Below are 57180 nucleotides of genomic sequence, written 5' to 3' on the forward strand. Positions count from 1 at the left end.
TACGAGCAATTTTTTAGCTATGACTTAGACTTTGTCGTCGATGCCTCGGACACGATTTCCTATAAAATTCACTTAATGAAAGAGTGTTTAAGCCGAAACATTCCAATCATCTCGAGTATGGGAGCGGCGAATAAACTAGATCCGACGCGTTTCCAAATTACCGATATTTCCAAAACGCATACGGATCCAATTGCGAAAGTGGTTCGTACACGTTTGCGTAAAGAAGGCATTAGAAAGGGCATTCCAGTTGTCTTTTCTGATGAAAGTCCGATTGTCATTCGTGAAGATGTACGTAAAGTTGTTGGGAAAGAAGATGCGGATATTCGTAAAGCGAAAATGCCGCCTGCCTCTAATGCCTTTGTGCCATCGACTTGCGGTTTGATTATGGCAAGCTATGTTGTGCGTGAGCAATTGAAAGATATTCCAATCACTCGTGTGAACGATTAATAAGAGTCATCCTGCATGTTGTAGGATGGCTTTTTTTATTGATTAATTCCAGTTTGATGAACTTTTTGGAAAAAAAGGTTGACGATTGATTTTGTTCTAGTGTACTATGTAACTAGTACAGTAATACACGGAGGGATCAAAATGCTGTTTGGATTATTAAAGAAAGATTTTTTATTAGTGAAAGATCTTTTGCTTATCGGGTTAGTAACAGAAATGGTTCTTTTTATTGGAGGAGCGACGTTTTTTGCTTCTCAAGGTCTTTTCGATTACATTTATGTGTTCCTATTTTTTGCGTATATGCTTCATGTACCAATGTTACCAGTTGTGATCATGATGGCTCTTAGGCAAGAAGAGAAGGGACAGTATTGGCTGCATGGAACGGCTAGTGCCTCTAAATTAATGTTTTCTAAATTAATCATTTCATTGTTAGTGACGGTCGCTTCATTAGTTTTAATCGATGTTGTGACGCTAGTTTCATTTTTTATTGAATTTCCAGTGGAATTCATTGGTGTATCTAATCAGGAAATTCCTTATTTAAATGGATTTATATTCAATGGAATCATTTTATTGGCGGCTCTTTATTTCACTTTCTTGGGATTGTTTTTTTGGTCGCTCTATCATTCGCTCAATGGGTTTCCAGCATTAAAGAAAATTCGCTGGCTTCTCATCATTGCTCTTTACTTTGTGATGCAAGCAGTGATCTCTTGGTTTATTGATCAACCAATCATTCAAAAGTTGCTTAATAGCTGGGTCATTTCAGTGGAAGACTGGCTAGAGCCTGCTTTAATGGGAGCTGGGTTCCAAATATCTGTATCTGCAGGTGGCATTCAAGTATGGTCGATTCTCCTTACTCTCTTGTATATAGCTGGTTTATACATTGTATCTTGCTGGCTGCTCGATCGGAAAGTTGAGGTGTAAGCAATGATTGAAGAATTTAAAACATCGAAACCGATTTATAGTCAAATCGCCGATCGAATTATTCAACAGTTTGTCCGTGGAGAAATACAGACAGGTGAAAAGCTCCCTTCTGTTCGAGAAATGGCGATTCAGTCGGGAGTGAATCCAAATACCATTCAAAGAACATATGGGGAGTTGGAGCGCATGGGCGTCGTGGAAACGAAAAGAGGGCAGGGAACGTTTATGACGGAACAGGCAGAGATGAAGCAAAAGTTAAGAGTTAACATTCAGCAAGAAATGGTTCAGCAGTTTATTCAAAATATGCGTGGGATTGGTGTAACGGATAGCGAAATCACTGAAGCCATTGAACAATTTTTAAATGGAGAGGAGGGAGACAATGATTGAGTTTCATCATGTATCCAAGCATTATGGTAGAAGAAAAGCATTGGATGACATCACTTTCACCTTTGACAAAGGCAAAGTGTACGGCATCCTTGGGCCAAACGGTAGCGGGAAGTCCACGATGATGAAAATGGCAGCAGGACTTGTGTTCCCAACAACAGGAGACGTGTTAATCAACGGCCGTCGGGTCGATCGAAGCATTGCCTCAGAAGTGGCCTTTCTTGCCAGTGAAGGAATGATTTATCCTACCTTAAAAGTAAGGCAAATGATAGACTATTTCTCCTCGCAGTATCCGGATTTTTCAATCGAAAAGTCGCAGGAGTTGCTAGCGTTTTTAGAACTAGATCTCGATCAAAAAATTGCTAAGTTATCTAAAGGGCAACAAGGTCGCCTCAAACTTTTGCTCGTTCTCTCTCGGCAAGCGCCTGTTTTATTACTAGATGAACCATTTATCGGTCTCGATCCGATGGTGCGCGACACCATTGTGAAAGGGCTTGTTTCGTTTATCGATTTCGGTAAGCAAACGGTGATTATCACCACTCATGAAATCACTGAGATTGAACCGATTTTAGATGAAGCGATCGTGATTGAAGAAGGAACGATCAAGGCTCAGTGCCATGTGGAAAGTCTTCGCGAAGAACAAGGAATCTCCGTTTTACAATGGTTGAAAAATAATTTTGTGAAGGAGGGGCAATCATGACTGCAGTAGTGGAATTGAAGAATGTCTCAAAAACGATCAAAGGGAAAACAATTATTGATTCGCTTAGCTTTACTATTCAAAAAGGAGAAGTGTTTGGGTTTCTTGGACCGAATGGAGCGGGGAAAACGACAACGATCCGCATGATTGTTGGCTTAATGAAATTATCAGCAGGTGATATCGTCATTTGCGGACATAGCGTTCAAAAAGATTTTGAGAAAGCCATTCAGCATATTGGAGCGATTGTGGAAAATCCGGAAATGTATAAATTTTTATCGGGGTATGAAAATTTGCAGCAATACGCTCGCATGCATAAAGGGATCACGAAGGAAAAGATTGATGAAGTGGTGCAGTTTGTCGGGCTAACGGATCGCATTCACGACAAAGTAAAAACGTATTCGCTTGGTATGCGCCAGCGATTAGGTATTGCTCAATCGCTTCTTCATGATCCGAAAGTATTAATTTTGGATGAACCAACGAATGGGTTAGATCCAGCAGGGATTAAAGAAATTCGTCAACATGTGAGAGAGCTAGCAGAAAAGAGGGGCTTAGCTGTCATTGTATCGAGTCACTTATTAGCCGAGATGGAAATGATGTGTGATCGAATCGCCATCATTCAAAAAGGAAAACTCATTGATGTACAGTCGGTCCACAATTGGATGGAAGACGACAGGGAGATGTACTCCTTTGAAGTGAATCATGTCGAGGATGCCGTGAAATATGTGAAGCAATTTTTCCCAGGTGGGCACACAAAAATTGTGGAAGGTTGTCTTGTGATAGAAAGTGACAAAGAGCAAATTCCAGATATTGTGATCCTTCTAGCTGAAAGAGGCATTCGCATTTATGAAGTGAAAGCAGTATCGAAGTCACTAGAAGAACGATTCTTAGAAATGACAGAGAAACAGGAGGTAGTCGTCTAATGTTTCGGTTAATACAAAATGAATGGATCAAAGTGTTCAAACGACCTGGCACATATGTGATGATCGGATTATTATTTTTAATGGTCAGCGCGTTTGCCGCTTATTTGAAATATGATGAAAGCAAACAAAAAGGAAAGCAGCCAACGTGGGAAGAAACGGTTCAAGCAGATACAGCCGCTTTGCAAAAACAATTGCAAGAAATGCCGGATATGTCGAAAGATCGAAAAGAACAAATCCAAGAGGAAATCAAAATTAATGACTACCGTTTAGCTGAAAATGTTCCATTGGATACGAAAACAACGATGTGGTCCTTTGTGTACAATAGCACTACTTTTCTCGCGTTTGCCGGCTTATTTATGATTATTATTGCCGCTGGAATCGTCGCTAGTGAATACACTTGGGGGACGATTAAATTGCTGTTAATCCGCCCGCTTAGCCGTTCGAAAATTCTGTTTTCGAAATATGTAACTGTTCTTTTATTCGGGTTATTAATGATCAGCATTTTATTCTTATTTTCTTCTTTAGTCGGAGCCATCTTATTCGGAACCGATGGCGAAAAAGTCCACCTTGCTTATGAAGGAGGCAAAGTGGTGGAACAAAGTCTTTTCTTTCATTTATGCAAAGTGTATTTATTGAGATCAGTCGATATTTTTATGATTGCTACGATGGCCTTTATGATCTCGGCGGCGTTCCGTAACAGTTCATTAGCGATTGGGATTTCGCTCTTCCTTCTATTTATGGGCGGAAATGTTACGATGATGATCGCAATGAAATACGATTGGGCCAAGTATTCCTTATTTGCTAATACAGATTTAATGCAATATGAAACAGGAAGAGTGATAGTAGAAGGGATGACATTAGGCTTTTCTATTACAGTTCTCGCTGTATACTTTATTATTTTTCATGCGCTGGCCTTCTTCATTTTCTCGAAAAGAGATGTCGCTGCTTAATGTTTGGCACCTCCATTTACTGGGGGTGTTTTTTTGTTGAAATTCAGTAAATCAGTGTCTTTAATCATTAAAAAGCCTGCTTCGTTTAGCAGGCTTTACTGATTAATATAATCCTTTTTTTACGATGACTTTTCCGCTTTCCGCTTCAATAAACGCTAATTCACTTTTAAGATTTGGATACACAGGCTTGTAAACAAGCTGATAATAATCTTCGGAGTCCTCTGTGTATTCCTTCTGCCATTGCAGTTTTACGTCAAAGAAGTGCGTGAATAATTCTTTTGCCTTTTCCTCAGTCACTGTGGGTTTGAGAGGGAGAACAGCGATTAATGTAGGGTGAATATCAGGTCCGTGATAATGATCGATCTGTCCAGTGGTTCGATTGACCGTGATGCTGATAAAACCAAACTGGATGTGAATGCCTCCATGGTACAATTCAAAGTGAAACCAGGCATTTGTTTCGTCATTCTCTAGTTCAGAATTCATCCGGAAATATTTATCAGCCTGTGGGTAAAGATGATATAAAAATTGCAAGGCAATTTCTTCACATTCAGCAAGGGTTAATTGTAGCGATCCTTGTCGCTCTAAAAAAGAACATACACTTTTTAGCTGTCCGCTATTTTTATGTGTCAGGAGTTTAAGTGTATTTTCATTTCTTTGTTTGAAAAATCCGTCCAGACTACGATCGGGTCGTTCAGGTTCCTCATCGCTAATTCGCCACACCGTACCAATCATATCCCCCATATCTTGCTCGCGAATTTGTTGAAACTTAGATCGATCTAATCCGATAAAAGCATGGATATCTTTTGTTGCTGGTGTCGTTAGTTTTGGCAACGGGACAAATTTTCTGGAATCCTCTTCTTCTACTCGTTCAAATTCTGGGGCTGTGCCATCAGCTAATAGTTGATGGAATCGCAAGCTCGGTTCAAATACGAGATGGGGCAAATCATCGCCATCTTCATACAATTCCTCATTAAGAATCGTGATCATCGTTTCCATTTTCAGTTTATCTAATAACGTCTTTTTTGCTTCGTCTTTATGTACGATCTTTTTAGGACGCACTATTTTCTCTGCGATTCCATAGTAACGAAAGGACACAATTTCACCGTTTTTTGTAATAGTAATAGAGAACCCTGTGTGGGGAAGTGGTAACTCTAATTCATATTGACTATATGTAAATTGCCATCTTTCACCCTTTTTTTCTTGAACTTTTTCTAAGGTAAATGGCTCAAGTGCATTTGGGTAATGATCAAGTACAAATTGCAAGGCAAGCTTCTGTAATTGTTCATTTGGTAAGGATTTTCCAGTATTTTTCGAGGAAGCCTCCTTTGTTAAATCGATTAATTGCCCCTTACCGTCTAATTCAATCCAAATGCCCCTGTCATCATCATTCGGGTCTTTCCATAAAAATATAGCACGACGATCCGCTTCTTCATCTCGGTAATCTTCAATTTCAAGCTCATAGTCAGTTGGAATGATGCCAATGGCTTGCGCTTTTTGTTTTAATTGATCTTTTAGCATGTACATTTTCCTTTCGATTGCATGTTCTTCTGCAATTCCAAAATAATTTTTAAGTCTACTTAAACCTTGGTAAACATGAGTTTTCACTGTGCCGATGGGGCAACCTAGAATGTCGGAAATCTCTTGAAGGGTGTAGTCATGGAAATACTTCAGCACTAGTGCTCGCCGATATTTTTCATCTAAGTATTCAAGTGCTTCTTTTAAGTAAAGTGATTCATCATAACTTGCCGTATATGAATCTAAATGGTGTTGGACAATAGCATCATTCACCACAAGTTTTTTTTGCTTACTCGTCAGTGACATGGCGTAGCGCAGCATGATGGTCTTCATCCAACTGACACAACGTTCCGGATGCCTTAACTGTGGAAGAGCTACATAAGCTCGAAAAATTGTTTCTTGAACAAGCTCTTCTGCGTCATATGCGTTTATTGAATAATATCGGGCATAGCGATATAAAGTTGAGCGGTGGTCTTCAATTAGCTTTTGGAAGGCTTGGTGATCTCCAGCTTGCGCTTTTATCACTAAATCATCATCATTCATTGGTTTATTCCTCGCTTTCAATAAATAAGAGCAAGAATGGCTTCATTTAGTTTTATTTTTTTGGAAAAAATTTAGAAAAATTGATTTGAACTTTTAAAAACAATTGTATATAATATCAAAAAATAATGAAAATTTCTATGATGAAGAGAGTAATTTAGATGAAGTCTGAAAGCGAGTCGGGGATGGTGGAAGCCTGATAGTCGAATCTAAATGAAACGCACTTCTGAGGAGCCGCCTGAAGTGAAGTAGGGTGGGCCGGGGGATTGCCCCGTTATAAAGCAAAGCTGGTTCGTAGTGAACAATCAGAGTGGTACCGCGGGTTATGACAATCTCGTCTCTATTTTTAGAGGCGGGATTTTTTATTTTTGAAAAAGGACGTGATGAGGTGGAAGTGGTGAAAACATTTGCGGAAGAAATCGCCGTTAAATTAGACCATGTTGTAGCATTAGAAGAAATTCTGTCGATGATCGAAAAGCCGAAATACAAAGAGCAGGGGGATGTGGCTTTCCCTTGTTTTTCATTAGCGAAAATGATGAAAAAGTCGCCGCAGTCGATTGCCATTGATTTAGCCAGAAAGATTGATCATCCATTGTTTGAGACTGTTGTCGCAAATGGAGCGTACGTGAACGGATTTTTAAATAAAAAAATTGTTAGCGAGCATGTGCTCACCGATATTTTACATCAAGGAACGAGTTACGGTCAGTCAACACGTGGTCTAGGAAAAGTGATTACGATTGATTTTTCCTCACCGAATATTGCTAAGCCGTTTTCAATGGGGCATTTACGGTCTACTGTTATTGGCAATGCGATTGCTAATATCGCTGAAAAAGCAGGGTTTAAAACTATTCGGATTAATCACCTTGGTGACTGGGGAACACAATTTGGAAAATTAATCACCGCTTATAAATACTGGGGTAGCGAGGAGCAAGTCAAACAACAGCCCATTCCAGAATTATTACGTCTATATGTGAAGTTTCACGACGAAGCGAAATATCAGCCTCATTTAGAAGTAGAAGCAAGAATATGGTTTAAAAAGCTTGAAGATGGAGACGACGAAGCGAAGCAGTTGTGGAAATGGTTTAAAGATGAATCTCTTGTTGAGTTTTCGAAAATTTATGACTTAATGGATATTCACTTTGATTCGTTTAACGGTGAAGCATTTTACAATGAAAGTATGGATGAAACGGTTCAGTTATTGCAAGATAAGGGCTTGCTTCAAGAGTCGGATGGAGCCGAAGTTGTTGATTTGCAACAATATGAGTTGCCGCCGTGCCTAATTAAAAAGTCAGATGGGGCGACTTTGTATGCGACGCGCGATTTAACTGCTGCGATCTATAGACAAACTCATTATCAGTTTGATAAGGCTTTATATGTGGTAGGACACGAACAAAGGCTGCATTTCAAGCAGGTCTTTCTCACACTTGAAAAAATGGGTTATGAATGGGCGAAGGGTATGGTGCATATTCCATTCGGTTTTATTTTGAAAGATGGGAAAAAGATGTCGACGAGAAAAGGGAAAGTGGTGCTGCTTGAGCAAGTGATGGAAGAAGCGATTGAATTAGCGAAGCAAAGTATTGAAGAGAAAAATCCACAGCTTGCCGAGAAAGAAGAAGTAGCAAAAGCTGTCGGTGTCGGAGCGATTATTTTTCACGATTTAAAACATGAGCGGCAAGGAAATATTGAGTTCTCGCTTGAAGATATGCTGAAGTTTGAAGGGACGACTGGCCCATACGTGCAATACACACATGCGAGAGCTTGCTCGATCATGAGAAAATCGGAGTGCGAAATCGATTCTCCAGCTGGCGTGAATGATGTTTATAGTTGGTCCGTGATCAAATTATTAATGGAATTTCCTGCTGTGATTGAAAGAAGCCTTCAACATTACGAACCATCTCAAATCGCTAAATATGTGATTGACTTATCTCAAGAATTCAATAAATACTATAGCCACGTCAAAATTTTAGTAGATGATGTGGAAAAAGAAAGCCGGCTTGCTTTAGTGAAAGCGGTGACGATTGTGTTACAGGAAGGATTGAGATTGTTAGGGATAAAGGCACCTGTGGAGATGTAATTAATAAAGAAATCCCTCGTTGATTATCGAGGGGTTTCTTTTCATCTCTTTCTAATTAATAAAAAGTATATTTTACTCAATTAGCAAAATAAAGGAATGTTTATTTGATTTTCTGTACTTGTACAATTTGGAAAATGATAAGTCATTCTATTTTGTTATGTTTCATGATTTTGGAGGGAAGCTACGAAAAAGCATGAAAAAAGGCAGGTGTTTTTTGTGTATCGGTTCTCTTTGTTTGGAACCTTATTACTCCTAGTTCTTACCCTGAATGCATGTAATCTTAATCCTGACCAACCACCAGTCGAACCGTTATCAACAGATCAACCTTCTAAAGAGGGACAGTATCTTCCACTCTCCACTAAAGACAATGGAGAACAAAATACAGAAGAACCGCTAGTAAACTTAGAGGAAGCAGCACCAGAACCAGGATATGCTGTGCCGCAAGAACGGCCCTCAGAACAAGCTGATTTATTAAAATCAACCGAACAGTATGCTCAGCAAATAGCGCAAACCGAGCCTCTCCCTTTTGAAGGTTTTAAAGAAAGGTGGAATGCTGTTTCTAAACAACAAGGTACTGATTTGATAATTTCCCATTTAGACAAGTCGACAAATGAGAAAGAAGATGTTTATCAAGCTTCTTTAACCAATCATTTAACGTTGCGTGTTTTTGTTGCTGGGCAACATATTCAAAAGATTCAAATGAGCAATGAAGGGAAAACGACTTCTGAACGATATACGATGTTAATGGGATGGAGTCAAGTTTTCTTTCTTTTCCATCCTAATGCAGAGCCTCATCATGTAGATAATTTATTTACAGAATTAGGGGTTGGTCCGAACGCTAATTTGAGTCAAGTAGAGAAAAAAACAGTACTGTATCAAGGAGTTCAATATACCGTTTCCCCAACGGAAATTGGCTATGAATTGGAGGTAGCTTATCCACTGTCATAACACATTTCTCAACGTGAAAGGATTTCAGCAATGAAAAGCATAAAAATGATTTCGCTCATCCTATTCATTCTAGCTCTGTTGACGGTTCCTTCTAGTCAGTCTTTATTCAGTGCCCAATCTAGTCTATTCAATATGTCTTACGTCTTTTTCGGCAGCCCTAACAGCTATGTTAATCAAGTGGATGCGACAAAAGGCGGCGTGAACGTGGTGAGTCCTAATTATTTTAATTTGACGGACGCGGGAGAGCTGCAAATTACATGGAGATTGCAAACCTCCTTTATTTCGGAAATGCATAAACGGGGAGTTAAAGTGGTTCCGTTTTTGTCTAATCATTGGAATAAGACACAGGGAATTAACGGTTTAAATAATCGCGACAAGCTGGCTCGTGATGTAGCAACTGCCATTGAACAATATAACTTAGATGGAATTAACGTGGATATCGAAGGACTAGGAAGTACCTATAAAGACGTTCATACAGATTTCATTAAACTTCTCCGGCAATACATACCGGCGGACAAAGAGATTTCAGTAGCTGTAGCGGCTAATCCAAATGGTTGGAAAACAGGCTGGCATGGTTTTTATGATTATAAAGGCATTTCAGATCATGCTAGTTATCTGATGATCATGGCGTATGATGAGACGTGGGAAGGACCAGAAAGTCCGATAGGAGCGGTTTCTAGCCTTTCTTTTGCCGAACGTTCGATTCAATATGCGATTAATCAAGGCGTTCCGAAAGAAAAAATTGTCCACGGTCTTCCTTTTTATGGTCGGATGTGGAAGTTGGACGGTCCAACCTTAGAGAATCGAGCGATTACCGGTATGGGTGTTTTTAGTAGAGCTGTTGAACCGTTAGTAAATAAATTTGGAGGAAAGTTCCAATTTGATGAACGCTCTCAAGCTCCTTATGCAACTTTCACCATTCCAACTGGCCAATCCTTTTTATTAGGGAGCACAAATTTAACAGAAGGCGAGTACGTGATTTGGTATGAAAACGAGCGGTCCATCAAAGAAAAGCTGCGTCTCTCCACTAAATACGGGATCAAGGGAACAGGGTCATGGGCACTTTCTCAGGAAACCCCTGAGACTTGGAACTACTATTCTCTTTGGTTGAATGGTCGTCATTTTACTGATGTACCCAGCAATTTTTGGGCTCGAGATCCAATCGTTTTCGTGTCAAGTAAAGGCTGGATGAGAGGGAATACGAGTACGACGTTTTCGCCGAATACAAATCTTAATCGAGCGCAAGGAGCTACCATTCTGGTGAGGGCCTTGGGAAACACTAATTTAGAGCCGAAAGAATATCAATTCAAAGATACGATTGGTCATTGGGCTCAAAAAGAAATTGAAATTGCCCGAGAACTTGGCTACTTACAAGGAAAAAGTCCAGAACGTTTTGATCCCAATGCTCCTTTAACACGAGAACAATTGGCCCAAATTTTATACAATATTTTCACTTACCCATCCGCAAACATGTTAGAAAGTCCATTCACAGATGTGCCAACTGAACTTTGGTCATATAACGCGATTACAGCGATTTATCAAAAAGGATATATTGGAGGCTATCCAGATCAAACGTTCCGACCTGGAGCCTACTCCACAAGAGCCCAAATGGCGGCTTTAATGGAACGGATGGCAGCTGATATTGAAGCAAAACGACAACCATCATAGGCTAGAGTGAATGCAACTTTCTTACTAGAAGCAGACATGATAAGGAGATGAACAACATGGATTACTACCAGAGACACGACATAAGAAAATTAAATGAACACACCGATGAATTCGCTTTAATGATTTATCTCGATCATGGCCTTACTGAGCTTATGGATGAACTTGGAATTAAACCACGCGAGGACAGTGACATAATATCCAAGGCAAGAGAGTTAATGAAAGAACAATATCCACATTTGAAGATCACTATGATTAAAGTTATGGTAGGTGGAATGGTCATCGTCTCCATTCCTTTAAGTGCGAACATCACTTCGGCGCAAGCGGCAGAACCAAGCACGAGCACTATACAACAAGTACAATCAAGTGCAATCTATTATAAAGTTTCATCAGGTGATACACTTTGGATTATATCGAAAAAATTTAATACATCAGTCGATTTTATTAAGCGGGCTAATCGTCTTACAACTGATACGTTACAGGTCAATCAACGATTAATTATTCCGAAAACCTTTCATACAGTGGCTGTAGGAGATTATTTAACGGTCTTAGCTAAGAGATACGGGACAACCGTTGAGGCGATTAGAGAAGCTAATCATTTATCAGGTGATGCGACTCGTTTAGGACAAACATTAATCATTCCTCTTTTAATAGGAGGAACCCAAACGACGAGTTCTTATACAGTCGTAGCGGGAGATAGTTTATCTGTGATTGCTAAACGCTTCGGGATAACCGTTGATGCTCTTCGTAAGGTTAACAACCTTTCTACTGATACCTTAAAAGTAGGCCAAATATTAAGGATCCCATCTGCACAGGCGGGGAGTATACCACCCGCTCCAGAACTAGGTGTTCAAGAAAAACGAACAACATTCACTTACCGTGTTGCATCCGGAGACAGTTTATCTGTGATTGCCAAACGTTTCGGAATCACAGTTGAAGCGATCCGCGCAGCCAATAATTTAGCCTCCGACACCTTAAAAATAGGGCAGACATTAACGATTCCAAATGGCCTGAATGCACCTGTACAAACAGGTACTGCCAATACTATTTCTTATATCACCCATACGGTCGTTTCAGGTGATAACATTTGGAACTTAAGTGTACGATACGGTATCCCTCAATCGGAACTACTAAAAGCCAACAATTTAACAACGAGCAGTGGACTTTCAGTTGGCCAAAAACTGACTATTCCTGTTCATAACATTGCTGTTAAACCGGTTGTCGGAGAGAGATATGGCGAGTTTGTAGACTGGTGGACGGAAGCGCAGTATCTTTTCCCCATTGGAAAAACGGCTAAAGTCACAGATTTGGCAACAGGCAAGAGTTTCTATATTAAACGGACGATTGGCGCCAATCACGCAGACTGTGAAACGGTTACGACGAGCGATTCCACTATTGCTACATCTGTTTGGGGAGGATTCTCTTGGACGCCGAGAGCTGTCACGTTAACAGTAGATGGCAGAAAACTTGCGGCAAGTATGAGTTTTATGCCTCATGAACAGGACTATATTAAGGATAACGGTATTACCGGCCACTTTGATGTGTATTTTGACAATAGCACTAGACATAAAGATGGACAGCCTGATGCTACTCATCAAGCTCAAGTAGAAAAAGCGGCAGGTATGATTCGATAAACAACTAATGGATCACTCCTATGATGAGGAAAAGTGATAAGCAAGTCCCTCATCATAGGAGTGGTTCTTTCTCACTTCCCTCTTTCAATCTTCTCGTAAATCCCCGAAAGCGCTTGCTCAAATTTTCCTGTTTTCTTCGGTTCATAATAGCGTTTGTTTTTTATTGTATTCGGCAAATATTGCTGTTTGACCCAGCCGCTTTCAAAGTCGTGTGGATATTGATAGTCAAGTCCGCGTCCCATTTCTTTCGCCCCTTGATAATGGGCATCCTTCAAATGATTAGGTACTTCGCCGCTTTTGCCAGCGCGAACATCAGCGATAGCCGCATCAATAGCTGAAATCGCTGAGTTTGATTTTGGTGACAAGCACAGCTCGATCACAGCGGAAGCGAGCGGAATTCGTGCTTCTGGGAATCCAATTTTCTCGGCTGTTTGAATAGCAGCGAGCGTCCGTGGTCCCGCTTGTGGGCTTGCAAGGCCAATATCTTCATAGGCGATGACGAGCAATCTTCTTGAAATGCTCGGCAAGTCGCCAGCTTCGATTAATCGAGCTAAATAATGAAGGGCAGCATTGGCATCACTACCTCGAATCGACTTTTGGAAGGCGCTTAACACATCGTAATGAGCATCGCCATCTTTATCATGAGAGAAGCTTTTCTTTTGCAGACACTCCTCGGCGATTGTTCGATCAATGTGAATCTGTCCGTCGTCATTGCGTGGAGTGGATAAAACGGCCAACTCGAGTGCGTTTAATGAGCTGCGAACATCGCCGCCACTGGCTTGTGCAAAGTGATCTAGCGCTGACTCTTCTATTTCTACTTGATACTTGCCGAGACCTCGTTCTTCATCTTTCAATGCTCGTAACAACGTTTCTTTAATTTGTTCAGGTGTAAGCGGTTTAAGCTCAAATATTTGACAACGGCTGCGAATGGCTGGGTTAATGGCATGGTAAGGATTGCTCGTTGTCGCCCCAATTAACGTAATCATACCGTTTTCTAAAAAAGGTAATAAAAAGTCTTGCTTCCCTTTATCGAGACGATGGACTTCATCAAGGAGTAGAATGACTTTTCCTGACATTTTCGCTTCGGCTACGACAATCTCCATATCCTTTTTATTGCTGGTGACTGCGTTTAACGTGCGAAAGGCATATTTCGTGCTGCCTGCGATGGCGCTAGCAATCGACGTTTTTCCGATGCCGGGGGGACCATATAAAATCATCGAAGAGAGCTGCTTGGCTGTGACCATACGATGAATGATTTTTCCTTCGCCCACTAAGTGATCTTGCCCTACGACTTCTTCAATCGTTCGCGGGCGCATACGAAACGCTAATGGTTTCATGTTCATTCCTCATTTCTTTTTTCCGACTCTTTTTCTCCACTTTACCATATTGAATTGGAAGCGATCATGTTATTTGTCTTATGTTCTATGCTATAATAGCGAAAGTGACTGATTTGAACTAGTGCAATGTAGATGGGTATAATAAGATATGGATGAACAGGGGATTCAGAAGATGAAACAGCAAGGGAATATGGTGGTCAGGCTAATGATCTTTGTAGTTGGCCTTTTATTTATGTCTCTTGGTATTGTGTTGTTAATCCGTGCTGATCTTGGAGCAACGCCTTGGGATGCGCTTCACGTCGGATTGTATGAGCGTATCGGATTAACGGTAGGTACATGGTCTGTGCTCGTTGGTTTTTTGATTTTGGGCATTGCTTCTGTGTATTTGCGTGAATGGCCGCAATTTGGAGCCTATTTAAACATGGTGCTCGTTGGGATTTTTATCGATCTATTTTTAAATATGCCTGCGATCGTCACGCCGTCTACTTTTATTGGCAAGCTATGTATGTTTGTAGCAGGAACGGTAGTGATGGCCTATGGGATGTCTTTTTATCTTGCTGCACAGCTTGGAGCTGGTCCGCGTGACAGTTTTATGCTCGCTGTGATGAAGAAGACGGGCTGGAAGGTGTCTCATATTCGCCGTGGCATGGAGTTTATTGTATTAGCTATTGCTTGGGCGATTGGTGGACCGGTCAGTTTTGGTACATTTTTATTTAGTTTTATTATGGGAACAGCTGTTGGTATTTCATTGCCACAATGCCAGCGGTTTTCAGATAGAATCATCAAAAAAGTGAATCATTGGAAACAAGAAACTAATCGAGGTGTGAATATATGAGAATTTCAACTAAAGGCCGATATGGACTGACAATTATGATTGAATTAGCGAAACGACATGGGGAAGGACCGACCTCTTTGCGTGTGATTGCTGGGGCTCATAACTTATCTGAACACTATTTAGAGCAGTTGATTGCACCGTTGCGCAATTCTGGGCTTGTCCGCAGCATCCGCGGAGCATATGGCGGGTATGTCCTTGGTAGAGAACCGGAAAACATTACAGCGGGTGATGTCATTCGCGTGCTAGAAGGGCCTATCAGTTTAGTAGAAGGCATTGAAGATGAAGAGCCGGCAAAACGCGAGCTATGGATTCGCATTAGCGATGCCATTAAAAATGTACTAGAAAACACAACATTAGATGATTTAGCGAAACATACCGATCACGTTGAATCGGATGGCTATATGTTCTACATTTAAGGGGTGATCGATATGGAACGGATCTATTTAGACCATGCAGCCACTTCGCCAGTTCATCCTGAAGTGATTGAAACGATGAGTGTTCAAATGGCTGAAGTCTTCGGCAATCCCTCTAGTATTCATTCGTTTGGACGAGCCGCTCGCCATGTTGTTGATACAGCTAGAACGACGATTGCTTCAAGTATCGGTGCTCATTTTAATGAGATTATTTTTACGAGTGGCGGAACAGAAGCGGACAACTTGGCGATTGTGGGAACCGCTCAGGCGCTGAAAGAGAAGGGGCGGCATATTATTACAACATCAATTGAGCATCATGCTGTTTTACATACATGCGCCCAGCTCGAGAAGGAAGGCTTTGAAGTGACGTACTTGCCGGTCAATGAACAAGGCTATGTTCGAGTGGAAGAGGTGAAGACCGCTCTCCGGGAAGATACGATTTTAGTGTCGATTATGTACGGAAACAATGAAGTGGGATCCATTCAGCCGATTCAAGAGATTGGCGAACTGCTGAAAGACCATCAAGCGTCTTTTCATACAGATGCTGTGCAAGCGTACGGAGTGCAGGCCATTGATGTAAAAACAGAGCATATTGATTTATTAACCGCCTCTGGACATAAAATTAATGGGCCTAAAGGGATCGGTTTTCTCTATGCGAGAGAGGGAATGGCTTTATCTCCCACTTTATTTGGTGGAGAGCAAGAAAGAAAACGGAGAGCGGGGACAGAAAATGTTCCGGCTATTGCTGGATTAGCTAAAGCGGTAGAGCTAGCCGAGATAAGTAGAGAAGAAAAAAGGCAGCAGTATATCGGTTTTAAACAGCAACTGCTTGATAATTTATCCGCTCATCAAGTCGATTTCCGTCTAAACGGATCACTTGAGCAAGCCTTACCTCACGTGATAAACTTAAGCTTTCCTGGAACGGATGTTGAAGCGATGCTTGTGAATCTTGACCTTGCTGGTGTGGCGGCTTCAAGCGGCTCCGCTTGCACAGCGGGATCTATTGAACCGTCCCACGTGCTAGTGGCGATGTTTGGCAAAGAATCTGAGCGCCTTCGCAACTCGATTCGTTTCAGCTTTGGATTAGGAAATTCAGAAGAACAAATCGACCAAGCAGGAAAAGTCATTGCCCAAATTACTGCCCGCTTAACGAAAGCGTAAGCAAAAAGAAAGAGAGTGGACTGAATGAACAAAGCACCGAAAGATACTCGTGTCGTAGTCGGTATGTCCGGCGGAGTAGATTCTTCGGTTGCCGCCCTTTTATTAAAGGAGCAGGGCTATGATGTCATCGGCATCTTTATGAAAAACTGGGATGACACAGATGAAAACGGCGTCTGCACAGCAACAGAGGATTACAACGACGTCATACGGGTATGCAATCAAATCGGCATTCCTTATTATGCTGTCAATTTTGAGAAGCAATATTGGGAGAAAGTTTTTACTTACTTCCTTGATGAATATAAAGCGGGGCGCACTCCGAACCCGGATGTCATGTGCAATAAAGAGATTAAGTTTAAAGCCTTTTTAGAGCATGCGATCAGCCTTGGCGCTGATTATTTGGCAACGGGCCACTACGCGCGAGTGGATCGCAACGGGGATGAAGTGAAGATGCTGCGTGGTCTAGATGAAAATAAAGACCAAACGTACTTTTTAAATCAATTGCAGCAAGCACAGCTAGAAAAAGTGATGTTTCCCATTGGTGAAATTGATAAAAAACGTGTGCGTGAGATTGCGACAGAAGCTGGCTTAGCTACAGCTTCGAAAAAAGATAGCACTGGCATTTGTTTTATCGGTGAGCGTAATTTCAAAGAATTCCTTAGCGGGTATTTACCAGCGCAGCCTGGCAATATGACGACGATGGACGGCGAAGTGAAAGGGCGTCACGACGGACTGATGTATTATACGATCGGTCAACGTCATGGTCTTGGTATCGGCGGCTCCGGTGATCCATGGTTTGTTGTCGGCAAGAATTTAGAGAAGAATGTTTTATATGTTGAACAAGGCTTCCATAATGAATTGCTTTATTCGACTTCATTAATAGCTGATCATATTAGCTGGGTATCCAATAAGCCAAAGCCAGCATCTTTTGAGTGTACAGCGAAATTCCGCTACCGTCAGCAAGACAATAAAGTGACGGTTCATTTATTGGAAGACGGCAAAGTAAAAGTAGATTTTCACGAGCCGATCCGCGCTATCACTCCAGGACAAGCAGCTGTCTTTTACGATGGTGAAGAGTGCCTTGGCGGAGGAACGATTGATCAAGTATTTAAAGATGGAAAACGTCTGACGTATGTCGGGTAAATAAGTGAAAAAGCCTTTAAAGCAGAGAAATGCTTTAAAGGCTATTTTCTGTGTATATGTTATAATTTTTTTATCAAATAGTTAGAGGTGGATTATGGATAAAAATTTACAAGGGATTGAATGTTTGCAGCAAGGTAAAATTGAAGAGGCGTTGAAATTGTTTACTGAACGAATTGAGGAAGCGCCGCACGAGCCGACTGCTTATATTAATTTTGGCCACGTGCTATCAACGGTTGGCGAGTTAGAGCGGGCAGAGAAATTTTATCAAAAAGCGATTGAGGTCGATCCGGAAGCGGGTGCTGCTTATTATGCTTTAGGCACGTTTTTGTATGAGCAAAATCATTTAGAAGAGGCTTGTAAGCAGTTTGAGCAAGCAATACATAAGGGATTAGAGGAAAGTGATGCCTTTTTCATGCTAGGAATGACCTTGATGCAACTTGATCAAGCGGTGTTTGCGCTACCTTATTTACAGCGGGCGGTGGAGCTCAATGAAGAGGACGTAGAAGGTCGTTTCCAATTTGGCTTGGCGTTAGCGAAAGCGAATGCTTTAGATGAAGCGATTGCCCAATTCGAGCGAGTAATTGACGCGGATCCAGAGCATGCCGATGCTTATTACAATCTTGGTGTCGCTTATGCCGGACATTTAGAAGATACCAATCGAGCGATGGTTATGTTTAATAAGGCATTAGCGGTACAGCCGGATCATATGCTCGCTGGATACGGAAAGAAAATGATCGAAAAGGCAGCGGAACAAAGTTAAGAATAGTGGAAGGTGGGGCATATGGAACAAAATTCGATGGATCTCTTCGCGGATGGAGAAAAGTATATAAAAGGCCGCCATCTTGTCACGATTTTCCACAACAAAGAAAATTTTTACTCCGTTTTACGCATTCGGGTGTCCGAAACGAATGACAATTACGATGAAAAAGAAGCGGTGGTCACCGGTTATTTTCCGCAAATTCATGAACAAGAAATGTATGTGTTTTATGGAAACTTTAAAGATCATCCGAAATTTGGTCGCCAGTTTCATGCGAGAGTAGCCCAAAAAGAGATTCCGCAAACAAAACAGGGAATTATTACATACCTATCGAGTGAATTGTTTAAAGGGATCGGTAAAAAAACGGCTGAACAAATCGTGGATACACTAGGGGAAGGCGCTATTTCTAAAATTTTGAATAACCCGGCTTTACTTGAAGAAGTCCCTCGATTGCCTGCTGATAAAGCAAAAAAGCTATATGAAACATTGTTGGAGCATCAAGGACTCGAACAGGTAATGATTGCTCTAAATCAATATGGGTTCGGACCGCAGCTGTCGATGAAAATTTTTCAAGCGTATCAGCAACAAGCAATTGAAATCATTCAAAAAAATCCTTATCAGCTTGTGGAGGATATCGAGGGGATCGGTTTTGGCCGGGCGGATGAACTTGGCGCACAAATCGGTATTCAAGGAGAGCATCCGGATCGAATAAAGGCTGGGATTTTATTTACTGTTGAGCAACAATGCTTGCAAGAAGGCCATTGTTATTTAGAAGCAGAAGATCTATTGCAAGCTGTGAAAGCATTGCTTGAAAAAAGCGGTGGAGGAGAAGTTTCCTTTGAAGCGATTGCTAAACAGTTAATTGCTCTTGAAGAAGAGGGAAAGGTCATTGGAGAAAACGAACGGGTATTTCTGCCTTCTTTGTTTTTCTCAGAAAAAGGGTTGGTGACGAATATTGAGCGGCTGTTGAAACAGACACAATATGAAAGCCAATTTCCTGAGTCCGAATTTCTCTTAGCTCTTGGCGACTTAGAAGAGCGAACGGGGGTGCAATATGCACCTACACAAAAAGAAGCGATTCAAACCGCTTTAATGTCGCCGATTATGCTATTAACAGGAGGACCTGGAACCGGAAAAACAACCGTCATCAAAGGGATTGTTGAATTATATGCTGAACTGCATGGTTGCTCCCTTGATCCAAAAAGCTATGGGAAAGACGAGCCGTTTCCGATTAAACTAGCGGCACCGACTGGGCGAGCTGCCAAACGAATGGCGGAATCAACCGGTCTCCCTGCCGTGACCATTCATCGCTTGCTTGGATTTAATGGCCAAGAATCGATGGAGGATGGAGAAGGCAGAGAAATTGAGGGGAGATTATTAATTATTGATGAAATGTCAATGGTTGATACATGGCTCGCTCATCAGCTATTTAAAGCTCTTCCTGACGAGATGCAAGTGGTACTTGTGGGGGATGAGGATCAGCTTCCTTCCGTTGGTCCAGGGCAGGTGCTTAAAGATCTTCTTGCTTCAGAAGTGATTTCAACGGTGCGTTTGACAGACATTTACCGGCAAGCAGAAGGGTCTTCTATTATTGAAATGGCTCATGAAATCAAGAAAGGGAACATGCCGCACAATGTGACCCAGCAGCAAAAGGACCGCTCCTTTTTAACATGCCGCGTACATCAAATTCCAGAAGTGGTCGAGCAAGTCGTGAAAAATGCGATAAAAAAAGGGTTTACTGCCCGAGATATTCAAGTGCTGGCTCCGATGTATAAAGGACCGGCGGGGATTGATCGCCTCAATGTGATTTTGCAGGAGATTTTTAATGCGGACCCAGATGGCTCCCGCAAAAAGCTGACCTTTGGCGAAGTGGAGTACCGCATTGGCGATAAAGTGCTACAGCTTGTCAATCAACCGGAGCAAAATATTTTTAATGGTGATATCGGAGAAGTAGTCTCCATCTTTTATGCAAAGGAAAATACGGAAAAACAAGATATGGTGATTGTTTCTTATGACGGCAATGAGGTGACCTATACGAGAGCAGATTTAAATCAAATTACCCACGCTTTTTGCTGTTCGATTCATAAGTCGCAAGGAAGTGAATTTCCGATTGTTATTTTGCCAGTCGTAAAAAGCTATTACCGTATGCTAAGACGAAAATTACTGTATACAGCGATTACGCGAAGTAAGCAATTTTTAATTTTGTGTGGGGAAGAAGAGGCGTTCCGACTGGGAATCGAAAGGGATGACGATCATAGTCGAAAAACTACGCTACAGGAAAAATTACTGACCACTCTTCAGCCGAAAAGTAAGAATCAAAATGATCAGAAGTCGTTGCTACTAACGGAAGAGACAATTCTAGCCATTGATCCAATGATTGGCATGGAAAATGTTTCGCCTTATGATTTTCTAGACTAAGACCATACTAAAGTTGTCGAGATTGCTCTTTCTTGACAAATGTATAAAAAGCCTTGAATATGGCCACCCTTTTAGCAAAAAGCTAAGAGAATGGTGAGGTGGCATCTATGTTTACATGCCCGAACTGTCAAGGTAAGGAAATAGGAAAAATCGGTACCACGCAGTACTACTGCTGGAACTGCTTTATTGAACTCTCGGTTGCCGACGACCTCATCTCCCTTCACCAAGTCGAAGAGGACGGCTCACTTAGTTCACTCGACGACTTGTTTGAAGAAGATGAAAGAAAAATGAGTTCATAAAGAAAAGCGAAGCCGACTGTTCAGACATGACAAGCAAATGACAGAATGACGAAATGGCGCTCTTCAGCCATGCAGTCAGGCTGGCATTTGCCTCGAGTGTCTAGGAGGCGGAGCTGGACACCGAAAAGCGAAAGGCGCTGTTCAGCGACGTATGGACTGGAGCCAGCCGTATGAGATAAAGGAAATACGATGAACGACAGTGAATCGATGTTGACTTATCGCAAGGAGGATGGTGGAAGTCCACTAGTCGCTAGCGCCTGCAGCTGAACACCGAAAAGCGAAGCCGACTGTTCAACAAAACTACACCTGGAGGCGGATACTATGTCTAGAACAATGACTTCCCTAGTCGGACTAGGCGCGGGAATGGCGGTAATGGCCATGTTTAACCGTAACAACTCCACATTCGGACGAAGAATGGCCAGAAGAATGAAAAGAATGTTTTAACCAAGAAAAGCGGAAGGCGCTGTTTAAGTCCGCAATAAAGAGGATGCCCGATTTCACTGGGCATCCTCTTTATGCTGATCGCTCTTTTTAAAAAATAAGAAAAGCAATTGGTTAATCATTTGTTTCGAGAATCCAGCCGTTTGATATTTTTGATAATAAGCTTTCATAAACTCAATCAGTTCAGCCGGAATTTTTCGATGACGGATGAGCGGATAGTACATGCGGTATCCTTCTTTTAAATGTTCCCATCGTTCATCATTTCCTGGTAATACATATTCAGATACATCAATTAATTTAATGGTATGCTCTTGCATAATAATATTTTTCAAATGAATATCACGTGGATTCAGGCCTGCTTGACGTGCATAAGCAATCGCTTCATCGACTTGTTCAATGACGCTAGGGGGGATCTCTATTCCTTTAATGAGACAGTCATGTAAATTGATTCCTTGTTCATAGCTTATCGCTATAAAACGTTTGCCTGATCCATAAAACGTGGGGAAATAGAAATGATTGTTCAGTTTTTCATACGCTTTGACTTCATTTCGTCTTTTCTCTTCTTTGCCGTATGCGTATATTTTAAAAGCATATTGAGGAAAATCATTGTGGATCAACACGGCTGCATCCGTTCCTTTTCCAATGCAAGTCAATTGGGAGGGAATAGGTCCGATACTGACAAGGTTGTTTTTGGCATTAGCTAAGACCTCTAGGTCCTCAATTAAAAGCGCTATATCTTTCCAGTTAGCTTCTTTCACCTTTATTCAAAAATCCTCCTTATTGAACGTCGATTTTTATTGTCGTGAGTAATGGATGGTTATTAAAAAACAGAGATTAATAAAATATTTATGCAACGTAAGAAAGAAAAAACATCTTCTTAAAAAGAATTATAGAGAAAAATAAACGGGTTGACTATTGAGAAGGCTTTCACTTTATGGATTAGCTAATAAATGGTGTCATCAACGAATAAATTTCATGCTTTTAGTCACAAACTAAGTAAAAAGGATGTTTTTTCATCATGGAGAGCAAAATCAAATTAAAGTGGCTCTATATAGCAAGTGCGGCTTTATTAACATTATTAACGGTATATGTATTATTTTTGCTTCGGTCGTTGTTGTTGCCGATGTTGCATTGGATCTGGATCAGTTTATTACCGTTTGTATTGGGGGGATTTATCGCTTACTTGCTTCATCCGCTTGTGAAGGCGATGGTGAAGCGCGGTATTTCGCGAGTAGGAGCCATTATTATTATTTATATTTTATTTTTTGGTCTGTGCGGCTTTGCGATCGTTAAAGGAACGCCTTTATTCATTCAGCAGTTGCGAGATTTGTCTGCCAGTGCGCCGAAAATATCACAAATGTATGAACAGCAAATGATTGTCTTGCAAGTGGAAACATTAAATTGGCCGGACGGTTTGCAAGATCAGCTTCGTGAGCGGCTCGTTCGTTTCGAAGGCTGGTTAACGAAGCTAGTTGAACAATTTATGAATATATTGATGAAAGCGATCAACTTTTTATTCGTATTAGCGATTGTCCCGTTTATTTCTTTTTACTTATTAAAAGATATGACTCGAGTCAAAAAGTTTGCTTGGAGAATCACGCCGAAACGGTGGCGCACGCGAGCTCTTCGCTTTGTGAACGAACTCGATTATTCCTTAGGCTCCTACATTCGCGGACAGCTTTTCGTTTGCCTATTGATCGGAGGAGCAGCAGCATTGTTATTTTCAATGATTGGGCTTCCTTATCCTATTTTGCTTGGGGGGATTATAGGTATTACCAATGTGATTCCTTATTTTGGACCGCTGATTGGGGCAATACCTGCCGTATTTGTTGCGCTCATGATCTCTTTTAAAATCGCTATATATACTGTGATCATCGTGTTCGTGCTACAATTCATCGAGGGGAATATTTTGTCTCCGTGGATTGTAGGTAAAAGTTTGCATCTTCACCCGCTATTTATTATCGGCGCTCTGATGGCTGGTGGAGAGATTGGCGGTGTGGTGGGAATGGTGGTGGCTGTTCCTGTACTGATCATTTTAAAGGCGGCTTTTTCCGCTGATCGCCGTGTGAAAGCTCGGTTGCACAAGCCACTCATTGACAAGTAGGGATGAAGTTTTTTATAATTCGGTTATAATAAATGTTAAATCAAAGAAGGATCGAGTATGTTATAGTCCACCTTATGGCTATGATGCCGCAGAGAGGAGCTTCCTTGGCTGGAAGAAGTTCTAGGTGAAGGATAACAGAAAGCTAGTCCAGAGAGCAGTTAATCGCTGCCGTCAGCCGCGTTAAGGCAGAAGAGAGATGAGTCGTACAAGACCGATTCATAATCAGGGTGGTACCGCGAGAAGCTTCGTCCCTGTCCGGGGAACGGGGCTTTTTTTGTTGTCTTCAGCCTGCGAAATAATTGTAAATTAAGGAGGAATATAGGATGAAAACATTAACAGGTGCACAAATTCGTCAAATGTTTTTAGATTTTTTCCAGGAGAAAAACCATCGAGTCGAGCCAAGCGCTTCGCTTGTACCACATGATGATCCGAGTTTATTATGGATTAACAGCGGCGTCGCGACATTAAAGAAATATTTTGATGGTCGTGTGATTCCAGATAACCCGCGGATTACGAATGCGCAAAAATCGATTCGAACAAACGATATTGAAAATGTCGGAAAGACAGCTCGCCATCATACGTTCTTTGAAATGCTAGGGAACTTCTCAATCGGCGAATACTTCAAGAAAGAAGCGATTCATTGGGCATGGGAGTTTTTAACGGATGAGAAATGGATGGCGTTTGAAGCGGATAAATTATCGGTGACGATCCATCCTGAGGATGATGAAGCATTTGAAATCTGGAATAAAGAAATCGGCTTGCCAGAAGAAAGAATTATTCGTTTGGAAGGAAACTTCTGGGATATCGGGGAAGGCCCAAGTGGACCGAACACAGAAATTTTCTATGATCGTGGCGAGGCGTATGGCAATGATGAAAATGATCCGGAACTGTACCCAGGTGGGGAAAATGAGCGTTATTTAGAAATTTGGAACCTTGTATTTTCTGAGTTCAATCATAATCCAGATGGCACGTACACACCACTGCCAAAGAAAAATATTGATACAGGTATGGGGCTTGAGCGCATGGCTTCTGTCGTGCAAGAAGTACCAACGAATTTTGATACAGACTTATTTATGCCGATTATTGAAGCAACAGAAGTGATTTCTGGTGAGAAATATCGTGAGAGCGTTGAGAAAGACGTGGCATTCAAAGTGATTGCTGACCATATTCGAACAGTGGCCTTTGCGATTGGTGACGGAGCGCTTCCTTCTAATGAAGGCCGCGGCTATGTTCTGCGCCGTCTATTGCGTCGTGCGGTGCGCTATGCAAAACAAATCAATATTAATCGTCCATTTATGTTTGAATTAGTGCCGGTCGTTGGGGAAATTATGAAGGACTTCTATCCTGAAGTGTCAGCGAACACGGAATTCATTCAAAAGGTGATCAAAAACGAAGAAGAGCGTTTCCACGAAACTCTTCATGAAGGCTTAGCGATCTTATCATCTATGATGAAAGCAGCAAAAGATCAAGGCTCTGATGTCATTGCTGGAGAAGATGTGTTCCGCTTATATGATACGTATGGTTTCCCTGTAGAATTAACAGAAGAGTATGCGGAAGAAGAAGGCATGAAGGTCGATCACGAAGGTTTTGAAAAAGAAATGGAAAACCAACGTGAGCGCGCGCGTGCAGCTCGTCAAGATGTCGACTCGATGCAAGTTCAAGGTGGGGTGCTTGGAGACATTAAAGTACCAAGTCAGTTTAGCGGCTATGATCAATTAACGGTAGAAACAAAAGTAGCTGTTATTATTGCCAATGGTGAGATCGTTGAATCGGCAACAGCAGGCGAAGAAGTTCAATTTATTTTGGACGAAACACCGTTCTATGCGGAAAGCGGTGGCCAAATTGCTGATAAAGGAGTCGTGGAAGCAGACGGTCTTCGAGTGGTGATTCAAGATGTGAAAAAAGCACCGAATGGCCAACATGTGCAGCAGGCAGTAGTAGAGCAAGGAACATTAAAAACAGGCCAAACAGTGATGGCTCGAGTGGACGAGGCATCTCGCAGTAAAATTATTAAAAACCATACAGCTACGCACCTTTTACACCAAGCACTAAAAGACATTCTTGGTACACATGTTAACCAAGCAGGTTCATTAGTAGGACCCGATCGTCTTCGTTTTGACTTCTCTCATTTTGGACAAGTGCAGCCAGAAGAGCTAGAACAAATTGAAACGATCGTCAACGAGAAAATTTGGCAAAGTCTAGCCGTTAATATTGCTAATAAATCACTGGACGAAGCAAAAGCAATGGGAGCAATGGCCCTGTTTGGCGAAAAATACGGCGACGTCGTTCGCGTTGTGTCTGTAGGGGATTATAGCCTTGAGCTTTGTGGTGGCTGTCACGTACCGAATACATCTGTCATTGGTTTGTTTAAAATTGTGTCTGAAAGCGGAATTGGTGCCGGTACACGCCGTATTGAAGCGGTGACAGGAGAAGCGGCGTACCAGCTATTAAATCAGCAAGTCGCTCTATTGAAAGAAGCAGCGAACAAGTTAAAAGCGAATCCGAAAGACATTGTGGCAAAAGTAGAAAGCTTGCAAGTAGAGATGAAAGAGTTACAGCGTGAAAATGAATCACTTTTACACAAATTGTCCAATATAGAAGCAGGAAGTTTATTAGATAACGTCAAAGAAGTAAATGGCGTGAAAGTTTTAGCGGCACGCGTACAAGCGGCAGACATGAACAACTTGCGTACCATGGCTGATGAGTTAAAGCAAAAGCTTGAGTCTGGCATCATTGTTTTAGCGGCACCGAGCGAAGATAAAGTGAACATCATTGCAGGGGTGACGAAAGATTTAGTGGAGAAAGGCTATCATGCTGGTAAGCTTGTGAAAGAAGTGGCATCGCGTTGCGGCGGCAGCGGCGGCGGACGTCCAGATATGGCGCAAGCAGGAGCAAAAGACCCTTCTAAAACAGAAGAAGCGCTACAATTTGTTGAAGAATGGGTGAAATCCGTTTGATTCCACAGTAATTTATTGTACAATGTAAATAACTTGTACAAAAGCAGGCTTACATTTGTTGAGCCTAAAGCGAGGTGCTAATTATGAGCTCTTTTGATCAAACGATGAGGTTCAATTTTCCTGAAGAGCCGTTTGAACAAGATGTGAAAGAAGTATTGTTTAAGGTGCATGATGCCCTTCAGGAAAAAGGATATAATCCAATCAATCAAATTGTTGGTTACTTACTTTCCGGCGATCCTGCTTATATCCCACGCCATAACGATGCACGTAATTTAATCCGTAAGCTTGAACGGGATGAAATTATTGAAGAGCTTGTGAAAACGTACTTGAAACAGCAGCGAGAGGGTTAAATCTTTATGAGAGTAATGGGATTAGACGTCGGTTCAAAAACCGTTGGCGTCGCAATTAGTGATGAATTAGGCTTTACCGCTCAAGGGATTGAAACAATTCGCATTGATGAGGAAAAGCAAGATTTTGGGCTCGATCGGCTCGATGTTCTTTGCCAGGAATACGGCATTGAGAAATTTGTCGTCGGATTTCCAAAGAATATGAACAATACGGTTGGTCCGCGAGGGGAAGCTTCGCAAGCATTTGCCAAGCAGCTTGAGGAACGATATTCCTTGCCTGTGGTCCTCTGGGATGAACGCATGACCACGATGGCGGCGGAGCGGGTGTTGCTTGAAGCGGATGTCAGCCGTAAAAAGCGCAAGAAAGTAATTGATAAAATGGCGGCAGTGATGATCCTTCAAGGATTTCTCGACAGCCAATACTAATGAGGTGGAAAAAGATATGACACATGATGAAAAACAAATTACTATTATTGATGAAAACGGAAACGAACAATTATGCGAAGTGTTGTTCACTTTTGATTCTGACGAATTCGAAAAATCTTATGTGCTTTACTTCCCTGTAGGAGCGGAAGAAGACGAAAATGAGGAAATCGAAATTCATGCTTCTTCTTTCATTCCAGCAGAAGATGGTCAAGACGGCGAATTAATGCCAATTGAAAGCGATGAAGAGTGGGATTTAATTGAAGAAATGTTGAACACATTCCTTGACGAAGAAGAGGAATAAGAAAAAGGGCCGGATTTTCCGGTCCTTTTTTTATGGGGATTGTAGTATAATGGGAGGGCGAAGAATGACTCGTTTATTGTTGAAAGGGGAAAAAATATGTCGAAGAAGTTGTATATACAGCCTCCAGAGAGAAAGAGGCGACTGAAAAGATCGATCATTTTCATGATCTTCACTTTCTTCCTATCCATAGGAGGCGCAGCAGCAGGTATGTATTACTTTGTGAAATCTGCACTTCAACCTGTTGATAAAAACGATCGGACCCCTATCCACGTTTCTATCCCAATTGGTTCTAGCCTTTCTGTTATAGCGGATCAACTAGAAAAAAAGGGGCTAGTGAAAAATGCAGAAGTGTTTAAATACTATGTGAAATATAAAGAGGCGGATGCTTTCCAAGCAGGGGAATATTCTTTTCATCGGGCGATGACGATTGATGAAATGATGAAAATACTAAAAACCGGAAAAGTGATAACGGGCGAAGTTCAACTAGTCATTCCTGAAGGATATCAATTGTCACAAATTGCTGCGATGATTAGTAAAGAAACGGGACGCAGTCAAACAGAAGTGTTGAAAGTCATGAATGATCCAGCCTTTATCAAGCAAATGATCCAAAAATATCCGGAATTATTGACGAAAGAAATTTTGGCGGATAAAATTAAATATCCGTTAGAAGGCTATTTATATCCAGCTACGTATCATTATGGCGATAAGAAAAAGCCAGTGAAAGAAATCGTAGAAGATATGATCGAAAAAACAGATGGCGTGTTAGTGCAATATCGAACGTCGATGGCTGCGAAAAAAATGTCTGCTCATCAGCTGTTAACGATGTCTTCACTTATTGAAAAAGAAGCAACTGAGAAAGCGGATCGCAGAAAAATTTCCAGCGTCTTTTATAATCGTCTAGCGCAAAATATGCCGTTGCAGACGGACCCAACGGTTTTATATGCACTTGGGAAACATAAAAGCCGTGTGTATTACAAAGATTTAAAAGTCGAGTCGCCGTATAATACGTATAAAGTGAAAGGACTTACACCGGGCCCTATCAGCAATAGTGGAGTATCTTCGATTGAAGCGGCTTTAAATCCTGAGCAGACAGACTATCTCTATTTTCTTGCTTCCCCGGCTGGAGATGTGTATTACTCGAAGACATTAGAAGAGCATAATCAGCTGAAAGAAAAGTACATTACGAATGCGAAGCCGCAGTAAAGTAGAACAGTCGCTTTTTTCTTTACAATATGTTAGAATAATTCAAGTGTTTTTTAGTTAGTGGATAATAGAGCGCAAAAAAGGTAGAAAGCTTTAGGAGCTTTCTTCTTTTTCTTGTATAGCCTTTTTAGAAAAGGGGATTGAAATTGGACGATAAAATCCATCATTATATAGAAACATTAGTTAAGGATCGATCAGATCTGTTTGTCGAAATGGAGGATTTTGCGAGAGAGAATCGCGTGCCTATTATGGAAGTGGTCGGAATTGAGGCTCTTCTGCAAATGTTGCGGTTACAAAAACCAAAGAAAATTTTGGAGATCGGTACAGCGATCGGCTATTCTGCTTTGCGAATGGCAGCTGTTCTTCCTGGAACAGAGATTGTCACGATTGAACGCGACTCAGAACGTTATCAAAAGGCGCTTCACTATATTGAGCGCGCCGCTTTTGGAGATCAAGTCAATGTTATATATGGAGATGCGCTTGAAGTCGTAGAGGAAATCGGGAAGAAGGGCCCGTATGATGCCATCTTTATTGATGCAGCGAAAGGCCAGTATACGAAGTTTTTTAAACATTACACGGCGTTTTTAACGGAACAAGGAACCGTTTATACAGATAATGTCTTATTTAAAGGATATGTAGCTGAAGAATTAGTTCAGACGAAACGAACGCGAAATTTAGTGAAAAAAATCCAAAAGTACAATGAATGGTTGATGACTCATCCAGACTACGATACGGCGATTATTCCGGTCGGTGACGGATTAGCTGTCAGCCTTAAAAGAGGTGGGAAAAAAGATGAATAAACCAGAACTACTCGTAACTCCTAACAGCGTGGAGTCGATTTTGCCGTTAGCGGAAGCGGGGGCAGATGCTTTTGTTATCGGTGAGCAGCGATATGGATTGCGGCTTGCTGGAGAATTTAGCCGTGAGGATGTGAAGAAATCGATTGAATTGGCTCACTCATTAGGGAAGAAAGTCTATGTCGCTATGAATGCGATTTTTCATAATGATCGTGCGAATGAATTAGATGATTATGTGGCGTTCTTACAGGAAGTCAACTGTGATGCCATTATCTTTGGGGATCCCGCTGTGTTAATGGCTGTCCGTCAAGTAGCGCCTACTATGCCGCTTCACTGGAATACAGAAACGACAGCAACGAATTATTTCACTTGCAATTATTGGGGCAAACGAGGAGCAGTTCGCGCCGTGTTAGCTCGTGAGCTAAACATGGATGCGATTATGGAAATTAAAGAGAATGCCGAAGTTGCGATTGAAGTACAAGTGCATGGAATGACGTGCATGTTCCAATCGAAGCGACCATTGCTTGGCCATTATTTTGAATACCAAGGCAAAGCGATGGAGATTGAAAACCGTAAAGAAGCGAAGAATATGTTTCTTCATGATAAAGAGCGCAGTAATAAATACCCGATTTATGAGGATGAAAACGGCACTCATATTATGAGCCCGAATGATATTTGTATCATTGATGAGCTACAGGAAATGGTAGAGGCGGGAATTGATAGTTTTAAAATTGATGGGGTTCTACATTCACCTGAGTATTTGTTAGAAGTAACGAAACTATATCGTCAAGCGATTGATTTATGTGTAGACGAGCCAGAACAATACGAAGAAGTCAAAGATGAACTTCTTGAAAAAATAGAAGCAATTCAACCGGAAAATCGCCCACTAGATACTGGCTTTTTCTTTAAAGAAACGGTTTATTAAGGAGGGATTAGCGTGGATACGATCATAAATGATAAAATTTCCAAAATCGTTGATGGCAAACGAGTCATTGTGAAGAAACCTGAATTATTGGCTCCAGCCGGAACGCTTGAAAAATTAAAAATAGCGGTGCATTACGGTGCGGACGCTGTATATATCGGCGGACAAGAGTATGGACTCCGTTCGAATGCGGGTAATTTCACCTTTGAAGAAATGAAAGAAGGGGTGGAATTCGCCAAGAAATACGGAGCAAAAATTTATGTAACGACGAATATTTATGCGCATAACGAAAATATTGATGGGCTAGAGGATTATTTGCGCGGACTGCAAGAGGCAGGTGTGACGGGAATTATCGTAGCCGATCCACTCATCATTGAAACATGTCGTCGCGTGGCTCCAAACGTGGAAGTGCATTTAAGTACACAACAATCTTTATCCAATTGGCGTGCAGTGCAATATTGGAAAGATGAAGGTCTTCACCGTGTCGTGCTTGCTCGTGAAACGACGGGAGAAGAAATCCGTGAAATGAAGGAAAAAGTGGATATTGAAATCGAAACGTTCATTCACGGAGCGATGTGTATTGCATACTCCGGCCGTTGTGTGTTAAGTAATCATATGACGGCTCGCGATTCCAACCGCGGAGGCTGCTGTCAGTCTTGCCGCTGGGATTACGACCTATATTCATTAGATGAAAAAGGAGAAAATCCACTGTTTTCCGAGGATGATTCTCCATTTGCGATGAGTCCTAAAGACTTAAAGCTAGTGGAATCGATCCCGCAAATGATTGAGCTTGGCATTGACAGTTTGAAAATTGAAGGCCGAATGAAATCAATCCATTATGTCGCGACGGTTGTTAGTGTCTATCGCAAAATTATTGATGCGTATTGTGCAGACCCAGCCAATTTCAAAGTAAAGCAAGAATGGTTGGAAGAGTTGGATAAATGCGCTAATCGTCCAGCAGCTCCTGCTTTCTTCCAAGGAACACCTGGAGCGAACGAGCAACTATTTGGTGTTCATGGGAAAAAAGCGACACATGATTTTGTTGGTCTCGTGTTGGATTATGACGCGGATACACAAATGGTCACATTGCAACAACGTAACTTTTTCCGTCCGGGAGATGAAGTCGAATTTTTCGGCCCGGAAATTGACAACTTTACACAGGTCATTGATAAAGTTTGGGATGAAGATGGTAACGAACTAGATGCCGCCCGTCATCCGTTGCAAATCGTCCGCTTTAAAGTCGATCAACCAGTGTATCGAGACAACATGATGCGAAAGGGGCTAGAGTAAGACCAATGGAGCAAAAACCAGTAGTCATTGGGATTGCCGGAGGATCCGGTTCCGGGAAAACAAGCGTTACCAAAGCGATTGATGAATTTTTTAAAGGGCATTCAGTCATGATCATTGAACAAGATTATTATTATAAAGATCAAAGTCATTTACCATTTGAGGAACGATTAAAAACGAATTATGATCATCCGTTTGCCTTTGATAATGATTTGTTAATTGAGCATGTCAACCAACTATTGCAATACAAATCAATCGAAAAGCCTGTCTATGATTATGTTCAGCATACGCGCTCAACGGAAACGATTGTGATGGAGCCGAAGAATGTAATTATATTAGAAGGTATTCTTGTATTAGAAGATCCAAGGCTTCGCGAGTTAATGGATATTAAGCTTTTCGTGGATACCGATGCGGATATCCGCATCATTCGTCGGATGATGCGCGATATTCAAGAACGCGGGCGTACGCTTGAGTCAGTAGTAGACCAGTATATTCAGGTCGTTCGACCGATGCATAATCAGTTTATTGAACCGACGAAGCGTTATGCCGATATCATTATTCCTGAAGGCGGCCAAAATCACGTCGCCATCGACCTTGTCGTGACTAAAATTCAAACAATTCTTGAACAAAATGCTATTTTATAGTATCTTTTTATGAAACAGACATAATCTTTAAGAAACAGGGCTGTCTCAATACTAAAGGGTTGTTACCCGCATGGAACGTATATAATGAAGAATATTTTCATTGCATACTGTTTTTCGGGAGCAGACGCTTTTGAGGCAGCCTGCTCATGTTTTTTGCTTTCTTGAAACAGAGAGGGCAGCGAGATGAAAAGGAGTGGAAGGGACTTGTCAGTAGAAAAAGTATACCCTATGACAGAAGAGGGAAAAGCAAAGCTAGAACAGGAACTTGAACATTTAAAATCGGTGAAACGAAAAGAAGTAGTAGAAAGAATTAAGATCGCCCGCAGCTTTGGCGACCTATCGGAAAACTCCGAATACGATTCAGCAAAGGAAGAACAAGCATTTGTGGAAGGTCGTATCGGCACATTAGAAACAATGATCCGAAACGCTAAAATTATTGAAGAGGATTCCGTGGATCCAAGCGTTGTATCTTTAGGGAAAACGGTTGTATTCATTGAATTGCCAGATGGTGAAGAAGAAGCATATACAATTGTGGGGAGTGCAGAGGCGGATCCGTTTGAAGGCAAAATCTCCAATGATTCTCCAATCGCTAAAAGCTTAATTGGCAAACGAGTGGGCGACCAAGTGAATGTCGTGACACCGGGCGGAGACATGTCTGTCAAAATTGTTTCAATTAGCTAATCGGTAAGAAAAAACGCTAAAGGCATCGACCTTTAGCGCTTTTTTCTTTGTAAATGACTTCAGGTTCTTGACAAGTCATGATAAAATGTTGAATGATGCATTAGAGAGGGGAGAAACAAGATGGCGACTCGTGCAGAACGAAACTCGAAACGAAAAAAAACAAATCGTGTATTAAACACAGCCATTGCCGTGGTTGTTCTTCTAATTGTTGTTGTTGCCTTTACTATTTTCTCAGGTGGAAATGACGAAGCAGCGAAAAAGCCGGTTGAAAAGAAACCGGCAACAGAGCAAAATACCGCTAGCAATACGGATGAAAACAAAGCGGAAGAAGTAACTGTAACGGACGATTCTGATAACAAGAAAGAAGAAAACAAAGAAGAAAAGAAAGATAAAGAAAAACAAGAAGAAAAGAAAGATAAAAAAGTCGTGAAAAACAGCGATGAGCCAAACGTAGAGCAAGAAATTGTGGATCCGAATTGGAAGGGAGTTGGCACTTCACAAACAGGCGAGCATAACTCCTCTTTCGACAGCAACTCTCCGGATTGGCAAGAGAAGCTAAATGCCCTTTCCTATGCCACAGGTATTTCTGAGGGAGAGATGGTCGTTTGGTTTGTAAAAGGCCAAGGACCGAACGATGCGGTCGGAACCGTATCGCCAAAAAGCAATACAGATGAAGCGTATCGTGTGTTTCTTACTTGGGTAGACGGTGAAGGTTGGAAACCAACAAAAATGTACAAGCTCGAACAAAATGATAAAGGTCGTTTTTAAGGAGTTCGCCTAGACGAGCTCCTTATTTTTTTAGCTTAAAATGAACAACAGCTGAGTAGAATTTCTGTCCATCGGGATCAATATGCATTTGATGAGACACGGAGTGCACACCAAGCATAATTGCTTTATTGTGCTCGATTTGCTGCTGGATTTTCTTTTCTAAGGAAGCGAGATCAGCCGCTTCAAAAAACTCTACTTTGTCTTCGATTAACTCTAAATGAAATTGCATAAATACGTCTCCTTTATAACAATAGTCTTTTTATCTATACAAGATAAACACAAGAGATGGCAAGCAATTATTGCGAAAAAATGATAAAATATAGCGAAATGATCATTTTCAAGTGATCGGTTGATTAGCACTTGTGAAATTGGAGGAAAAGAAAAGATGAAAATAGCTATTATTGGTGCGATGGAAGAAGAAGTAACGATCTTGCGTGATCATATCGATGTGAAACAAGTAGAGACGATCGCAAATAGTGAATATACAACAGGTACGATGAATGGGGCAGAAGTGATTTTATTGCGTTCTGGTATTGGGAAAGTGAACGCAGCGATGACGACATCGGTTTTGCTTCAGCATTTTCAGCCAGATGTCATTATTAACACTGGATCCGCTGGTGGATTAAATCCAGAGTTAAATGTGGGAGATGTCGTCATTTCTACAGAAGTCCGTCATCACGATGTCGATGTAACGGCGTTTGGCTATGAGTACGGTCAAGTTCCTCAGTTGCCAGCTGCGTTTGAAGCCGATGAAAAGCTTCTGAACATCGCTGTAAGCTGTGCAAAAGAAGAGGAGGGTATTCAAGTCGTGAAAGGTTTAATCGCGACGGGAGACTCATTTATGAGCGATCCAGAGCGAGTGAAATTTATCGGCACGAAATTTAACGACTTACAAGCGGTAGAGATGGAAGCAGCAGCGATTGCACAAGTAGCTTACCAATTCGGCACACCATTTGTGGTCATCCGCTCATTGTCTGATATTGCCGGCAAAGAATCCAATATCTCCTTTGATCAATTTTTGCCGAAAGCGGCCCTTCATTCCTCGCAATTAGTCATGAAAATGGTCGATCAATTAGCCAAAGCGTAAATTGTGAAGAATTTGTGAGAAGTCTGCTACAAAACGACCGAAATGTGGTACATTATTAGTAATCAATGTTTCGGGAGTGATGGAAATGGTTATGATGATTATGGGTTTATTACTAGCAACAATCACAGGGGTAATGATTTCTGTATCTATTGATTAATGTGTTAACGTCCGGCTGAGAGTGCTCAGCCGGATTTTTTATTTGGTGGTGTAGGTCTATTGCTTCTGGGCGTCGTTTTGATTTTGTACGCTTTAATATTGGTGTATTTTGTTAATTTTGGTGCGATTCAGCACCTCCTTCCCACTCACGTTCATCGTGTTTCCTTTATCTCATGCGGCTGGCTGCAGTCCATACGTCGCTAAACGGCGCCTTCCGCTTTTCGTTATTCCCCTTTCTCTTCTTTGTAGAATTCGTGGAACATTTTCATGAGGGCTCGTTTTTCGATGCGGGAGACGTAGCTGCGGGAGATGCCGAGTTGTTTGGCGATTTCTCGTTGGGTTTTTTCGTCGGCTTGGTTGAGTCCGAAGCGAGCGATGATGACTTCTTGTTCGCGCTCGTCTAATACGCTTAAGAATTTCAACACCTTTTTGAGTTCGATCGATAAAAGAATGTGGTCAAGGACATCTTCATCTTTTGATTTTAAAATGTCGAGCAGGTTGATTTCGTTGCCTTCCTTATCATGTCCGATCGGATCTTGGAGGGAGACTTCTTTTTTTGTTTTCTTTAAAGCTCGAAGGTGCATCAGTATTTCATTTTCGATGCAACGGGCAGCATAAGTAGCTAGCTTCGTTCCTTTGCCTCCTGAGTAGCTTTCAATCGCTTTAATTAAACCGATCGTGCCAATGGAAATTAAGTCTTCTGCATCTTCTCCTGTATTTTCAAATTTTTTGACGATGTGCGCCACGAGTCGTAAATTATGTTCAATCAATTTGTTTCTAGCTTCTGAATCGCCTGCCGCCATTTTTTCTAAGTACATTTTTTCATCGGCAGCTGATAATGGCTGGGGAAAGGCGTTGTTTTTGACATATGAGACGAAAAAGATTAGTTCTTTTGTTAAATAGGACAAAGCAGCAATAATGCTCAACATGTTTGCGCCTCCTTTAAAAATCCGCTATGTCTCAAATATATGAGCATCAGCACATTTTTTTGCCTGTCCGTCTGAGGAGAAAGGGGAGAAATAGAGAAAGAGACTGTCCTGACAACAAATAGTGTTGTCGGGGCAGTCTCTTTTCTTACACTTTTTTCAATTTAAATGGACTAATCATTAACAAAGATAGAACAATAATAATGACCATGAACAATTGTGTTGGAACGTAAGGAATGGTTAAATAGCTAAGTGTTAGCAAACAGCCAGCTGCTGTGATGGGCAGTCCTTGAAAATACCCGTTATTTTCAGTAATGTTAAAGCGCGCAAGACGTAAAGCGCCGCATCCAATATAAAATACGGTGAAAAAGGAGCCTGGAAAGCCGAAGTTCGATAGTACACTAATATAAAGAAGTAATGCGGGAGCCACACCAAAAGAAATAATATCGCACATCGAATCTAATTGCTTTCCTAACTCGGACTCAATATTCATTTTACGGGCAACCATTCCGTCAAAGCGGTCGGCTAAAGCCGCCACAAAGATCAACAACAGTCCTAAGCTCGGTTGGTTATTTATCGTCATTAAGATTGAAAAACCACCTAAAGCTAAGTTACCCAATGTCAGCAAATTCGCCGTTTGTGCTTTTAGTTTTTTAACGGTCAAATCTAACACATGAGATATAAACAAATTGACACTCTCCTTGAATTTAGCAGCCATCTGCTAATAGTTTATTATATAATAATATTTTAACGGTATTCTATTATACCACAAATCCAACTGGAATTTTTTACTTTTTTGGAGGTTAACGTGTGAAACAGCAATTATACCGGTTTTTTATTGAATTAACAAATAAGCAATGGTCTTCAAAGCTTATTGAGAAATATACTTGCTCCTCGCTAAGTAAACCAATGATTCGCCCGTTTATGAAGGCGTATCAAATTAATGAAAAAGAGATGGAGCATCCCATTGAAGATTACCAAACATTACATGATTTTTTTATTAGAACTTTATCAGTGGAAGCGAGAACTATAAACTATAGTGCGGATCATGTGGTTAGTCCCGTCGATGCAAAGTTGGCCGAGGCTGGAATCATCACGCAAAACCGCGAATTTCTTGTTAAAGGAAAAACCTATTCTTTACAAGAAATGCTTGGAAATAAAGAAAAAGCAAGAATGTATGAAAATGGTGTATTTCTTGTTTTATACTTGAGTCCTGCCCATTATCATCGCATTCATAGTCCGGTGGATGCGAAGGTAGTGGATCGCTGGATTCTTGGACGCCATTCCTATCCGGTGAATGAACACGGCTTAAAATATGGCAAGGCGCCGCTTTCGAAAAATTATCGGGATATTACAGAGCTGAAGCATCAGCATGGTCAAATGGCGGTGGTGAAAGTGGGAGCGATGTTTGTGAATGCGATTGAAAGAACACATGAAAATACCTTTTGGAAACAAGGAGAAGAGGTCGCCTATTTTAACTTTGGCTCAACAGTGGTTCTGTTTTTTGAAAAAGGTACATTTCAACTCGACTCTAACCTTGTTGTTCCTTGTGAAGTGAAGGTAGGAGAACGGCTGGGGGCCTTGCTGAATCCTAACTGACAGCTTTAACAGAAACGGCTATACTAATCAAACCCTCACCTTTTATTATAGCCATAAAAAAAAGCCTGAATGACAGGCGCTTTTAAGAAATTTTTGCATTTTTTAATAGCGAGCGTTTTTTGAGTTCAAGTTCCATAAGTTCAAGAAATTCTTCGTTTAATTTCAGCTGTCTTGCTTTAAAATAAGATTCTAACAGTAGATCATCTGGAATGTGTTTCAAAATAAATTCACCTCCTGCAATATTTGTTCTATAATGGAGTCGATTTGCATAAAATACTAAGTTGTGATTGGTTCTCCCTAACTTTACCAAAAGATAAAGAGAAGAACAAGTGTTCCTTTATCCACAGGATAAAGTGGATAAATTGTGGGTAATTTGTGGTTAACAATGGAAAAGCGTTCTATTGCCATGTGGGGAATGTGTATAAGCTTATCCACAAATTGGTGAATGAAGGATTTTGTCGATAAAAAAATGTATTTCTTCATTTTTTGACAAATCGCTTTTCTTGATATTTTATTTTGTAACGAATGATAAAATTAGATATGATAAGGACTGAAAGGTTTTCAGAACGGGGTGTACAGATTGTTAAAATTATTTTTACCGAACCAACAAATAAAAAGTGTATATGATATTCATCCTGAAGAATTAAAAGCTCGGGGGATTAAAGCGATTATTACCGATTTAGATAATACGCTCGTCGCATGGGATCGGCCAGATGCCACACCGGAATTGTTAGAGTGGTTTAAAGAAATGAAAGAACACGGCATTAAGGTATTGATTGTTTCCAACAATAATAAAATGCGTGTGAGTACCTTTTCTCATCCGTTAGATATTCCATTCATTTTTGAAGCAAGAAAACCGATGGGCAAAGCGTTTCGCCAGGCGGTTAAATTGCTCGGTGTTAAGAGAGAGGAAACGGTTGTCGTTGGTGATCAACTGTTGACTGATGTGTTTGGCGGCAATCGCAGTGGATTTTATACCATTTTGGTGGTCCCGGTTGCGCAAACGGATGGTTTTTGGACAAGAATTAATCGCAAAATTGAAAGAAGAATTATGAATGCATTTAAACGAAAAGGTTTAATTCAATGGGAGGAAAATAAGTGAGTAATGAAAAGGTAATTTGCACGGGTTGCGGTGTGGAAGTACAAACGGAGCGTCCAGAAGGTCTTGGTTATGCGCCGCCATCGGCTCTTTCAAAAGAAGTGGTTGTTTGCCAGCGTTGTTTCCGTTTGAAAAATTACAATGAAGTACAAGATGTACCGTTAACGGATGATGACTTCTTAAACATTTTAAATACATTAGGCACGACCGACAGTTTGATTGTTAAAATCGTCGATATTTTTGATTTTAACGGCAGCTGGCTTCCGGGGCTGCATCGCTTTGTCGGAAAAAATCCAGTGTTGCTCATAGGAAATAAAGTAGACTTATTACCGAAATCCGTCAAAACGAACCGGCTGATTCATTGGATGAAGCAAGAATCGAGAGAGCTTGGTTTGAAACCAATTGATGTCTTGCTTGTGAGCTCGATGAAAGGCCAATCGATTCAAGAGGCGATTGAAGCGATCGATTATTATCGTAACGGAAAAGATGTGTATGTCGTCGGCTGTACAAATGTCGGTAAATCCACATTCATTAACCGCATTATTAAAGAGGTGAGCGGTGAGAAAGATGTGATTACGACGTCGCATTTTCCAGGTACAACATTAGATATGATTGAAATTCCTCTAGACGATGGCCATGTATTAGTAGACACACCAGGCATTATTAATCATCATCAAATGGCGCATTTTGTGGATAAGCGAGATTTGAAATACATTACGCCTAAAAAAGAAATTAAACCAAAAGTGTTTCAACTAAATGAGGAACAAACCTTGTTTTTCGGCGGGTTAGCTCGGTTTGATTATGTGTCCGGCGGGCGTCGTTCTTTTACTTGCTATCTTTCTAATGAATTAACGATTCATCGCACGAAGCTTGAAAAGGCAGATGAATTATACAAAAATCATGCCGGTGAGTTGTTAACTCCACCTCGTCCAGAACAAATGGACGAATTTTCGGAACTGGTTCGCCAAGAATTTCGGATTAAAGAGGGGAAAACGGATGTGGTATTCTCAGGTCTTGGCTGGGTAACGGTGAATGAACCGGGAGCGCTAGTCGTCGCTCACGTTCCAAGAGGCGTTAGTGTCTTTTTACGACCATCTTTAATTTAAGGAAGGGAAGAAGATGAAGAAATTATTTGGCGTGATTGGTGACCCAATTGCCCATTCCATGTCGCCTGTGATGCATAACTCGGCATTTAATGCGCTAAAGTTTGATGGGTATTACCACCCCTTTCACATAAAGCCTACTGATTTAGCGGATGGAGTAAAAGGAATGAGAGCGATTGGTGTGGAAGGTTTTAATGTCACCATCCCGCATAAAACAGCGATTATCCCGCTTCTTGATAAAGTGGACCCGTTAGCTGAAGCGATAGGCGCGGTGAATACCGTGGTGCGTGAACATGATCAATGGGTAGGATATAACACGGATGGATTAGGCTATGTTCGTGCTCTTCGTGAGGAATATCCGGGTGCATTAGAGGAGCAGCATGTGTTGATCATTGGAGCAGGAGGAGCGGCTCGGGCCATTTTTTACACATTAGCTTCTGAGGGAGTCAGTCGAATCACGCTTGCTAACCGAACGCTAGAAAAAGCGAAAGCGATGATCGAAAGTTGTCCTTACTCAGTGGAAGGGACTGTCTTGTCACTAGAAGAGGCTGAGAAAAAGCTAAGGGAATATGATGTGATCATTCAGACGACGTCGATTGGGATGTCGCCGCAAGTAGAAAACATTCCAATGGCACTAGATCATTTAAACCCAAAGGCATTCGTTTCTGATATTATTTATAATCCATTAGAGACCAAATTATTACAAGAAGCAAAGAAGCAAGGAGCTTACACACAGAACGGATTGAAAATGTTTGTGTATCAAGGAGCGCTTGCATTTGAAAAATGGACAGGGGTATTTCCTGATGTTCAAGAGATGGAAAAAGTTGTTTTACAACAATTAGGAGGAAAAACATGTTAACAGGTAAGCAAAAAAGATTTTTACGTGCAGAAGCACATCATTTAGATCCCATTTTCCAAGTAGGAAAAGGCGGCGTGAATGAGAACATGATTAAACAAATAGGTGAGGCGCTCGAGGCTCGCGAATTAATGAAAATTAGCATTTTGCAAAACTGTGATGAAGATAAACAAGAAGTCGCACAAGCTATTGCTAAAGGTGCGAAAGCGGAAGTTGTACAAATTATTGGGAATATCATTATTCTGTATAAGGAATCAAGAGAAAACAAGCAACTGGTGCTGCCAAAATGAGAAAGAAGGTTGGCCTTTTAGGGGGAACGTTTAATCCCCCTCATGTCGGTCATCTTATCATTGCCAATGAGGTGCTTGAAGCGCTTGAGCTTGATGAGGTTCGTTTTATGCCCAATAAAACTCCTCCTCATAAACAGATGGATGAAAGAGTGTCAGAAGAAGATCGTATCGGTATGCTGTCCGTCGCTATCGACAATCATCCAAAGTTTCAGCTTGAATTGATTGAAATGGAACGTAATGGGAAATCTTATACATATGATACGATTAAATTATTAAAGGAACGAGAGCCGAAGACGGATTTTTATTTTATCATCGGTGGCGATATGATTGAGTATTTGCCTAAGTGGTATCAAATAGATAAACTGTGTCAGCTCGTGACCTTTGTTGGTGTTCGCCGTCCAGGGTATTCTGTAGAAACCTCTTATCCTGTTCGTTTAATTGACACGCCTGAAATTCATCTTTCTTCAAGCTTACTTAGAGAAAAAGCAGCAACGAACGGTACTTTACGGTATTTGCTGCCGGATCAGGTGATTGCTTATATAAAGGAGAATCAATTATATGAACCGAGAACAGGCATTACAGATTGTGAAAGGGCAGATCACTGAACATCGTTACAATCATACATTAGGTGTCATGCATACAGCGATTGAGTTAGCGAAAAAATACGGAGCCGATCCGCAAAAAGCAGAGATGGCTGCTATTTTCCATGATTATGCGAAATTTCGCCCGAAAGAGGAGATGGCGGCGATCATTCAAAGAGAAGGGATGGATTCGCGCTTATTATCTTTCCATTCTGAGCTGTGGCATGCCCCTGTTGGAGCGTATTTAGTTCAAACAGAAGTGGGAATTGACGATGAGGAAGTACTAGATGCCATTCGTTATCATACATCAGGGCGAGTGGGGATGCCGCTTCTTGAGAAAGTAGTTTATTTAGCGGATTATATTGAGCCGGGCCGCCATTTTCCGAAAGTGGAGAAGGTGCGGGAATTAGCGAAGGAAGATTTAGATGCCGCTGTCATTAAAGCAGTGAAAAATACGATTAAATTTTTAATGAAAAGAAATCAGCCGATCTTCCCGGATACGTTTGATACGTATAATGATTTAACGAAAAAGAAGGAGGAAAAACGTTAATGGGTCAACCTGAAATTTTACAACGTGTCGCTAAAGCGGCAGATGATAAACGCGCAGAACATATTGTTGTGTTAAATATGCAAGGGATTTCTTTAATCACCGACTATTTTATGATTTGTCACGGAAATTCGGATAAACAAGTGCAAGCCATTGCTCGGGAGGTTAAGGAGCAAGCGGAAGAGCTCGGATACACAGTTAAACGTATGGAAGGCTTTGATGAAGCCCGCTGGATCTTGATCGATATCGGAGATGTTGTCATTCATGTATTCCATCGAGATGAACGAGTGTACTACAATCTGGAGCGATTATGGGGAGATGCACCGCAAGTGGATGTGGAGAGCGAGCTGCTTGCATGACCTATCAACGCTTTGCCTACGTATATGATTTTTTAATGCAAGATGTTCCTTATGAAGAATGGCTTCGTTTTTTTGAGCAGCATACAGCCAGTGTAGCCGGTAAAAAAGTGCTTGATCTCGCTTGCGGAACAGGTGAATTGACATGGAGATTAGCGTCGGCTGGCTGGGATGTGACGGGCGTTGATTTATCTGAAGACATGCTGATGATGGCTCGGGAAAAAGCCGCTGAAAAAGGCTTGTCCTTTTCGCTCTACCAGCAAGACATGCGAGAGCTAGAAGGGCTTGGTACATACGATGTAGTGACGATTTTTTGTGACTCCTTAAACTACTTGCACAGTGAAGAGGATGTGAAACGAACATTTCGTCTTGTTCACGCTCATTTAGAAGAAGGCGGAATTTTCCTCTTTGACGTTCATTCATTGTATAAAATACATCATATTTTTACCGATGGAACGTTTACTTCCACGGAGGATGAAGTATCGTACATTTGGCACTGCTTTGAAGGAGACTTGCCTAACAGTGTCGACCATGAGCTAACGTTTTTTGCTCTTGATGAATCGAGCGGTCAATATGAGCGGTTTGATGAAGGGCATACCCAGCGAACATTTGAGCCGGAGCAATATACAGCATGGCTCGAACAGGCTGGCTTTGAGGTGCTGCACCTAACCGCAGATTTTACAGCTGATTCTCCTAAACAAGAAAGTGAGCGAATCTTTTTTGTAGCTCAAAAAAAAATATCATGACTAAAAAGCTCCCGATAACAGCGGATCAATGCGGTTGTTATCGGGGTTTTTAGTCTGTGAAAAAAATGTTGTAAATAAAAAGGTTTTTTTGTATAAAAAGCGAATAAATTAATTGATTCCAAATTGTGCACTTGTTTCTTGTTTGTCTTCGGCGAATTTTTTATGGGTGGCTTGGAATAACTTCGTGAACATCTCTCCTACTTCAGCTTCTAACACTTCAATTCCTTTTCCAGTGACACCGCCTTTGACGCACACTTTTTCTTCTAGCTCAGCTAGCGTATATTCTTTTTGCTTAAATAACTCACCTAGTCCGATCAACATGCATTCCGCTAATGTTTCCGCTGTTTCTGCTTTCATTCCGGTCGTTTCGGCTCCCTCAATGAACTTCCGAGTTAAAAAGCTCAAAAAAGCCGGTCCACAGCTGACGAGATCGGATGCTGCCCGCGTAATTGATTCATCAATTTCCACCGCATCGCTGCTGATACGCTTCATCACCTCTTGCATATGTTCTTTCCATTCCTCTTGACACTTATATCCGAATGTATATAACACCGCTCCAGAGCGCACCTTGTTTGTAATGCTCGGAATCATTCGCATGCAGGAGCAAGGAAGCAGTGATTCCAGCTGGGCTGTGCTGACAGGGCTTGTAATGGAAATCACGCACTGTGATGGCCGAAATAAGTGTTTCACTTCCTGTAGCATCGGAAAAATATCGTGGGGTTTTACACAAATAAAGATACGATCACAAGTATGCACTATCTGTGCAATGGAATCACAAATCGTGATTTGAGGGTGTGTGATTTGGATCCGCTTTGCTTTTTCTGCGGTGCGATTGATGATGAACAAATCAGCAGCGGCTATAGCTTTTGAATCGATGAGCGCATGAATTAAGATTTCTCCCATATTGCCTGTTCCAATGACTCCTGTTTTCATTCGTTTCCCCCCTTTTTTAAAGAAATGCAGCTTTTACAATGTATGTTTTCGAAAACAGTTTATGCAAAAGAGGTGTAAAGCGTGGATGTAAGAGCATGGATTGAAAAATATAAAACACATGTATTAATAGCCGCTGGTATTTGCGCATTTGGATTGTATCAATTATCGGAGGAAGAAACACCTCCGCCTGAACCGATAGCCGTGGAAGAAGCGGCACCGCCGTTACAGGAGAAAATGGAATCAGCACCAACTGCAGCGAAAGCACCTGAGCAGCCGCAAATGGTGACAGTAGATATTAAAGGGGCGGTCAAGATGCCTGGCATCTATTCTTTATCTAGTGAAGAACGAATCAATGATGCTGTCGCGAAAGCAGGAGGATTTCAAAAAGAAGCCGATCGGACGACGGTGAACTTAGCGCAAAAGTTGCAAGATGAGATGGTGATCTATATTCCGAAAGTAGGGGAAGAGCCACCGGCGCAGCTGGCTGTGGCTCCAGCGGCTAATGGAGGGACGACCGCTGCACCAACAGCTAGTTCAGGTGGTGCAGAACAAGGAGCGGTGATCAATATTAATACAGCCACACCAGCCGAACTGCAGGAGCTGCCTGGGATCGGAGAAGCGAAAGCACAAGCGATCATTGATTATCGGGAAACGACAGGCGCGTTTGCGCAACCGGAAGATTTGAAAAAGGTGTCAGGTATCGGCGATAAAACATTTGAGAAATTGCAGCCGTTAATCACCGTGAATTAAAATTCATTGACGATCGCCTTTTTCTCTCGCTAAACTAAAAAGAAAAAGAGTTTTCTAGAAAGAGGGAAGCGAGAATGAGCAGAAAAAGTTGGGATGAATATTTTTTAGATATTGCGGAAGTGGTGTCGACGCGTTCGACGTGTAATCGCTTGCATGTCGGCTGCGTCATTGTCAAAGACAAGCATATTGTTGCCACAGGGTACAATGGATCGATTCACGGGCATGAGCATTGTGAAGATGAAGGCTGTCTGCTGTCTGATGAAAAGAGATGTATTCGCTGTCTGCACGCAGAGTTAAACGCCGTTCTCCATGCCGATCGGGACCGGTTAAAGGGAGCGGCTGCTTATGTCACTCATGAGCCTTGTGAAAATTGCGCGAAGACATTGGCACAAGCGGGCATTCAACGAGTTATTTATCGTCATGCCTATCCGAATAAATGGAATCAGTACTTTTTAAAAGGGATTGAAGTGAAGCATTTGCCAAAAACAGACTAAGGAGGCTTTATGCGAGGGACATTTATTTATGTTGCTTTGTTTTCATTAGCCGGAATCATATGGGCACTTCCGTCTTTAGGAAGTGTCCGTCTCTTTGTCACAGCGCTGGCTTTTTATTTGTTTTTACGGTTGGAAGAATCACTGAAACGAATGCTACTTATATCAGCTGTCCTTGCTTTTTTAGTAGGTCAGTGGCATGAAAAGAAGCATCATTCTGTGTATACCGGCGATGAAGAAGTGTTTCGAGTGTCGTTTACAGAAGAGATAGAGGTCGATGGAGATCGGCTGAAAGCAACGGTACAAGCAGCATCTGATGAAAAACTGCGTTTAAGCTACAGATTTTCATCAAAAGAAGAAGCAGATCAATGGAAGCGTCTATTGCCGGGCACGATGTGTGAGGTGTCTGCTGAACTAGAGCGGCCATCAGAGGCGCGCAATCGCCACGGATTTGATTATCGAAAGTTTTTAGCTCACCAGCATATTTTTTGGCAAATGAAAGCGACTCGCCTTTCCTTATCTTCTTGTTATCAGCCGAAACTCTCTATGAAACAGCAAATTTTCTTATGGCGTGCGAAAGGGATTGACCATATAAAAGAAACCTTTCCACAGAGTTTGCAGCCCACGGCAGCAGCCTTATTATTTGGTGACCGCACTTTGGCGGAAGAAGAAATGACGAAAGCTTATCAGCGGTTAGGGATTATTCATTTATTAGCCATTTCCGGGCTTCATGTCGGTTTACTGACGGCTTTTGTATATTACTTGTTGATCCGAATAGGGATCACGAAAGAGCGGGCCCAGCTCATTTTATTGATGGCACTGCCGGTTTATGCCTTGCTTGCTGGCGGATCGCCTCCTGTTGTTCGGGCGTGTTTAATGACTATCCTCATTTTGTTTTCTATTCGATTTCATCGGAAGTTTCCCCCTCTTGATGCATTGAGTCTTAGTTTTTTGCTTGTCCTTCTTTATGATCCTTATCTTCTTTATCAAGTAGGTTTCCAACTGTCGTATCTTGTGAGTTTTTCACTCATTCTTTCTTCTCAGTCCATTCTAGCCCATCCTGCCTCTTTTCTTGGAAAGATGTTTGTGGTAACGACTGTTTCTCAAATAGCCGCTTTGCCAGTGATGATGTATCACTTTTTTGAACTCTCGATTTATTCGTTTGTCGCCAATTTGTTTTTTGTTCCTTTTTATTCGTTTCTTTTGTTACCTTGCTTGCTCGTTGTTTATGTTGTTAGCTTTTTCTTTCCGCCCGTTTTGTCGTTCTTACCATTATTAGGCGAGGGACTGAGTCGAGTGGATGCGACGGCGGTGGAGCTTAGTACATGGCCGTTTGCAGTGGTGGTGACCGGTCGTCCATCCGCGCTCTTTATCGTGCTTTTGTGCTTTGTTTGTTTGATGGCTTTTTTATACTGGGAACGAACGAAACGGTTACTGCCTGTATGTTTTCTTCTTGTATTAGCAGTGGGTGCACAAATCATGACGCAAACATATTCTTCAAAAGGAGAGGTGTCATTTATTGACATCGGTCAAGGGGATGCAACCTTGATTAAATTGCCCTTTAATCAAGGGAATTATTTGATTGATACAGGAGGGTTGCTTCCTTTTCATAAAGAGGAATGGCAAAAGCAAAGAAGAGACTTTACGATTGGAGAGGATGTGTTGTTACCTTATTTTAAAAGCAAGGGCATCACGCGGATAGATAAGCTGATTTTAACCCATAGTGATTATGATCATATCGGTGCAGCAGTGGAACTGTTTCCTCATATGGAGATTAAAGAAATGATCATAAGTCCGGGTTCTGAGGTGAAACCCGTGATGCAGCAAACGATCGAACAAGCAAAACGGTTTCATGTGCCTGTTCGCTACGGCATATTTCAAGAAAGCTGGCAAACGGGAGAGGCTGCTTTTCAATTTTTATCTCCGGAAGATGATCAATATGAAGGCAATGATGATTCTCTTGTATTATATGCGCATATCGGAGGGAAGAAGTGGCTATTTACGGGCGATGCTGAGATCAGCGCGGAACAGAAGATGGCAGAACGCTTTTCGCTGGATGTGGATGTCGTTAAACTAGGTCATCATGGAAGCAAAACGTCGACATCAGAAGAGTGGATGGATGAAACGACGCCTGAATATGGGATTATTTCCGTTGGGAGAAAAAATCGCTATGGTCATCCGCATCGAGAAATTATACAACGGCTCGCTGGGCATCAGGTAAAAGTATGGAGAACGGATCTTCACGGAGAAATCACGTATACTTTTCATGGCAAACAAGGCACATTTTCGGTCTGTATTCCGTAACATGTAAAGAAAGAAGCTCGCCGGGTGGCGAGCTTCTAACGCAGAATTATCCGATCATTTTGATAGCTGTTGCAATAATAAACATTGTAGCAAAGAAACCGAAAGAAACGATAAATCCAACACCGGAGTCTACTGCATCGTTACGTTTTGATTGGACATTTTTTTCAAATTCGTTCACAACTACCCCTCCTATTTCCATTATAGTATAGACGATCATTTCTGAAAAATCTAGACTTCTCTTGACAATTTCCTACTCTGACAAGAGTTAACTTCGATAAATTTCACAAATTCGGTGAAAATACAAGTAAGACACGAGCACCGTCAGCAAGGTTGTTTCCGGAACATCGTTGCTGGCGTTCATATAGATCGCAAGGGGAGACAATTTGATCAGTTTCCCCTTGTCAAATGGATCAGGCTTTTTTAACATAAATAGTATCAAATAAAAATGGAGAGAAAAAGCCCTTGATACCAATTTGGAAAGAAATTGAACAAAAACAGTTTGCCCCTGTTTATTTATTATATGGAAAAGAAGATTTTTTAATCAATGAAACGAAGCAAAAGCTTGTTGCCAATGCCTTGACGGAAGAGGAGATGGATTTTAATTTTGCGCTATACGATTTAGAAGAAACGCCTATCGAGACCGCTTTAGAAGAAGCAGAAACGTTTCCTTTTATGGGGGAAAGGAAAGTGGTGATTTTGAATCACCCGATATTTTTGACAGCTGAACGGGCGAAGGAAAAGGTTGAACATAATTTGCAGCGGTTTGAGCAGTACATAAAAGACCCAGCTCCATACACCATCTTAATTGTGGTCGCCCCATATGAAAAGCTGGATGAAAGAAAGAAATTAACGAAGCTATTAAGAAAAGAAGCCGCTGTGCTAGAAGCCAAAAAACTCGGAGAACAAGAGTTAAAAGGTTGGCTGCGGGAACGGGCAAAAAGTCATCATGTCGACATGGACGAAGAGGCGCTTGAGCATTTACTAGCACTTGCCGGCACGAATTTAATGATGCTGACATCAGAGCTCGATAAGCTTTCGCTGTATGCGCAAGAGAAGCAGCGAATTACCAAAGAGATGGTGGACAAGTTGACGGCTCGTTCGCTGGAGCAAGATATTTTTTCATTAGTGGATCGGATTGTCACAGGAAAAATCGAAGAGGCCTTTCGTATTTATTATGATTTGCTGAAGTTAAACGAGGAACCGATTAAAATCCTTTCATTGATTGCCTCGCAGTTTCGTCTCATTTACCAGACGAAAGAGCTGTCAAGAAAAGGGTATGGCCAGCAGCAAATCGCCGGCTTTTTGAAAGTCCATCCTTTTCGAGTGAAGCTTGCTGCGGGACAAGCGCGCAACTTCACAGATGAACAGCTAGCTCAGATTATCCCAATGCTTGCTGATAGTGATTTACAAATGAAATCAAGCGGGATGACAAAAACGATGATTATTGAAATGTTTTTGTTCCAACTACAAGGAATAATGAAAAAGAGGCCTTAACGAAAAAAAATCCTTCAAGATGACTTGAAGGATTTTTTCGCAATTAAGCGTTTAATTTTTTCATAAGACGGCCTTTTGTGCGGTTAGCAGTGTTTTTGTGGATTAATCCTTTTGCTGCTGCTTTATCAAGGCTGCTTACTGCTTCAGTTAAAAGTACTTTTGCGTTTTCTTCGTTATTCGCAACCGCTGTTTCAAATTTCTTTACAGCTGTGCGCATAGCTGATTTCACTTGAGAATTTTGCTCAGTACGTTTTTGAGTAGTTTTTACGCGTTTGATGGCAGATTTAATATTTGGCATTCCTGTCACCTCCTAAAACGATCGAGATTCTATTTATTGCTCGATTTTCACAATTAAAGAACAAAAGTTATTCTATCAAACGAGGCGCTAGATTGCAATACTTACATTCGGATTTTGTGTCAAGGAATGAACTTTTACACAGTCGGGTAAAATGAAAAATAAGATAAATGGAAGGGAGAACAGGCAAGTGGAAGAGAAATCAATTAATTTAGAGGTTTACCAAGTTCGCACAGATTTGGCAGTTGAAGCAAGGGTGATGGCCCAAGAGCGGCAAGGGCAAATGGAGGAATTGCCAGGGGTATGTACAGAGGAGCGAGAAGTAGATGGCATCAAGGTTACGAATGTGACGATTGATGAAGAAGGGGAGAAAACAACAGGAAAAAAAGCAGGAATTTATTTGACAGTCGAATCTCAAGGGATTCGCAGTCATGATACCGCTCATCAGCACGAGGTAGAAAAAGTATTAGCCGCTGAGTTAGCCGCTTTTTTAAAAAAGAAGGGGATCGATGAAAAAGCGAGCTGCTTAGTTGTGGGACTCGGAAATAGTGATGTGACCCCGGATGCGCTCGGTCCGCTTGTCTGTGGTTCAGTGATGGTCACGAGACATTTCTTTGAATTGCAGCCTGAACAAGTAGAAGAGGGGTACAGGCCTGTCAGTTCGCTTGTGCCAGGCGTGATGGGAATGACGGGCATTGAAACAAGTGATATCGTCTTTGGGGTCGTTGAACGATCAAAGCCTGATTTTATTATCGTGGTAGATGCCCTTGCTTCCCGCTCCATTGAACGTGTCAACGCGACCGTACAAGTGTCAGACAGCGGTATTCATCCCGGGGCGGGAGTAGGGAATAAACGAAAAGAAATTAGCGAGAAAACATTGGGTATTCCCGTGATCGCTATTGGAGTTCCGACGGTTGTGGACGCGGTATCCATTACGAGCGATACGATTGATTATATTTTAAAACATTTAGGAAAAGAAATAACAGAAGGGGAACGTCCATCAAGCGCTCTTGCTCCGATGGGGTTTTCATTTGGAAAACGTGAAAAGCTGACGGATGAACATCTTCCGGATGAGGAAAAACGGCGCTCTTTTCTTGGAATGATAGGGGTGCTCCAGGAAGAAGAAAAGCGGCAACTGATTCACGAAGTGCTTGCCCCGCTAGGCCATAATTTGATGGTGACGCCAAAAGAAATAGATTTATTTATGAAAGATACAGCGAATTTGTTAGCAAACAGTTTAAATGCCGCTCTTCATCCGGCCATTGATCAGCAAAATACCGGCTTTTTCACGAAGTAAACTATTAGTTCTGCTTCTTTCTCTATTGTCATACGTATAGTACAAGACTTTAGTAGAAAGGGTGGAGCAATGAAAGGGACGCAGCCGAACTATATTTTCTCGATCAATTTGTCAACGATCTTAAAGGGTATGACGTTATTAACGATCTCTCTCCTTTCACTGTTTTCCGTTGTGGGATTATTGACCTCTCTCGCTTATAACTACCGAATTTCTTCTCATTCTGTGAACGAGGCGACGGAACATGTAAAAGGTGAAGCGCTTTACTATTTGTATACGCTAGAGAATAAAATGTTTGCGGCATATGCCCCGAGAGGTGTGAAGCCGCCTTCTTTAAGCGAGGTAGCCTTTAGATATGCCACCAATGTTCGCTTCCAAGACCCGAGGAGCTTTTTAGGCAGAGAGGTACCGGGGTTTTCTATTTATGACGGTCAAATTTTAGTAGCTGGAGAAGGAACGGATTATACGAATATGCCAATCGAATCTGAACCGTCGGCGGATGTGCTGCGAAAGCAAAATGAGGCTCCGCTTGCTGATAATCCGAAAGAGATTCAAAAAGATCCGCCAAAACCGCCGCTGATGACGACAGAGGGGAAAGAGCGGGTATTTATGTATTTTACGCATACAAGAGAGTCGTACTTGCCTTTGTTAGAAGGTGTTTCTTCTCCAGATGCTGCTCAACATTCATCGTTAAATGTAACAAAAGTAGGCGAGATGGTTAAAGTGGCACTTGAGCATAAAGGAATTGGAACGGCCATTGATAAAACCGACATTATCGCTAAGCTTGAACAGTTAGGAAGAGATTATGGTCAATCTTATCAGCAATCTCGTGAATTGTTCGCAGCTGCTCAAACGAATAATCGAGATTTGCAATATTTTATTGATATTCATCGGGACTCGCAGCGTAAACAAGTGACGACAGCCACGATTAATGGTGAAACATATGCTAAATTGGTATTTGTCATTGGAGGAGAGCATGCGAATTATGAGAAAAATGCTAAGTTAGCCACTGAACTGCATAATCGCATTGAAAAAAAATATAAAGGGTTGTCTCGAGGAGTTATTTTAAAGCAAGGAAAAAGAACCAACGGCAAGTTCAACCAAGATTTGTCTAACAATGCGTTGCTTATAGAATTTGGGGGAGTCGATAATACTTACGAAGAATTGAATCGGACAGCGAACGCATTTGCTGATGTGTTTGCCGACTATTACTGGCAAGGAGAAGCTGTTCAAGGCAAAGCGTCCGCCGATTAGAAAGGAAGAGCAATGAAAGCCTTTTTGCTAAAAACTTATTTAGTTGTTTCTATCTTTTTTTTAGGAATGTTGATTGGCATCTTCCAAAATACTAGGGAAGAAACACCAGTCCATGATAGAGAATTTGTCATTCAGATGGATCGTCCGCAAACTTGGGTAAAGAAAGATGTGATAGAACAAGATTTAGCTACTAAACAGGCCAGAGTAGAAAAAGAAGGAGCGATCAATCTATTTTCTGTCGTCGGTCAATCCCTTGCTGAAACGGTGACAGTAGTGACCACGACAATGTTTGATGGATAAAAAATATTAAGTGATAATAAAATTGGTCTTGGTCATTTCGGGGTAAATTTCTATTATAAGATTTAGCGAAAAAAGATTTCCTTTGTATGGGAATCTTTTTTCGCTAAATCATTTTATTGTCTTACTTATACATTTCATTTTCTAAAATAATCATGTTTTCATTGACAGAAGTTTTACCGACTTGTTTCGTGTTTTCAACTAACCAATAAATATTATCGCAGCATTGCTTTGCACCTTTTACTAATAACGGTACACCTATAAAATCAATTTTCAATCCTCTCGAGAAAAATCCTCCCAATGACATAACCATTGGAACAGTGGGTGATGTGTTAGAGAAAACGATTTTTTCGTTAAAATAAAATTTATTTTGTAATAATAATGCCAATTCTTTTAATGCGGGGACAACAAGTTTGTTCCTTTTCCGTCCAATTGTATACACTGAGTGACCATCTTCATCGTTTCCGTGAAAAATGAGTTTTCCGAAATCCTCTTTCGTTAGTTGATTGAAATATTTTACACTTAATATCTCTTCCGAAGTTAGTGTTCTTTCGGATTGAGGCAGTTGCTTTAAATGATATGCGGCAGCTAGGGACGTAGTATGTGTCCCGCCATAATCATTATAAATATAAATCATAGGAAATCCTCCTCGGTCCTTTATCCGTTTTTATTATGAGCATTTATTTTATTGTCAATTCTGTTAGCTATGTTTATTTGGCTGGCTCCAGTTCATACGTCGCTAAACGGCGCCTTCCGCTTTTCGTTGTCATTTGCTTTTTGTGCTGATATAATCAATGCTAGTGTAATTGTGGCGATTTAACAGAAGAAGGTGAAAGTATGAATCATGAAGAGAGATTAAAGAGACAGGAGCATATTCGAAACTTCTCGATTATTGCTCATATTGATCATGGAAAGTCTACGTTAGCAGACCGAATTTTAGAGAAAACTCAGGCGTTGACTGCCCGTGAAATGAAGAGCCAGCTGCTTGATTCGATGGATTTAGAGAGAGAGCGTGGCATTACGATTAAATTAAATGCAGTTCAATTAACATATAAGGCGAAAGATGGAGAGGAATATATTTTTCACTTAATCGATACACCAGGACACGTCGATTTTACGTATGAAGTGTCTCGAAGCTTAGCTGCCTGTGAAGGAGCGATTTTAGTTGTTGATGCCGCTCAAGGAATTGAAGCACAAACGTTAGCGAACGTGTATCTTGCCTTAGACAATGACTTGGAAATTCTTCCGGTCATTAATAAGATTGATTTGCCAGCAGCGGAGCCAGAGCGAGTGCGTCAAGAGGTGGAGGACGTCATTGGTCTTGACGCTTCAGAAGCCGTTCTTGCTTCCGCAAAAGCAGGAATCGGGATTGAAGAGATTTTAGAACAAATCGTGGAAAAGGTACCAGCTCCACAAGGCGATCCGTCTGCTCCGTTAAAAGCACTTATTTTTGACTCGATGTTTGATGCGTATCGAGGAGTAGTCGCCTATATTCGTATTGTCGATGGAACTGTTAAAGTAGGCGATCGAATTAAAATGATGTCGACTGGAAAAGAATTTGATGTCACAGAGGTTGGGGTGTTTACGCCAAAAACAACGGCTCGTGATGAACTAACAGTCGGCGATGTTGGCTTTTTAACAGCGGCGATTAAAAATGTGGGTGATACAAGTGTCGGGGATACGATCACTTTAGCCAAAAATCCTGCTGATGAAGCGTTGCCTGGCTATCGAAAGCTAAATCCAATGGTGTATTGCGGACTATACCCAATTGATTCTTCTAAATTTAACGATTTGAGAGATGCGCTTGAAAAGCTTGAATTAAATGATTCAGCTTTACAATTCGAGCCAGAAACATCACAAGCTTTAGGCTTTGGTTTCCGTTGTGGCTTCTTAGGCTTGCTTCATATGGAAATTATTCAAGAGCGGATTGAGCGTGAGTTTAAAATCGATTTAATTACGACAGCGCCAAGTGTTATTTATAATGTAAAAATGACAAATGGTGAGGAAGTTCGTGTGGATAACCCATCTAATATGCCGGATCCGCAAAAAATTGATAGCGTAGAGGAGCCTTATGTCAAAGCGTCTATTATGGTGCCAAATGATTATGTTGGAGCGGTGATGGAATTAGCACAAGGCAAACGAGGAATCTTCATCGATATGCAATACATGGATGAAATTCGCGTCAACGTTGTGTATGAAATTCCATTGTCAGAAATCGTTTATGATTTCTTCGACCAGTTGAAGTCTAATACAAAAGGCTATGCTTCATTTGATTATGAGCTGATTGGCTATAAGCCGTCGAAGCTTGTGAAAATGGATATTTTATTAAACAGCGAAAAGGTCGATGCGTTAAGCTTTATCGTTCATCGTGACTTTGCGTATGAGCGTGGAAAAGTCATTGTTGAAAAGCTGAAAGAATTAATCCCAAGGCAACAGTTCGAAGTACCTGTTCAAGCAGCGATCGGTCAAAAGATTGTGGCTCGTTCAACGATCAAATCTATGGGCAAAAACGTATTGGCGAAATGTTACGGTGGGGATATTTCCCGTAAACGTAAATTGCTTGAGAAGCAAAAGGAAGGTAAGAAACGGATGAAGCAAGTTGGATCTGTTGAAGTACCACAAGAAGCTTTCATGGCTGTTCTGAAAATGGATGAACCAAATAAATAATGGATGAGGGAAAGGGAAAGCATAACAGCTTCCCCTTTTTCTCGTTTTGTTAGAGGAGTTTTTTAATGATACGTTCCGCTTATATTCATATTCCTTTTTGTCATCAAATTTGTCATTATTGCGATTTTAATAAAGTATTTATGAAAAATCAGCCAGTGGAGGAGTATTTGTCAGCGTTGGCTACTGAAATGAAGCTGATGCAGGAGCAAACTCCCACGGCTGATGTAAATACCATTTTTGTTGGCGGGGGGACCCCAACCGCTTTAAGTGCTGGGCAATTAGAGACGCTTTGCCGGTCCATTCGAGACATTCTCCCGTTTACAGAGGGGGAGTTCACTTTTGAAGCCAATCCAGGAGATTTAACCGAGGATAAGCTGAAAGTGTTAAAAGAGTATGGAGTGAACCGCTTAAGCATCGGTGTGCAATCCTTTGATGATGAGCTGTTGGCATCCATTGGCCGCACGCATAAAAGCCGCGATGTGTTTACAACGATTGAACATGCGCAAGCCATTGGGTTTGAAAATATTAGCATTGATTTAATTTATGCTTTACCTAATCAAACGCTCGAGAATTTTCGTGATACGCTACGTACAGCACTAAGCTTAAGTCTACCGCATTATTCCGGCTATTCATTGATTATTGAACCGAAAACAGTCTTCTATAATTTAATGAGAAAAGATCGCTTGCCTCTTCCGAAAGTTGAAACCGAAGCTGCGATGTATCGTGAATTAATTGAACAAATGACTATTCACGGATTGAAACAATATGAAATCAGCAACTTTGCTAAAAAGGGGTTCGAGAGCCGCCATAATCTCGTGTATTGGAACAACGAATCTTATTACGGATTCGGAGCTGGCGCGCATGGCTATGTCAATGGTGATCGAACGGCCAATCACGGACCGTTGAAAAAATATATGGAACCATTAAAGAATGGAAGACTCCCTCTTTTATCGACTCATCATGTATCTAAAAATGAGGAAATGGAGGAGGAGATGTTCCTTGGTTTGCGGAAAATGGCAGGAGTATCAGTCGCTCATTTTCGCGAAAAATATCAATGTTCGCCGCTTGAATTATTTAAACAGCCTCTCGCTGATATGACAGCAAGGGGGCTGGTGAGCATTGAAAATAACGAAACGATCCGTTTGACAGAGGAAGGGAAATTGTTTGGCAATGAAGTCTTTCAGTCATTTTTATTATCGATTGAGTAATCCGTAATAACAGAAGCATCTCCGTTGACAATAGACACTGATTTTGATAATTTATTTATAGATTTAGCACTCATAAAGAGAGAGTGCTAACAGGGGTGAGGAACGTTGTTAACAGATCGTCAGCTTTTCATCTTACAAGTAATTATTGATGACTTCATTCAATCAGCACAGCCAGTCGGCTCCCGCAGCTTAGTTGAAAAAGAAAAAGTCGGATACAGTTCAGCGACGATCCGCAATGAGATGGCGGAGTTAGAGGAATTAGGTTACTTAGAGAAAACCCATACTTCCTCAGGAAGAATACCGTCTGAAAAGGGATATCGTTATTATGTCGATCATCTGTTGCATCCTGAACAGCTCAACCGAAAAGAAGTACAGACGATTCACTCCATTTTTTCTGAACGAATGTATGAGTTGGAAAAAGTGGTACAAAAATCGGCGAAAATTTTATCAGAGTTAACGAAATATACAGCGATTGTATTAGGACCTGAAATTAAAGATAATAAAGTAAAGAGGCTACAAATTGTTCCTTTAAGTAAAGATACAGCGATTGCGATTATCGTGACAGACACGGGACATGTTGAAAATCGAACGTTCCAGCTTCCAGAAGGTGTTGATGCTTCAGATATTGAGAAGATGGTCAATATTTTGAATGAACGATTAGTCGGCGTTCCTCTTTCTAACTTGCATGATAAGTTGTATAAAGAAATTGTTGTTCTCATGCGCCGTCATATTCATAATTATGAAGCGATGTTAACGATGTTTGCTGATGCGGTAGATGTACCGACAACTGAAAAATTATTTTTTGGCGGCAAAACGAATATGCTCAATCAGCCGGAATTTCATGATATCGCGAAAATTCGTCAAGTAATGAATATGATTGAGCAAGAAGAAGGCATTTATAAATTAATTAGTGGTATTCC

At 41.3% G+C, this 57180-nt stretch carries 61 protein-coding genes and 1 other annotated feature (2 of these 62 running past the window's edge); of the genes, 50 read left to right on the forward strand and 11 right to left on the reverse strand.

Going from position 1 to position 57180, the window contains the following annotated elements:
- From IRB43_RS01410 to IRB43_RS01435, 6 genes are all read left to right on the forward strand, one after another.
- Window positions 1–447, forward strand: partial view of a tRNA threonylcarbamoyladenosine dehydratase gene (locus IRB43_RS01410; RefSeq protein WP_203361639.1) — the 3' portion only. It extends 315 nt beyond the left edge of the window; 447 of the gene's 762 nt are visible here — the last part of the coding sequence; the start codon falls outside the window, past its left edge; its stop codon occupies window positions 445–447.
- A gap of 141 nt (window positions 448–588) precedes the next feature.
- On the forward strand, window positions 589–1365 hold the full coding sequence (locus IRB43_RS01415) for a hypothetical protein (RefSeq protein WP_203361640.1): 777 nt from the start codon (window positions 589–591) through the stop codon (window positions 1363–1365).
- A gap of 3 nt (window positions 1366–1368) precedes the next feature.
- Window positions 1369–1749 carry a GntR family transcriptional regulator gene (locus IRB43_RS01420; RefSeq protein WP_203361641.1) on the forward strand — a complete coding sequence of 127 codons (381 nt, stop codon included), beginning with the start codon at window positions 1369–1371 and terminating at the stop codon, window positions 1747–1749.
- Window positions 1742–2446, forward strand: coding sequence for an ABC transporter ATP-binding protein (locus tag IRB43_RS01425; RefSeq protein ID WP_203361642.1), 705 nt, complete (start codon window positions 1742–1744; stop codon window positions 2444–2446). Before IRB43_RS01420 ends, IRB43_RS01425 begins: the two co-directional genes overlap by 8 nt.
- Window positions 2443–3363 (forward strand): ABC transporter ATP-binding protein, encoded by a 921-nt coding sequence (locus tag IRB43_RS01430; RefSeq protein WP_203361643.1) that lies wholly within the window; start codon window positions 2443–2445, stop codon window positions 3361–3363. The genes IRB43_RS01425 and IRB43_RS01430 overlap by 4 nt, the downstream gene beginning before the upstream one ends.
- Window positions 3363–4313 carry an ABC transporter permease gene (locus IRB43_RS01435; RefSeq protein WP_203361644.1) on the forward strand — a complete coding sequence of 317 codons (951 nt, stop codon included), beginning with the start codon at window positions 3363–3365 and terminating at the stop codon, window positions 4311–4313. The genes IRB43_RS01430 and IRB43_RS01435 overlap by 1 nt, the downstream gene beginning before the upstream one ends.
- Window positions 4314–4415: 102 nt before the next feature.
- On the opposite strand, the gene IRB43_RS01440 is transcribed toward IRB43_RS01435, so the two are convergent.
- Window positions 4416–6371 (reverse strand): sigma-70 family RNA polymerase sigma factor, encoded by a 1956-nt coding sequence (locus IRB43_RS01440; RefSeq protein WP_203361645.1) that lies wholly within the window; start codon window positions 6369–6371, stop codon window positions 4416–4418.
- Between the two features lie 128 nt (window positions 6372–6499).
- Window positions 6500–6713 (forward strand) — a binding site (T-box leader).
- 43 nt (window positions 6714–6756) lie between these two features.
- Between IRB43_RS01440 and argS the strand changes: the two genes are divergently transcribed.
- From argS to IRB43_RS01460, 4 genes are all read left to right on the forward strand, one after another.
- Window positions 6757–8442 (forward strand): arginine--tRNA ligase, encoded by a 1686-nt coding sequence (argS, locus tag IRB43_RS01445; protein WP_343070786.1) that lies wholly within the window; start codon window positions 6757–6759, stop codon window positions 8440–8442.
- 216 nt (window positions 8443–8658) lie between these two features.
- Window positions 8659–9390: a hypothetical protein gene (locus IRB43_RS01450; RefSeq protein WP_203361647.1), complete on the forward strand. Its 732-nt coding sequence runs from the start codon at window positions 8659–8661 to the stop codon at window positions 9388–9390.
- 30 nt (window positions 9391–9420) lie between these two features.
- Window positions 9421–11058, forward strand: a complete 1638-nt coding sequence (locus IRB43_RS01455) for a glycosyl hydrolase family 18 protein (RefSeq protein ID WP_203361648.1) — start codon at window positions 9421–9423, stop codon at window positions 11056–11058.
- A gap of 56 nt (window positions 11059–11114) precedes the next feature.
- Window positions 11115–12689 (forward strand): LysM peptidoglycan-binding domain-containing protein, encoded by a 1575-nt coding sequence (locus IRB43_RS01460; RefSeq protein WP_203361649.1) that lies wholly within the window; start codon window positions 11115–11117, stop codon window positions 12687–12689.
- Window positions 12690–12760: 71 nt separating this feature from the next.
- Here the strand turns inward: IRB43_RS01460 and IRB43_RS01465 are convergent, their stop codons facing one another.
- The gene (locus tag IRB43_RS01465) at window positions 12761–14026 is read right to left on the reverse strand and encodes a replication-associated recombination protein A (RefSeq protein WP_203361650.1); all 1266 of its coding nucleotides are present in this window, start codon (window positions 14024–14026) and stop codon (window positions 12761–12763) included.
- Window positions 14027–14198: 172 nt separating this feature from the next.
- On the opposite strand from IRB43_RS01465, the gene IRB43_RS01470 reads away from it, so the two are divergent.
- The 8 genes from IRB43_RS01470 to IRB43_RS01505 all read left to right on the forward strand — a co-directional run bounded on the left by IRB43_RS01470 (window position 14199) and on the right by IRB43_RS01505 (window position 21493).
- Window positions 14199–14861 carry a YczE/YyaS/YitT family protein gene (locus IRB43_RS01470; protein WP_203361651.1) on the forward strand — a complete coding sequence of 221 codons (663 nt, stop codon included), beginning with the start codon at window positions 14199–14201 and terminating at the stop codon, window positions 14859–14861.
- Complete coding sequence (gene cymR / locus IRB43_RS01475) at window positions 14858–15277, forward strand: cysteine metabolism transcriptional regulator CymR (protein WP_203361652.1); 420 nt, start codon at window positions 14858–14860, stop codon at window positions 15275–15277. The genes IRB43_RS01470 and cymR overlap by 4 nt, the downstream gene beginning before the upstream one ends.
- A 12-nt stretch (window positions 15278–15289) precedes the next feature.
- Entirely contained in the window at window positions 15290–16435 is a 1146-nt protein-coding gene (locus IRB43_RS01480; protein ID WP_203361653.1) for a cysteine desulfurase family protein, read from the forward strand.
- Window positions 16436–16459: 24 nt separating this feature from the next.
- Entirely contained in the window at window positions 16460–17575 is a 1116-nt protein-coding gene (mnmA, locus tag IRB43_RS01485; RefSeq protein ID WP_203361654.1) for a tRNA 2-thiouridine(34) synthase MnmA, read from the forward strand.
- A 94-nt stretch (window positions 17576–17669) separates the two neighbouring features.
- Window positions 17670–18335 carry a tetratricopeptide repeat protein gene (locus IRB43_RS01490; RefSeq protein ID WP_203361655.1) on the forward strand — a complete coding sequence of 222 codons (666 nt, stop codon included), beginning with the start codon at window positions 17670–17672 and terminating at the stop codon, window positions 18333–18335.
- 21 nt (window positions 18336–18356) lie between these two features.
- Entirely contained in the window at window positions 18357–20750 is a 2394-nt protein-coding gene (gene recD2 / locus IRB43_RS01495; RefSeq protein WP_203361656.1) for an SF1B family DNA helicase RecD2, read from the forward strand.
- Window positions 20751–20857: 107 nt separating this feature from the next.
- Complete coding sequence (locus IRB43_RS01500) at window positions 20858–21049, forward strand: hypothetical protein (RefSeq protein WP_203361657.1); 192 nt, start codon at window positions 20858–20860, stop codon at window positions 21047–21049.
- Between the two features lie 321 nt (window positions 21050–21370).
- Window positions 21371–21493, forward strand: a complete 123-nt coding sequence (locus IRB43_RS01505) for a DUF3918 family protein (protein ID WP_203361658.1) — start codon at window positions 21371–21373, stop codon at window positions 21491–21493.
- A gap of 53 nt (window positions 21494–21546) precedes the next feature.
- Here the strand turns inward: IRB43_RS01505 and IRB43_RS01510 are convergent, their stop codons facing one another.
- A complete protein-coding gene (locus IRB43_RS01510) occupies window positions 21547–22248 on the reverse strand; it encodes a protein kinase family protein (RefSeq protein WP_203361659.1) in 702 nt (233 codons plus the stop codon).
- Between the two features lie 260 nt (window positions 22249–22508).
- Here IRB43_RS01510 and IRB43_RS01515 point away from each other — a divergent pair, with 260 nt between their 5' ends.
- From IRB43_RS01515 to IRB43_RS01570, 12 genes are all read left to right on the forward strand, one after another.
- The gene (locus IRB43_RS01515; protein ID WP_203361660.1) at window positions 22509–23594 is read left to right on the forward strand and encodes an AI-2E family transporter; all 1086 of its coding nucleotides are present in this window, start codon (window positions 22509–22511) and stop codon (window positions 23592–23594) included.
- Window positions 23595–23917: 323 nt separating this feature from the next.
- Window positions 23918–26551 carry an alanine--tRNA ligase gene (gene alaS, locus IRB43_RS01520; RefSeq protein WP_203361661.1) on the forward strand — a complete coding sequence of 878 codons (2634 nt, stop codon included), beginning with the start codon at window positions 23918–23920 and terminating at the stop codon, window positions 26549–26551.
- An 83-nt stretch (window positions 26552–26634) separates the two neighbouring features.
- Entirely contained in the window at window positions 26635–26901 is a 267-nt protein-coding gene (locus IRB43_RS01525; protein ID WP_095477670.1) for an IreB family regulatory phosphoprotein, read from the forward strand.
- 6 nt (window positions 26902–26907) lie between these two features.
- Entirely contained in the window at window positions 26908–27324 is a 417-nt protein-coding gene (gene ruvX / locus IRB43_RS01530; protein WP_203361662.1) for a Holliday junction resolvase RuvX, read from the forward strand.
- A 4-nt stretch (window positions 27325–27328) separates the two neighbouring features.
- A complete protein-coding gene (locus tag IRB43_RS01535) occupies window positions 27329–27625 on the forward strand; it encodes a DUF1292 domain-containing protein (RefSeq protein WP_343070745.1) in 297 nt (98 codons plus the stop codon).
- Between the two features lie 96 nt (window positions 27626–27721).
- The gene (gene mltG / locus IRB43_RS01540) at window positions 27722–28828 is read left to right on the forward strand and encodes an endolytic transglycosylase MltG (RefSeq protein ID WP_203361664.1); all 1107 of its coding nucleotides are present in this window, start codon (window positions 27722–27724) and stop codon (window positions 28826–28828) included.
- Window positions 28829–28974: 146 nt separating this feature from the next.
- Entirely contained in the window at window positions 28975–29628 is a 654-nt protein-coding gene (locus IRB43_RS01545; protein ID WP_238941736.1) for an O-methyltransferase, read from the forward strand.
- Entirely contained in the window at window positions 29621–30550 is a 930-nt protein-coding gene (locus IRB43_RS01550; protein WP_203361665.1) for a peptidase U32 family protein, read from the forward strand. The genes IRB43_RS01545 and IRB43_RS01550 overlap by 8 nt, the downstream gene beginning before the upstream one ends.
- Before the next feature lie 12 nt (window positions 30551–30562).
- Window positions 30563–31837: a peptidase U32 family protein gene (locus IRB43_RS01555; RefSeq protein WP_203361666.1), complete on the forward strand. Its 1275-nt coding sequence runs from the start codon at window positions 30563–30565 to the stop codon at window positions 31835–31837.
- A gap of 5 nt (window positions 31838–31842) precedes the next feature.
- Window positions 31843–32478: a uridine kinase gene (gene udk, locus IRB43_RS01560; protein WP_203361667.1), complete on the forward strand. Its 636-nt coding sequence runs from the start codon at window positions 31843–31845 to the stop codon at window positions 32476–32478.
- A gap of 204 nt (window positions 32479–32682) precedes the next feature.
- A complete protein-coding gene (gene greA / locus IRB43_RS01565; protein ID WP_203361668.1) occupies window positions 32683–33159 on the forward strand; it encodes a transcription elongation factor GreA in 477 nt (158 codons plus the stop codon).
- Between the two features lie 120 nt (window positions 33160–33279).
- On the forward strand, window positions 33280–33927 hold the full coding sequence (locus IRB43_RS01570; RefSeq protein WP_203361669.1) for a YrrS family protein: 648 nt from the start codon (window positions 33280–33282) through the stop codon (window positions 33925–33927).
- 22 nt (window positions 33928–33949) lie between these two features.
- On the opposite strand, the gene IRB43_RS01575 is transcribed toward IRB43_RS01570, so the two are convergent.
- Window positions 33950–34156, reverse strand: a complete 207-nt coding sequence (locus tag IRB43_RS01575; protein WP_203361670.1) for a YrzA family protein — start codon at window positions 34154–34156, stop codon at window positions 33950–33952.
- A 156-nt stretch (window positions 34157–34312) separates the two neighbouring features.
- Here IRB43_RS01575 and mtnN point away from each other — a divergent pair, with 156 nt between their 5' ends.
- Window positions 34313–35014 carry a 5'-methylthioadenosine/S-adenosylhomocysteine nucleosidase gene (gene mtnN / locus IRB43_RS01580; protein WP_203361671.1) on the forward strand — a complete coding sequence of 234 codons (702 nt, stop codon included), beginning with the start codon at window positions 34313–34315 and terminating at the stop codon, window positions 35012–35014.
- A gap of 380 nt (window positions 35015–35394) precedes the next feature.
- On the opposite strand, the gene sigK is transcribed toward mtnN, so the two are convergent.
- Together sigK and pssA are read right to left on the reverse strand one after the other, a co-directional pair.
- Window positions 35395–36099 carry an RNA polymerase sporulation sigma factor SigK gene (gene sigK, locus IRB43_RS01585; protein ID WP_203361672.1) on the reverse strand — a complete coding sequence of 235 codons (705 nt, stop codon included), beginning with the start codon at window positions 36097–36099 and terminating at the stop codon, window positions 35395–35397.
- Between the two features lie 145 nt (window positions 36100–36244).
- A complete protein-coding gene (pssA, locus tag IRB43_RS01590; RefSeq protein WP_203361673.1) occupies window positions 36245–36784 on the reverse strand; it encodes a CDP-diacylglycerol--serine O-phosphatidyltransferase in 540 nt (179 codons plus the stop codon).
- Between the two features lie 122 nt (window positions 36785–36906).
- Between pssA and IRB43_RS01595 the strand changes: the two genes are divergently transcribed.
- Complete coding sequence (locus IRB43_RS01595) at window positions 36907–37695, forward strand: phosphatidylserine decarboxylase (protein WP_203361674.1); 789 nt, start codon at window positions 36907–36909, stop codon at window positions 37693–37695.
- Window positions 37696–37777: 82 nt separating this feature from the next.
- On the opposite strand, the gene sda is transcribed toward IRB43_RS01595, so the two are convergent.
- Window positions 37778–37915 (reverse strand): sporulation histidine kinase inhibitor Sda, encoded by a 138-nt coding sequence (sda, locus tag IRB43_RS01600; protein WP_203361675.1) that lies wholly within the window; start codon window positions 37913–37915, stop codon window positions 37778–37780.
- A gap of 360 nt (window positions 37916–38275) precedes the next feature.
- Here sda and IRB43_RS01605 point away from each other — a divergent pair, with 360 nt between their 5' ends.
- The 8 genes from IRB43_RS01605 to IRB43_RS01640 are packed head-to-tail and all read left to right on the forward strand — an operon-like array spanning window position 38276 to window position 43273.
- The gene (locus IRB43_RS01605) at window positions 38276–38797 is read left to right on the forward strand and encodes a YqeG family HAD IIIA-type phosphatase (protein ID WP_203361676.1); all 522 of its coding nucleotides are present in this window, start codon (window positions 38276–38278) and stop codon (window positions 38795–38797) included.
- The gene (yqeH, locus tag IRB43_RS01610; protein WP_203361677.1) at window positions 38794–39900 is read left to right on the forward strand and encodes a ribosome biogenesis GTPase YqeH; all 1107 of its coding nucleotides are present in this window, start codon (window positions 38794–38796) and stop codon (window positions 39898–39900) included. The genes IRB43_RS01605 and yqeH overlap by 4 nt, the downstream gene beginning before the upstream one ends.
- 13 nt (window positions 39901–39913) lie before the next feature.
- A complete protein-coding gene (aroE, locus tag IRB43_RS01615; RefSeq protein ID WP_203361678.1) occupies window positions 39914–40756 on the forward strand; it encodes a shikimate dehydrogenase in 843 nt (280 codons plus the stop codon).
- On the forward strand, window positions 40750–41043 hold the full coding sequence (gene yhbY / locus IRB43_RS01620) for a ribosome assembly RNA-binding protein YhbY (RefSeq protein WP_203361679.1): 294 nt from the start codon (window positions 40750–40752) through the stop codon (window positions 41041–41043). The genes aroE and yhbY overlap by 7 nt, the downstream gene beginning before the upstream one ends.
- On the forward strand, window positions 41040–41648 hold the full coding sequence (locus IRB43_RS01625) for a nicotinate-nucleotide adenylyltransferase (protein WP_203361680.1): 609 nt from the start codon (window positions 41040–41042) through the stop codon (window positions 41646–41648). Before yhbY ends, IRB43_RS01625 begins: the two co-directional genes overlap by 4 nt.
- Window positions 41602–42174, forward strand: coding sequence for a bis(5'-nucleosyl)-tetraphosphatase (symmetrical) YqeK (yqeK, locus tag IRB43_RS01630; RefSeq protein ID WP_203361681.1), 573 nt, complete (start codon window positions 41602–41604; stop codon window positions 42172–42174). Before IRB43_RS01625 ends, yqeK begins: the two co-directional genes overlap by 47 nt.
- Entirely contained in the window at window positions 42174–42530 is a 357-nt protein-coding gene (rsfS, locus tag IRB43_RS01635) for a ribosome silencing factor (RefSeq protein WP_203361682.1), read from the forward strand. The genes yqeK and rsfS overlap by 1 nt, the downstream gene beginning before the upstream one ends.
- The gene (locus tag IRB43_RS01640) at window positions 42527–43273 is read left to right on the forward strand and encodes a class I SAM-dependent DNA methyltransferase (RefSeq protein ID WP_203361683.1); all 747 of its coding nucleotides are present in this window, start codon (window positions 42527–42529) and stop codon (window positions 43271–43273) included. The genes rsfS and IRB43_RS01640 overlap by 4 nt, the downstream gene beginning before the upstream one ends.
- 108 nt (window positions 43274–43381) lie before the next feature.
- Here IRB43_RS01640 and comER read toward each other — a convergent pair whose 3' ends face one another.
- Complete coding sequence (gene comER / locus IRB43_RS01645) at window positions 43382–44206, reverse strand: late competence protein ComER (RefSeq protein ID WP_203361684.1); 825 nt, start codon at window positions 44204–44206, stop codon at window positions 43382–43384.
- A gap of 81 nt (window positions 44207–44287) precedes the next feature.
- Here comER and IRB43_RS01650 point away from each other — a divergent pair, with 81 nt between their 5' ends.
- The 3 genes from IRB43_RS01650 (at window position 44288) to IRB43_RS01660 (ending at window position 47751) form a co-directional block, all read left to right on the forward strand.
- The gene (locus IRB43_RS01650) at window positions 44288–44956 is read left to right on the forward strand and encodes a helix-hairpin-helix domain-containing protein (protein WP_203361685.1); all 669 of its coding nucleotides are present in this window, start codon (window positions 44288–44290) and stop codon (window positions 44954–44956) included.
- 74 nt (window positions 44957–45030) lie between these two features.
- Window positions 45031–45450, forward strand: a complete 420-nt coding sequence (locus IRB43_RS01655; RefSeq protein ID WP_203361686.1) for a deoxycytidylate deaminase — start codon at window positions 45031–45033, stop codon at window positions 45448–45450.
- A gap of 9 nt (window positions 45451–45459) precedes the next feature.
- Window positions 45460–47751: a DNA internalization-related competence protein ComEC/Rec2 gene (locus IRB43_RS01660; protein WP_203361687.1), complete on the forward strand. Its 2292-nt coding sequence runs from the start codon at window positions 45460–45462 to the stop codon at window positions 47749–47751.
- A 46-nt stretch (window positions 47752–47797) separates the two neighbouring features.
- Here the strand turns inward: IRB43_RS01660 and IRB43_RS01665 are convergent, their stop codons facing one another.
- Window positions 47798–47929: a YqzM family protein gene (locus IRB43_RS01665; RefSeq protein WP_203361688.1), complete on the reverse strand. Its 132-nt coding sequence runs from the start codon at window positions 47927–47929 to the stop codon at window positions 47798–47800.
- Between the two features lie 284 nt (window positions 47930–48213).
- Here IRB43_RS01665 and holA point away from each other — a divergent pair, with 284 nt between their 5' ends.
- Entirely contained in the window at window positions 48214–49245 is a 1032-nt protein-coding gene (gene holA / locus IRB43_RS01670) for a DNA polymerase III subunit delta (RefSeq protein ID WP_203361689.1), read from the forward strand.
- A 43-nt stretch (window positions 49246–49288) separates the two neighbouring features.
- Here the strand turns inward: holA and rpsT are convergent, their stop codons facing one another.
- A complete protein-coding gene (gene rpsT, locus IRB43_RS01675; protein ID WP_203361690.1) occupies window positions 49289–49543 on the reverse strand; it encodes a 30S ribosomal protein S20 in 255 nt (84 codons plus the stop codon).
- 151 nt (window positions 49544–49694) lie between these two features.
- Between rpsT and gpr the strand changes: the two genes are divergently transcribed.
- The 3 genes from gpr to IRB43_RS01690 all read left to right on the forward strand — a co-directional run bounded on the left by gpr (window position 49695) and on the right by IRB43_RS01690 (window position 52388).
- Window positions 49695–50837, forward strand: a complete 1143-nt coding sequence (gene gpr, locus IRB43_RS01680) for a GPR endopeptidase (RefSeq protein ID WP_203361691.1) — start codon at window positions 49695–49697, stop codon at window positions 50835–50837.
- Window positions 50838–50906: 69 nt separating this feature from the next.
- The gene (spoIIP, locus tag IRB43_RS01685; RefSeq protein ID WP_203361692.1) at window positions 50907–52088 is read left to right on the forward strand and encodes a stage II sporulation protein P; all 1182 of its coding nucleotides are present in this window, start codon (window positions 50907–50909) and stop codon (window positions 52086–52088) included.
- Between the two features lie 12 nt (window positions 52089–52100).
- Entirely contained in the window at window positions 52101–52388 is a 288-nt protein-coding gene (locus tag IRB43_RS01690; RefSeq protein WP_203361693.1) for a DUF3679 domain-containing protein, read from the forward strand.
- Between the two features lie 121 nt (window positions 52389–52509).
- Here IRB43_RS01690 and IRB43_RS01695 read toward each other — a convergent pair whose 3' ends face one another.
- Entirely contained in the window at window positions 52510–53022 is a 513-nt protein-coding gene (locus IRB43_RS01695) for a DUF3189 family protein (RefSeq protein WP_203361694.1), read from the reverse strand.
- A 200-nt stretch (window positions 53023–53222) separates the two neighbouring features.
- Here IRB43_RS01695 and lepA point away from each other — a divergent pair, with 200 nt between their 5' ends.
- From lepA to hrcA, 3 genes are all read left to right on the forward strand, one after another.
- Complete coding sequence (gene lepA, locus IRB43_RS01700; RefSeq protein ID WP_203361695.1) at window positions 53223–55052, forward strand: translation elongation factor 4; 1830 nt, start codon at window positions 53223–53225, stop codon at window positions 55050–55052.
- A gap of 65 nt (window positions 55053–55117) precedes the next feature.
- Window positions 55118–56260: a radical SAM family heme chaperone HemW gene (gene hemW / locus IRB43_RS01705; protein WP_203361696.1), complete on the forward strand. Its 1143-nt coding sequence runs from the start codon at window positions 55118–55120 to the stop codon at window positions 56258–56260.
- A gap of 105 nt (window positions 56261–56365) precedes the next feature.
- Window positions 56366–57180, forward strand: the 5' portion of a protein-coding gene (gene hrcA, locus IRB43_RS01710; RefSeq protein ID WP_203361697.1) for a heat-inducible transcriptional repressor HrcA. It continues 214 nt past the right edge of the window; only the first 815 of its 1029 coding nucleotides appear in the window; it begins with the start codon at window positions 56366–56368; the stop codon falls past the right edge of the window.

The sequence above is a fragment of the Bacillus sp. REN10 genome (genome assembly GCF_016820555.1).
Lineage (GTDB): Bacteria > Bacillota > Bacilli > Bacillales > Domibacillaceae > Bacillus_CE.

Coding starts and splice junctions, on each gene's coding strand:
- cymR (WP_203361652.1), top strand. CDS start 14,858: ATGAGAATTTCAACTAAAGGCCGATATGGACTGACAATTATGATTGAA.
- rpsT (WP_203361690.1), bottom strand. CDS start 49,543: ATGCCAAATATTAAATCTGCCATCAAACGCGTAAAAACTACTCAAAAA.
- IRB43_RS01505 (WP_203361658.1), top strand. CDS start 21,371: ATGTCTAGAACAATGACTTCCCTAGTCGGACTAGGCGCGGGAATGGCG.
- IRB43_RS01655 (WP_203361686.1), top strand. CDS start 45,031: ATGAGCAGAAAAAGTTGGGATGAATATTTTTTAGATATTGCGGAAGTG.
- aroE (WP_203361678.1), top strand. CDS start 39,914: ATGAAGAAATTATTTGGCGTGATTGGTGACCCAATTGCCCATTCCATG.
- IRB43_RS01660 (WP_203361687.1), top strand. CDS start 45,460: ATGCGAGGGACATTTATTTATGTTGCTTTGTTTTCATTAGCCGGAATC.
- IRB43_RS01430 (WP_203361643.1), top strand. CDS start 2,443: ATGACTGCAGTAGTGGAATTGAAGAATGTCTCAAAAACGATCAAAGGG.
- yhbY (WP_203361679.1), top strand. CDS start 40,750: ATGTTAACAGGTAAGCAAAAAAGATTTTTACGTGCAGAAGCACATCAT.
- IRB43_RS01515 (WP_203361660.1), top strand. CDS start 22,509: ATGGAGAGCAAAATCAAATTAAAGTGGCTCTATATAGCAAGTGCGGCT.
- IRB43_RS01490 (WP_203361655.1), top strand. CDS start 17,670: ATGGATAAAAATTTACAAGGGATTGAATGTTTGCAGCAAGGTAAAATT.
- rsfS (WP_203361682.1), top strand. CDS start 42,174: ATGGGTCAACCTGAAATTTTACAACGTGTCGCTAAAGCGGCAGATGAT.
- IRB43_RS01435 (WP_203361644.1), top strand. CDS start 3,363: ATGTTTCGGTTAATACAAAATGAATGGATCAAAGTGTTCAAACGACCT.
- comER (WP_203361684.1), bottom strand. CDS start 44,206: ATGAAAACAGGAGTCATTGGAACAGGCAATATGGGAGAAATCTTAATT.
- IRB43_RS01415 (WP_203361640.1), top strand. CDS start 589: ATGCTGTTTGGATTATTAAAGAAAGATTTTTTATTAGTGAAAGATCTT.
- IRB43_RS01425 (WP_203361642.1), top strand. CDS start 1,742: ATGATTGAGTTTCATCATGTATCCAAGCATTATGGTAGAAGAAAAGCA.
- IRB43_RS01420 (WP_203361641.1), top strand. CDS start 1,369: ATGATTGAAGAATTTAAAACATCGAAACCGATTTATAGTCAAATCGCC.
- mltG (WP_203361664.1), top strand. CDS start 27,722: ATGTCGAAGAAGTTGTATATACAGCCTCCAGAGAGAAAGAGGCGACTG.
- IRB43_RS01640 (WP_203361683.1), top strand. CDS start 42,527: ATGACCTATCAACGCTTTGCCTACGTATATGATTTTTTAATGCAAGAT.
- alaS (WP_203361661.1), top strand. CDS start 23,918: ATGAAAACATTAACAGGTGCACAAATTCGTCAAATGTTTTTAGATTTT.
- mnmA (WP_203361654.1), top strand. CDS start 16,460: ATGAACAAAGCACCGAAAGATACTCGTGTCGTAGTCGGTATGTCCGGC.
- recD2 (WP_203361656.1), top strand. CDS start 18,357: ATGGAACAAAATTCGATGGATCTCTTCGCGGATGGAGAAAAGTATATA.
- IRB43_RS01465 (WP_203361650.1), bottom strand. CDS start 14,026: ATGAAACCATTAGCGTTTCGTATGCGCCCGCGAACGATTGAAGAAGTC.
- IRB43_RS01455 (WP_203361648.1), top strand. CDS start 9,421: ATGAAAAGCATAAAAATGATTTCGCTCATCCTATTCATTCTAGCTCTG.
- mtnN (WP_203361671.1), top strand. CDS start 34,313: ATGAAAATAGCTATTATTGGTGCGATGGAAGAAGAAGTAACGATCTTG.
- udk (WP_203361667.1), top strand. CDS start 31,843: ATGGAGCAAAAACCAGTAGTCATTGGGATTGCCGGAGGATCCGGTTCC.
- gpr (WP_203361691.1), top strand. CDS start 49,695: ATGAAAAATAAGATAAATGGAAGGGAGAACAGGCAAGTGGAAGAGAAA.
- lepA (WP_203361695.1), top strand. CDS start 53,223: ATGAATCATGAAGAGAGATTAAAGAGACAGGAGCATATTCGAAACTTC.
- ruvX (WP_203361662.1), top strand. CDS start 26,908: ATGAGAGTAATGGGATTAGACGTCGGTTCAAAAACCGTTGGCGTCGCA.
- IRB43_RS01460 (WP_203361649.1), top strand. CDS start 11,115: ATGGATTACTACCAGAGACACGACATAAGAAAATTAAATGAACACACC.
- IRB43_RS01470 (WP_203361651.1), top strand. CDS start 14,199: ATGAAACAGCAAGGGAATATGGTGGTCAGGCTAATGATCTTTGTAGTT.
- IRB43_RS01550 (WP_203361665.1), top strand. CDS start 29,621: ATGAATAAACCAGAACTACTCGTAACTCCTAACAGCGTGGAGTCGATT.
- IRB43_RS01440 (WP_203361645.1), bottom strand. CDS start 6,371: ATGAATGATGATGATTTAGTGATAAAAGCGCAAGCTGGAGATCACCAA.
- yqeK (WP_203361681.1), top strand. CDS start 41,602: ATGAACCGAGAACAGGCATTACAGATTGTGAAAGGGCAGATCACTGAA.
- IRB43_RS01570 (WP_203361669.1), top strand. CDS start 33,280: ATGGCGACTCGTGCAGAACGAAACTCGAAACGAAAAAAAACAAATCGT.
- IRB43_RS01690 (WP_203361693.1), top strand. CDS start 52,101: ATGAAAGCCTTTTTGCTAAAAACTTATTTAGTTGTTTCTATCTTTTTT.
- hemW (WP_203361696.1), top strand. CDS start 55,118: ATGATACGTTCCGCTTATATTCATATTCCTTTTTGTCATCAAATTTGT.
- IRB43_RS01525 (WP_095477670.1), top strand. CDS start 26,635: ATGAGCTCTTTTGATCAAACGATGAGGTTCAATTTTCCTGAAGAGCCG.
- IRB43_RS01625 (WP_203361680.1), top strand. CDS start 41,040: ATGAGAAAGAAGGTTGGCCTTTTAGGGGGAACGTTTAATCCCCCTCAT.
- spoIIP (WP_203361692.1), top strand. CDS start 50,907: ATGAAAGGGACGCAGCCGAACTATATTTTCTCGATCAATTTGTCAACG.
- IRB43_RS01500 (WP_203361657.1), top strand. CDS start 20,858: ATGTTTACATGCCCGAACTGTCAAGGTAAGGAAATAGGAAAAATCGGT.
- IRB43_RS01695 (WP_203361694.1), bottom strand. CDS start 53,022: ATGATTTATATTTATAATGATTATGGCGGGACACATACTACGTCCCTA.
- IRB43_RS01480 (WP_203361653.1), top strand. CDS start 15,290: ATGGAACGGATCTATTTAGACCATGCAGCCACTTCGCCAGTTCATCCT.
- IRB43_RS01575 (WP_203361670.1), bottom strand. CDS start 34,156: ATGCAATTTCATTTAGAGTTAATCGAAGACAAAGTAGAGTTTTTTGAA.
- sigK (WP_203361672.1), bottom strand. CDS start 36,099: ATGTTGAGCATTATTGCTGCTTTGTCCTATTTAACAAAAGAACTAATC.